The following is a 56,211-nucleotide window of genomic DNA, read 5'->3' as shown; positions in this document are numbered from 1 at the left end:
ATCTCGCTCTGCCAGATTCGGGCAGAGGACATCGTCATTCCTATCGACGGATTCTCCGATGCCATCCATCACTGGCAGAATCGACACGGAGACGATTACCCACGCCACGCGCTGAACGATATCGAAGCCATCAGCGACAACCTGCTGCTCTACCAGCGATCGAATGGCGGCTGGAAGGAAAACGAGGATCCCCTGCGCATTCTGAGCTCGCAGGAACGTCTTGCCATTTTAGACGAAAAGCAGCTCGACGATACCAGTTTCGACAATCGGAACACGTACTCGCAAATCGAATACCTCGCCCACGCGTATCAGGCTCTCAATGACGAACGCTACCGCAAAGCGGTCTTCGAAGGGCTTCGCTTCATCCTAGAGGCTCAACTTGCTTCCGGAGGCTTCACCCACTCTCCGCCCCGAAACGACTCCTACCGCGGCCACATCACCTTCGCCGACGAAGTCATGCCGGGCGTGCTTTCAGTCCTCAAAAAAGTTCGCGACGCCGCGAAGCCGTTCGAATGGATCGAAGACCGGGACCTTATCGAAGCCTGTGGCGATGCGGTCGAAAAAGGCGAGCGCCTGATGCTCGATCTGCAAGTCGTTCAGGACGGGAAGCGAACCGCCTGGGCAGGGCAATACGATGTCGCCACCTTGCAACCGACTCGCGGACGCTCCTTCGAGCTCCCCAGCATCGTGGCCTGGGAAAGCGTGGCCGTCGTGGAGTACTTGATGCGCATCGAGAATCCGGATCCGGAAGTCGTCGACGCCATCGAAGGCGCTATCGATTGGTTCCAGCGTTCCGCCCTTAGCGGCATTCGCATCGAACGCCCCGAAATCGAGCCCGTACCGTTCACCTATCACACCGCGACAGTCGACCCCAGATTGGTCAGCGACGCCGACGCTCCTCCGATATGGGCCCGCTTCTACGACCTGAATACGAACCAGCCGATTCTCGCCACCCGCAAAGGCCAACGCGTCTCGAGCTACGCGGAAATCTCGCTCGAACGCCGTAGCGGCTACGCCTGGTACGGCTACTGGCCTCGCAAGCTTCTGGAGAGAGACTACCCGCGGTGGAAAAGAGAGCTCCGCTAAAGCGTAGCTTGGTCGCCCTCGAAAGACGCCAAACTACCGCTCCGCCGGCTCCTCCGCCTTTTCCTCGTCCTTGTCAGGGAACAAGGCCTCCCTCATCGGATTGTCCTCCTTTTCGTCCTGCTTCAATTTGAAGCGGCCCTCTCGTATCGGTCTAGGGAATACATTGTTCTCAAGGTCGGAGTCTGCGAAGGCGTTCGCTCGATCAAGCTCAACGCTGACAACCGGCATTTCCGCAATGATCGGTACGCGGACCGAGCTCTTTCCAGGTCGCCAGATGTCGACCGGGATCTCTAGGCGACGCTCCGATCCGTCCTCGAAGGTGACGTCTAACACCATAGGCATCGGGATGCCGCCCACATTTTTCACCGTGGCCACATAGATCCTCCCATCGAACTGCAACAGGTCACGCTGCCAATCCTCCAGGTCTTCCAGCGATGACTGATAGTCCTCCACATCCTTCTCCAGCACCTCGAACTCGTCGTAGCCGTAGTACCAGTCCTGCAGCTCCTCCTTCCGCGCGGCGTAGTAGGTCTCGCCCTCCAATCGGGCGATCATCGGCGTATCCGGATTCTCATAACGCTCCTGCTTGTCCCAGGCCTTGCTCACGCTCGGATCGCCATCGTCGAGTCGAAAGAGTTCTACCGATTCCAAAGACAAATCCACATGATCGGTTCCGTAGAACCACGCTCGCCAGAACCAGTCCAGGTTCGTCCCGCTAGCGTCTTCCATTGTTCGGAAAAAATCTGCTGGCGTCGGACGCTTGAAGGCCCAGCGACGGGCGTATTCCTGAAAGGCGAAGTCGAACAGTTCCTCGCCCAGGATCGATTCCCGCAACAGGGTCAGCCCCAGAGCCGGCTTGCTGTAGGCTTGATAGCCGGGCCAGGTCAAGTTGTCGGCCGCCACCATAATCGCAGGATCCTTGGAGCCATCCATGCGATCGATGGTCGACTTCACGCTGCGGCGGTAGGCCTCCCTAAGCCGTGGATCGAATCGAGTGGTGGCGATATCTTCGACAAAGGAATTCAACCCTTCGTCCTGCCACATCCACTGTCGCTCGTCGCTGTTGATGATCATGGGAAACCAGTTGTGTCCCACCTCGTGCACGATGACGGATATCACATAGTTTCGCACCCGCTCCGGATAGGTCTCCTCCTCGTCGATGTCCCAGCTGGACTGAAACGAAATCATCGGATACTCCATACCGTAAACCGGCCCCCAAGTCGACCAAGCGACAGGATAAGGATAGTTGTATACGACATCCGAATACACATCGAGCGTCAACGCGATCGCCTCGGTCGAGTAGCGACTCCAAAGGGGAGCCGCTTCTCGTGGGTAGGCGCTCATCGCCATCACCGACTTTCCATCGATCTCCACCGCCATGGCGTCCCAAGCGTAGCCGCGCGAGGCGGCGAAGGCGAAATCCCTCACCTTCTCAGCCTTGAATCGCCAAGTCCGCTTCCCTTCAGCTGGACTTTCCAATCTTTCGGCTGCCTCTTCCAAGGTCACAATCATCACCGGAGCGTCGCTCTCACGAGCGGCCTCCAGGCGGCTACGCTGCTGCCCGCTCAACACCTCTCGTTCGTTTTGCAGCTCTCCCGTCGCGGCGACCACGAAATCCTCCGGCGCCGTGATGGACACCTCGAAATCGCCAAACTCAAGGGCGAACTCCCCCTTATTCATATATGGCTTCACCTGCCAGCCCTCCTCGTCGTAGTAGGCGCACATGCGCGGGTACCACTGAGCGATCTGATACACGTAGTCGCCACCTTCCAGCTGCTTGCGTCCAGTTCTGCGGGCAAAGGCTTCATCGACGATCGGATACTCCCAATCGATTTTGAGCACGATCGATTCTCCGCTGCTCAAGGGCTCCGGCAGGTCGACTCGCATGTTCGTTTCCACGATCGCGAAAGGCAACGGAGCTCCGCCTCCGTCCGTCACCGCCCCGAGGCGATGTCCGCCTTCGAAGTCGCGCTGGTAGAGAAACTCGCGAAAGTCGCGATCCAAGACCTCCCTCGGCTCCTCGGGCTTCCCCTCGAAATTCGGACCCTGATCGCTCAACACGCCCTTGGACTGGCGGGAAAACATATTTTGGTCCAACTGCAGCCAGAGGTAGCTCAAGTCGTGCGGCGAATGGTTCACATACTCGATGGACTCCTTCCCGATTATCATCGAGCGCCGCTCATCCAATTCCACTTCGATACGGTAGTTGGCTTCCTGCTGCCAGTAGGCTGGCCCGGGCGCCCCGGAAGCCAGACGAGCCTCGCTGGGAGACGGCCAGCGATTTCCAAGTTGCCCGAAGGCGCCATCCGCGAAGGACAGCGAAGCGAAGCCTCCGAACAGGAGGACGAGGTAACAGCGTTTCAAGATCATGGCAGCTCCCTAGAAAAACCTCGCTGGGCCGGAAGGCAAGATCCCCTTGCCCTCCGGCCAATCCCTCTCCACCACTCTCAGTTCGCGATTCACATGATCACCCTGCAGAACATCACCCTTCAATACGGCGAACGCTACCTCTTCCGCAAAGCGACCGCGACCATCGGCGCTCGCGAGCGCATCGGTCTGGTCGGGGCCAATGGAGCCGGCAAGACCACTCTGCTGAAGCTCATCGCCGGGAAAGAGGCCTACGACGACGGCTCGATCGACAAGGCGAACTACGTGACCATCGGCTACCTGCCCCAGGACGGCATCGCAGCCCATGGCAAAGCCTTGTTCGACGAAGTCCAGAGCGCCTTCGGAACCGTGATCGATCTGAACAAGCGTATCGATGAAGCCAATCTGCGTATTCAGAAACTGGATTCCTCATCCGCAGAATACGCGGAGACATTGGAGCTTCTTGGAGAATGGGAGCTACAGCTGGAGGACATGGACGTATCCAGAATTCCAGCTCGCATCGAATCAACCTTGCTGGGACTGGGCTTCAAGTCCTCCGACCTGAAGCGCCAGACCGAAGAATTCTCCGGGGGCTGGCAGATGCGCATCGCTCTCGCCAAGCTGCTGCTCGCCCAGCCTTCCCTGCTCCTGCTCGACGAGCCGACCAACCACCTCGACGTCGAATCTCAATCCTGGCTGGAAGGCTTCCTCCAACGCTACCATGGCTCCATCCTCGTGGTCTCTCACGACCGAGCCTTTCTCGATGCCCTCACCACTCGCACCTTCGAGGTCTACCAAGGCACGCTAACCGTCTATTCGGGCAACTACTCATACTACGAAAAACAAAGCGTGGAGCGGCGGGCCCAACTCGAAAAGGCCTACGCCAAGCAGCAGCGGGAGCTGGCGAAGACCGAGCGTTTCATCGAGCGCTTCCGAGCCAAGGCCACCAAAGCGCGACAGGTGCAGTCTCGCATCAAAGCTCTTGAGAAAGTCGATCGCATCGAGATCGAGCAAGAGCAGGATCAGGTCGCCTTCTCATTTCCCACGCCGCCTCGCAGCGGACAAATCGTCATCGAGACTAAGAACCTTTGCAAGGCCTACGGAAACCTCAACGTCATCCGAGGGGCCGATATCCGCATCGAGCGCGGAGATCGCATCGCCGTGGTAGGCGTCAACGGCGCCGGCAAGACCACTCTCGCCAAGATTCTCGCCGGGGTGGAGCCCTTCCAATCGGGTGAACGTATCGTAGGCTCGAATACGAGCATATCCTATTTCGCCCAGCACCAAGCCGACGAGCTGGATCCCGAGCTCGACATATTCGAAACCATAGAGCGCGTCGCGGAAACCGGAAACAACACATCGCTGCGCACCATCCTAGGCTCCTTCCTCTTTCAAGGCGACGAAGTCTTCAAAAAGGTGAAAGTCCTCTCCGGCGGCGAACGCAACCGCGTGGCTTTGGCCAAGATGCTGGTCCAACCGGCGAACTTTCTCATCCTCGACGAACCGACGAACCACCTGGATATTCGTTCCCAGGACGTGCTCCGCCGGGCGCTCGACGAGTTCCCCGGCACCTTTCTCATCGTCTCGCACAACCGCGACTTCGTCGATTCGATCGTCACCAAGGTGCTCGAGGTCCGAAAAGACGGCCTCCAACTCCACCCTGGCAACGTATCCGATTATCTGCGACGCATCGAATCCAATCGAGTCGATCTTGAACGCGATTCCCCGAACAAGGAGTCCGCATCGACTAGCTCGACTAAAAACGCGTCTCAGAATCCCAAGGAGCTACGTCGCCAGCGGGCCCAGCTTCAAGCGAAGCTGAAGCCGCTCAAAGACAAGGCCAAGCGGCTCGAGCAGGAGATTGCCGATCTCGAGTCTCAGAATTCCGAATACGAACAGCAAATGGCGGATCCCGATTTCTACAAGGACGGAGATCGCGCCCAAACGGTCTTGTCCACCTACGAATCGAACAAGAAACGCTTGGAGCAAGCCTACGACGAGTGGTCCGAAATATCGGATCAGCTTGCCGAGGCGGAATAATCGTTGAAGTCGAGCGGGCTTTCCGCCTCTTTTTTGGTCCTGCTTCGAAGGGTGTGCGTGTACACCATGGTGGTCTCCACCGAACTGTGCCCCAGCAACTCCTGAATGGTGCGAATGTCGTAGTTCGCTTCCAGCAAATGGCTGGCGAAGCTGTGACGAAAGCAATGGGCCGTCACTCGCTTCGTCAAACGCGCCGCTCGACTGGCCCGCCGGATGGCCTCTCCCAGCTTCTTGGGGTGAGCGTTGATCCGCCTCAACTCCTCTGTCTCTGGCACCAGGTACAAGCGACGCCTGGGAAAGAGCCATTGCCATGGCAGCTCCTTGGCGGCATGGCGAAACTTGCGACCGAGTCCAGTCGGCAGATACGCTCCATCGAAGCCACTCGCCACATCCTTCTCAAGCTGTATCCGCACTCTCCTTACCTGATCGCTCAAACGCTCTACTAGACATTCGGGCATGGGCACCACTCGGTCCCGCCTCCCCTTGCCATCGTGCACCGTAACCCTTCGCTGCGCAAAGTTGAGTCAGCCCACCCTCAAGTTCACCACTTCAAAGCGTCGCAATCCGCAGCCATACAAGAGCTCCACCATCAAACGATGGGCGCGATCCAGCCGCTCAAACACTCGATCGATCTCGCTACGGCTAAGCACGGTGGGGATGTAGCGGCTTCGCTTCGCTCGCGTCACTCCGTCGAAGCCCTCGAATGGCCGTTTCCAGACATAGCGAAAAACGAAGAGCAAGGAGCTGAAGGCTTGATTCTGCGTAGAGGCCGACACCCCGCGACGGCAGGCGAGATGAGTGAAGAAACGGGCTGCGTCGCCCGCGTCCACCCGGTCCGGAGATTTCCCATGCAAAAAGGCCTGCAGAGCCCGCAGCCAAAACGCATAGGTGCGGAGCGTATTGGGAGAGTAATGACGCCGGCGAATCTCTTCGCAAAGCCGACCGATATCCTCTTCCCACGCCTCATCGTTCGCCTCTTTCTGCGACCGGTCGTCCAGCGGCATCTCGCGCTGAGCCGACGGGACGCTGCGACTCTCCATCATCTGAAAAAAGAGCGCGATCGCCTTCCTCGCCTGATCCACTTGAAAGGCGCCGCGCTGCTTTTCCTCGAGAAAACGCAGGAAAGCGCCTCTCGCCTCCAGGTCGTAGGGGGCCAGATCGCGACGCTCGCAAAAGAGCGAATAGCAGAGCAGCCATTGCTCGAAACGGGCTCGCTTCGATGAGGAGATCGCTTCGCGAGCGAGGTGGCGGCGATAGCGTGCCAGGTGAGGTGATAGGTGACTATCCATCGAGCCACCCCAGTTCGCAGCAGCCTTCGGAGCAAGAAACGAAGTTGAAAGGGGGGCCCGCTAGTCGTGGCGGAAGAGATTCGGAGGCAGTCCCTTCACCCCAGGCTTCACCGCAAACAACCCGCCTGCCTGAGGCTCCCGTTGCCAGTCTCTTTCCTCAAAGCCAATGCTGGCGGTCGAAACGTACAAAGTATCCAAGTTCTCACCACCGAAACAACACGTCGTGACTCGCGATGCGGGGAGTTTGATTTCCGCCATGCGGTCACCCGTATCCGGATCATAACGACGCACGCCCCATCCTTCCCAAAACGCCACCCACAGCTTTCCTTCCTGATCTATGGTCATGCCGTCGGGAACGCAATCCTCCCCAGTCGCGTCCACCACCACTCGGCGATTCGAGATGGCTCCTGCAGTCCGATCGAAATCGTAGCCCCAGATCACGCGTTGCGGACTGTCGATGAAATAGAAGCGAGTTGCATCAGCGTTCCAGGTCAGCCCATTGGAAATGGTGAGACCGTTTTCGATAACTTCAAAGCGACGTCCATCACGCTCCACGCGGTAGAGCGACTGCTGTTTATCCGGTCCCATGCCGCCAATGTACAGCCTGCCATCCGGTCCCGCCTTTCCGTCGTTAAGACGGTTCTCCGGATCGCCGTTCATGGGGTCGCACATTTTGTCAAGGCGCCCGGTACCGAAATCCAAACGGTAGAGCCCATCCTTAAGACCGACCACCAACCCGCCCTGAGCGTCTTCGACTACCGCGCCAACCTGCTGCCCTACCGCGACCGATTCGTTTGCTCCTGTATCCGGATCGTAGCGACAAACGCGATGTCCTTCGATATCCACCCAGTAGACCTTTCGCTCCCGCTCGCTCCAAAGAACGCCTTCCCCTAGCTGGGCTCGATCATGATAAACGCAACTGACTTGGCACATGAGCGCGACTCAAAGCCCTCTTTCCTGATTTGACCACTCCAAAGTCGACGCTACGGATCGAACCTGAGGGCGATACTCCGCCCGATTCCAAAGAGGAGCCAACCTAAAACAGCTGCTGCTGCTCGAACTTCTCGCGGCGGGCCGAACTGCCTTGGCTCTCAGCCAGCAATTGCCGAACGGTCGGCTTGCCATCGCTCAATTCGTTGCAGTAGAGAAGAAGCAGCAAGGCGCTCGCTAGTGCGTCGTAGAGGGCGCAATGGTAGCGGCTACGGTTCTCCGGACAGTACTTGGCAGCCAGCTCGTCGAGCTCGCGCTGCAGCTCCCACCGCATCACCAAATCCTCGAGCTTCAGCGAGGAACCATCGTCGCCATAGTTTCGATACACATAGCCCGTATCGATCCAAGGCCCCCATTCAGCGACTTTGCGATCGTCGCTCATCCAGGAATCCGACAGTCGAGCGTAGGGAAAGACCGCTTTGATCATGGAGTTTTCCGCCGACGCGAAGTGCGCCGCCAGCGGACCAGTCTCGCGCAGGTTGGCGAAACGATCCCACTCCTGGGCGAACGGCAGGCAGCGCTTGGCGTCCTCGTTTCCAATCCCATGGGTCGCTTGCTCCTTGCGCGAAATCGAAGCCTTGGGACGGCAGAGACGGGTGGCGGCGTCCACGATGCGCGTGCCCTTGAGCGTCACCACGCCAAACTCCACGATGCCGCAATGCGGACCGCCTTCGAAGTCGATGACATGGATTGGCAGCTCGTCCCAAAAAGGATCCATGACCTAGCAGCAAATGGATTTTTCTCTTCTTGGCAATGGTCGACCGGTCCATTCTGCTCAACTAACGCTTTTTTTGTGTTTGTTCCCCCTTCCCCTAGCCCCACAGTCAATCCAGCTATGCAATTCGAAGAATTCGACACTTTCACCGCCAAGCTCTGCAAGGAGAGCGAGCGCATCATCCTCGCCTACTTCGACGACCCCAACCTGGAAGTCATCTCCAAGAGCGACGACACGCCGGTGACCGCCGCGGACCGCGAAGCGGAAACCATGATTCGCGACGCCATCGAAACCCTCTACCCCGAACACGGCATCATGGGCGAGGAATTCGGATCGCAGAACGCCGCTTCCGACTACCAATGGGTCATCGACCCGATCGACGGCACCAAGACCTTCGCCGCCGGCACCCCGCTTTTCGGCACCATGATCGCGTTGCTGAAGGACGGAGAGCCGCTCTACGGAAGCATCAACTATCCGGGCGTGCGGAGGCGGCTATCCGGTGACAACGCGCGGGCATTCGCCAACGGGAAACCGATCCGAGCCCGCAGCAACGTTCCGCTGAAGGATGCGCTGGTCATGACCACCGACATCCAATCCATCGCCAAGCACCAGAACGGGGCGAACTTCGAGGAGCTGCTCGCGAAAACCAAGTTCTGCCGCACCTGGGGCGACTGCTTCGGCTACTACCTGGTCGCGATCGGCAAGGCTGACATCATGCTCGACCCGATCATGAATCCCTGGGACATCATGGCCTTGGTGCCCATTTTGAGAGGAGCCGGAGCGGTCATCACCGACTGGCGAGGCGACAACCCTGCAAAAGGCGAGTCATGCGTCGCAACAAATCCGGATCTTCACGAGTCTGTGATGAACATTCTCAATCAATAGACTGTCTGGAAATCGACCTAAGCCCTTTCCGCCAAGATGACCTCCCATTTCAAAACCGCCTCTTTCCTAGCCTTGCTCAGCGCGGTCCTGCTCCTCGGAGCCTGCGCCGAATCGCCCTACGACGACGTGCACTCCCAGCCGCGAGAAACCAAGGCTTGGGAAACCGCCGACATCGTCAGCTTCGACCAGCCGACCTTGGTCGCTCACTTGCAGATGCTTTCCGACGAAGCTGTGAAAGCGGCGGACGCGGGCGAAGCGGTTGAGTTCCATCACCTGGAGGTGGCGATCACAGCGGCCTTGGTTCAGCTGGAAAAGAACGCTTCCGGAAACGCCGAGGCCCTCGCCACTATCGAGTCCATCAAGCCCCTCGCGGTGAAACTGCACATCGCGGGACACGATGGAAACGTGGTGATGGGCGCCAAACTCGCCGCCGCCATCAGCGACCTGGTGTCCAAGCTGGCGACCCAAGTCTAGACGGAGAAACCAGGTCGAGCGCTCACGCCCTCCGCTCGATCCCAACGTCGCGAAACGCCGCTACTTGGCCGTCTCCACGAAGCGCTGCTCGCGCACCACGGTGACCCGGATCGAGCTGGGAAAATCCAGCTTTTCCTGAATTTCGTCCCTGATCCTTCGGGAGAGATCGCGGGCTTGCTCGTCGTCGGCCCGATCCGGATCGACGATGACCCGCACCTCGCGACCGGCCTGTATGGCGTAGGCCGTGCTGACCCCGGGAAAGGATTTGGCCACTTTCTCGAGCACCTTCAAACGGTCGATGTAGGCCGTCATGCTCTCCGCTCGAGCTCCGGGACGCACCGCTGAAATGGTGTCCGCCAGAATGACGACACCTGCGTAAAGCGACTCCGGCGGCACCTCCTCGTGGTGTGCGGCCACCGCGTTGACCACGATGCCGTGCTCGCCGCGAGCCTGCACGAACTCGCTGCCTACGATAGCGTGGCTGCCCTCGTACTCGCCGTCGATGGCCTTGCCGATATCGTGCAGCAAGCCCGCGCGCTTGGCGATGTTGGGATCGAGCCCCAGCTCCGAGGCGATGATCGAGGCCAGAAAGCCGACCTCCACCGAGTGCTCCAGCACGTTCTGCGAGTAGGAGGTGCGAAACTTGAGCTTGCCCAGCAATGTGATGATCTCCGGGTGCAAGCGGGAGATTTTCAACTGCTGCACCGCGGCGTCACCCGCGTCCTCCACGATCTGGTCCACGTCGTTGCGGGCCTCCCCGACGAACTCCTCGATGGTGGCGGGGTGGATGCGTCCATCGGATACCAAGCGCTCGAGGGCCACCTTGGCGATCTCGCGGCGAACCGGATCGAAGGACGACACCATAACGATGCTGGGCGACTCGTCGATAAGCAGCGTAGTGCCGGTAGCGGTTTCGAAGCATTTGATGTTCCGACCCTCCCGGCCGATGATGCGCCCCTTCATCTCGTCGTTGGGGAGCTGCACCACCGCGGCGGTGATGTCGTTGTTGGGCTTGCTGGCGATGCGCTGCATGGCCGCCAGGACAGTGCGCTTGGCCTCCCGGTTGATTTCCGCCTCGGAGCGCTCCATGATCTCGCGACGCAGCTTCTTGAGCTCCTCCGAGCAATCCATCTCCACCTGCTCCTGCAGAGCCTTCTTGATCTCGGCCACGTCCATGGACGCGAGATTGGCCATGGTGCGCTGCAGGTTCGCCGTCATTTCGGACAAGTTCCTACGACTGGACTGCACCTCCTCCAGCTCCTTCTCGATCTGGCGTTGACGAAGCTGCAGCTGATGATCCAGCGAGCCGAGCGACTCCTCGTGAGAGCGAATCTCCTTGAGCTTCATCTCGATCTCCAGCTCGGAACGCTGCTCAGCCCGCTCGAAATCGCTGCGCAACCCCTCGATCTCGCGCTCGACCTTGGCCCGCGCCTCGAGCGCTTCGATCTCAGCCTTCCGTCGGGATATATCGAGCAGCGCATCCGCCTCCTCCTTCGCTCGCCGGCGAGCTCGACGCATCGAAAGCAGCAAAATGACATACCCCGCGGTGGCGCCGATGAGCAAAGAAGCGATCGCTATCCAAATGTCGTTTCCCATAAAAAAAAACGGAGACACCTTAGCGGGGTCCCTTTGAAGTCCCACTATGAGCGATATTTAAGCAACAATGCAACAACAAGTTGAGCGACTCATTGTTGCCCGCAAAATGCCCCAATCCACGCTTTGAAGCTCGACCCGACTCTTGATAAGGCTTTGTAAATGCTGTCAATCGAATGGCAATCCTGGCGAAAGCCGATTGATTATTCCCACCAGCAACGCACCGACCGGCGTCGACCTCCTCATCGTTCCGCGCCCACACACCCGCCCATGTCAAATCCGCTCGCCAAAAAGACGATCGCCGCCATCGAGGCCGCACTCGACGACGACAAGTCGTCCGCGATCAGCGAAATCATACAGATCATCCAAGAGCTGGCGAACAAGGCCTTCAGCATCTCCATCTCCGAACTGTCCCAGCTGATCGGCCGCGACCCCACCATCACGGAGAGGGTCATCAGCGCCGCCAACACCATGGGGTTCAATCCCAGCGGCACGCCGATCCACACCATTTCCGAAGCCATCCACACCGTCGGATTCGAAAAGATCCGCAACCTCGCCATTTCGCTCATGCTGGCCGAAAACGCCGGTCAAAGCCTCAACACCTACGAGCAACGGGAGATCGCCGCCCTCTCGGTCTGCAGCGGCATGCTGGCCCAGCGACTGGCGACCGAAAGCGGGACCTCGGTGGACACCGAGCTGCTCTTCGTCTGCTCCTCGCTGCGCAATTACGGCAAGCTGCTCATGTCGACCTTCATCGTGGACAAGTATCGAGAAGCCCGGTCGCTGGCCTTGGAAATGCAAGACGACGACGCCTTTAAGGAAGTGTTCGGATTGACGCCGCTCGCCCTCGGCCGCTACCTGCTGCAGAGCACGAACCTGCCCAAGAGCATCATGGCCTCGCTTCGCGAGGTGACGCCGGAGGTCCTGGAACGCAGCGTTTCCAGCGCCGACGACGAGATCATGCTCATGGCGGAGTTCGCGGTAAACGTCAGCAGCCTCGCCTTCGACGAAAGCGTCGGGCCGGAGCAGTTCAATGCTCAGCTCAGCGACATTCTGGCCAAGTTCAGCCGAACCATCCCGATCAGCCTAGAGACCATCAACCAGGCCATGATCGAGGTCGAGGAGGACCTGAACCAGCTCAACCAGCTCATCGGCGTCAGCGAGGAAAAAGGCGGCGCCACCAGCAAGCTAAAGGCTCGCCTGGCCGGCGAAACGCTTCCCCAGCCGCCCGCCTCCTCCATCGTCAAGCGCCGCCAGAGGCCGAAGACCGTCGCTGAAATGGATAGCGAGGAAAGGGCGGAGCACTCAGCGGAGTCCTACCAGAAGGCTTCCGAAGCCATCTCCTCCAAACTGGTGCCCGGCTCCACCGTGGTGCAGAAGGAAATGTACGAAAGCGTCATCAAGGCCATCGCCACCGCGATCGATATCGAGGACTGCCTTGTCTTCATGCGCGAAGAGTTCGATACCCATTGCTTTTCGGCGCGCTTCGGCATCGGTCCCCTTTTCAGTCGCATCAAGAACCGCCCGGTGGTGGCGCCGGAGAAACGAGACGTCTTCAGCATCTGCCTCGCCCGACGCGAGGATATCCTCATCCAAAACACCGACACCGGAAAAATAAAATCCGTGCTGCCGGAGTGGATCGACAACGCGGGCAAGGTCAGCTCGTTCATCATTCTCCCGGTCAGTCAAAATCGGAAGCTCTTCGCCATCATCGCCGGCTTCGCGATGGGCAAAAGCATCGAATTGCAGGACACCGACTTGCGCTACCTGCGCCTCATTCGCGGCCACTTGACCACGCTGAAGGAGATGGTGGAAGATCGCTCGATCACCCTCATGTAGAGCGGAGACCAGTCGCCAGCGACAGGGAGGCGTTTCCCTGCAGAAAATAGAGCAGGCTACTCTCCAGAGCATAGAGGAGGTTAGCTACGGGAAAACGCGAGCGACCGCAAGGCCCGCAGCGGCCCACTGAGCTTGATTACCTCTTCTCTCTCAAGTCGCTTCAAGGGAAGCATTTGCTGGCGAAACCAATGGGCATGGACCCACTGAATCCCACAGTTGATGACCTTCAGCAACGATTCGAACGACTTTCCCCCGCTCATCGTATTGGCAAGAGCTTGCACGCCTTCATCGCAGAAGGAAACGTAAACCCGGACGAGATCATTTCCCTGATCCGCCTGGAGCCGCTGCTCGCCACCCGCATCCTGCGCGAAGCGAACCAGCTATCAAGCGACCGCACCGAATCCTACGCCAGCATCGAAGAGGCAGCCACCGCCATCGGCTTTCAGCGCATGTACGACCTGCTGGGCCTCTTCTCCTATCCTGCGACGACCGAGCGCGAAGCCTTTTCCTACACCACCGAAGCTTGGAAACGGGCCGTCACCTGCGCCGTCTGCATGGAAAACCTAGCGGAAAAGCACCGTCTCGACGCGCAGCGCGCCTACGCCATCGGTCTGATTCATTCGCTCGGACAATCGATTCTCGAGTCGGAACCGACCTACCGGAAACCGGCGCTCGAAAAGGACCTTTACGGCGAGCTCAACAACCGCCTGCGACGCTTCAACCTGTCCGGTCTGAGCTACGCCCTGCTGGCGGACTGGGGGCTTCCCTCCTCCATCACCGATCCGATCCGCTTCCAATACTCGCCTCTGGACTGCCAGACGACCGGCAAGATGGCTTGCCTGCTCAACCTTTCCAAATGGATCACCGGCGTGGTGCGCGAGGTGGACGAACTGCCCGACCAGGCCCTGGGCCCAGACGTGCTGGTGCTCAATCTGCTCGGCGAGGGAGAGCAAACGCTTTGGAATCTGGTCACCGACGTCAGCGACAGCCTGCAACGGGCGGACTTCGTACTGCAAGGCAAGTACAGCGCCTGCTAGACGCCCGCCAAACCAATCCTTTCCTCCTAGCTGAATCAGCAAAAAGCCCGCTACTCGTCTAGCGGGCTTTCTTCGCGCTATCGAGCGTCCCAGCGAAGCTCCGCCGGGCCCTTCACTCCTGGACCTGCGGGGCAGTCGACGCTTCAGGCTCGCCCTCGCGGGACGCCTGGGCCGAAGAATTGCGCAATTGGCTCACCGTGACCGGCAAGTCCACATTCAGCGGAGCGACTTCCACCGGCTTCTCCTTCGCGTAGTTCAGATCCGGTCCGTCCACCTGAGGCTTGCTGCGCCAGTCGAATCCCTCCTGATCGTACTGGTCCTGGTAGAACTTCGCCATGGCCTCCTCAGGGCTCGGCGGCGGCCCCTCCTTCACGGGGGCTTCCGGCTCGTCCTTCAAATTCAGCGGGGCCGTAAGGTGCAACCGCTCGCCCGGCTCCATGACCTTCTCCACGATGAGCTTGATGTACGGAGCCGACATCATGACGAAGACGCAAAGCACCAGAGCGGGCAGCACCATGATCAACGTGCGGCGGCCCAGCGGCTTTTCCATGCTGCTCTTCCACTGCCGCTTCTTTTCGATGAAATTCGGTTCCTTCTTCAGCTTGCTGTTCATCATTTGTTTCCCACGTCTCCCTATCTAAGAATTGAATCGCCCTCCATAAGGCAAGCACCCAGTGTGCAGCGCAGCCAAGCGGCCGCTCGCTCTGCAGCTGACTCGCCCGCCCATGACATGTTCCCATCCAGAGCCATTCATCCTGCACGTCAAGGTACAGCCAAACGCCTCGAAAAGCGAACTCGTCGGCTGGATCGACGAGCAGACCCTGAAGATACGCATCCAAGCCCCCGCTCAAGACGGCAAGGCCAACAAGGCCCTGGTCTCCTTTCTGGCGAAACGAATCGGCGTATCCAAAAACCAGATCAGCATCCTGCGCGGCGAGAGCAGCCGACAGAAAGTGATTGCCTTTAACCGCCTCTCAGCTAGCCAGAAACAACGACTCCCAAGCCGCTAATTCCTGATCCGCACATGGGCAAAGACGCCAAAGCAAAGAAAGCTAAGAGAAAGAAAAAGCCCGTCTTCATCGGTCTCGACGAAAACAACCAGCCGCCTGACTTTCCCTACGTCGCCACCGCAAGCTCCTCCATCCACAACCAAGGACTCTTCGCCGCCAAGCGCATCCCCAAGGACGAGTACATCATCCAGTACCTCGGCGAACGCATCACGAAAAAGGAGTCCAACCGGCGCGGAGTGGACCAGCACGACAAGTCGCAAGCCGAAGGCGTGGGCTCGGTCTACATCTTCGAAATCGACGACAAGCACGACATCGACGGCAACTTCGACTGGAACATCGCCCGCCTGGCCAATCACTCCTGCGATCCCAACTGCGAAGCTCAGGATGTAGAAGGAGAAATCTGGCTGGTCGCCTTGCGAACCATCAAAAAAGGCGAGGAGCTCACCTTCGACTACGGCTACGCCTTGGAACATTGGCGCGACCACCCTTGTCGCTGCGGGTCGAAAAACTGCGTCGGCTACATCGTGCGGCGCGACGATTGGGGTAAGCTCAAGAAGGTCCTGAAAAAAGAGAAAAAGACCCTGCAGGCCGCGAAATAGCCAATGTTCAGACTCTTCGCATACGCGACTCTCAGCCTCGCCCTGCTCTGCGCCAGCGCGGCAGCGGCCACGGAGCATCGCGTGCGACGCGGCGAGACCCTCACCGAAATCGCCCAGGCCTACAATATCACCGTAGAAGCGATCACCGAAGCCAACGCTCTCTCAAACCTCGATCAGCTAAGCGTCGGACAACGGCTCGTCATCCCGATCGCCGCCCCCAGCGAAGCCAGCTACATCATTCGAAAAGGCGACAACCTTTCCGATATCGCCAAACGCTTCGGGGTGACGGTGGACGAGATCAAAGCGGCCAACAATATCCCCAACGCTAATCGCCTCCAAGTGGGACAAGCCCTCGTCATCCCGGGAGTCCAGAGCGAAGGGCCAGCGAACGGATTGAGCTACACCATCCGAAGTGGAGACAACCTCTCCGACATCGCCAAGCGCTTCGGAGTCAGCCTTTCCGACATCAAGTCCGCCAACCGCCTCATCAATCCCAACAAGCTCGTGGTCGGGCAAACCATCGTCATCCCCGGAGCCAGCGCCCCGATCGCCAGCGCCCAAATCTCCTCCTACACCATCCAAAAAGGGGACAACCTCTCCGATATCGCCCAGCGTTTCGGAGTCTCGCTGGCCCAACTCAAGGCCGCCAACAACATTTCCGATGCGGACTTGATCAGCGTGGGGCAAACCCTCTCCATCCCCAGCGGCGAACCGCAGTACGTCGACTACAGGATCCGCAACGGCGACAGCCTCTCCGACATCGCCCAACGCTTCAGGACCAGCCCCTCCCAGCTCGCCTCCCTAAACGACATCCGAAACCCGAGCCGCATTCGCGTAGGCCAAGTGATTCGCGTCCCGGCGACCCCTGGCATGCACGTCCACGCTGGCGGGCACTACCCGACTCTCGATCCATCGGTGCAAAAGACGCTGGCCTCCATTCGCACCAAGTCCAACCAGTGGAAGCACATCGTCATCCACCACAGCGGCACGCGCACCGGCACCCCCAAGGGCATGGACCGATTCCACCGCGAAGAGCGACGCATGGAAAACGGGCTCGCCTACCACTTCGTGATCGGAAACGGAAACGGCATGAAGGACGGCGAGATCTACATCGGCGATCGCTGGAAACGCCAGATCCAAGGCGGACACCTCTCCAGCTACGCCCTGAACCAGATCAGCATCGGCATCTGCCTAGTGGGCGACTTCCAAAAAAACCGCCCCACACGCCAGCAGCTGGATCAGCTGGAAGCCCTCGTCAGGTACCTGATGAACCGCGCCGGCGTGCCTGCCTCGCGCGTCACCACCCACACCCTGATCCACCCCAAGCACACCCTCTGCCCAGGGAAGAACTTCCCTATCGATTCCTTTCGCGATTCGATCGCCAACTAGGCTTCCCGCCCCATCACGCCAGCCGCGTTTCGATCCGGCGAACGGCTAGACGAAAGGCAGCCCTAGCGCTTCTTCTTCGAATCCCCGTAGTGCATGGCGATGAAGTTCGGCGCGTAGTCCGCCTGGTAGTCGAGACTGCGGTACTCGCCAAACTTCCATCCGAGATACTCCGGGTCGTTCTCCACCGTCTGGCCGATCTTCAAGTAGCGCCAGGCCTCCGGGTCCACCAGCTTGTAGCGCAAGTGCACCGTCCAGCGAATCTGGGCCTTGTCGTGGCCCAGGGCGGTCACCCAACCTTGCACCTCGAAACGATCGTCTCCGAGCTCCTTGATGCGAGCTTCGAAATTGCCCCAGACACCATGCGAATTGAAGCGCACCGGGTTGAACTCGCTCTCCTCCTGCACGATCAGATTGAAGGTCTCCACCACGTAGTCGCGCGCCAGCTGGTAGACCTCCAGGCGATGGTAGGAGATCTCCACTTCATTGGGCTGGTATTCCTTGCCCATGCAAGCGCAGGCGAAGGCCAACGCCGCTATGCAGACGCGTTTCATTGCATTGCTAATCGTCTTCGCGTCGCGGATTTTTAGCAAATTCCCTTAGCGCAAGGACTTTGGCGCCGCGCAAGCCGCTCGGACACAGCCACTACCGACACATTATTTTCTGGAAAACCCTGAAGCGCTTCCTAGTTTCGAACGAATCCCCTTATGATTACCCCCCTGGAAGAAAGCCTCCTTAAGGCGATGATCCTCTTCATCATGTTCGGGCTGGGCTGCTCGCTTTCCACCACGGACTTCAAAGAGGCCCTGAAAAACCCGAAGGCGGTCATCGTGGGCTTCCTTTCGCAGTACCTCATCATGCCGGCCCTCGCTTTCGGCATGGCCAAGTTCTTCGAAATGAGCAACGCCTGGGCCATCGGCATCATCATCGTCGCCTGCTGCCCCTCCGGCACCACCTCCAGCCTCTTCAACTACTTCGCCAAAGGCGATCTCGCCCTCAGCATCTCGCTCAGCTCCATCACCACCGGAGCCGCTCTGCTAGCGATGCCTATCCTACTCACCGTCTACACCGCGCCCTTCGAAGCGGACAACCTACGGGTGGACATAAAAAGCGTCATGCTCTCCCTCGTGGCCTGCCTGCTGCCGGTAGCGGGCGGCATGTATCTACGCTACAAGAGCGAGCGATGGGCCAAGAACATGGAGGAAACCGGGGCCGCTCTGGGCATCATCGTCATCCTGTTTCTCATCCTCAGCTGGCTCCCGCGCAACTTCGACAGCATGATCAACAGCGACGCCTCGATTCTGTTCACCAGCATCGGATTGGGCCTTGGCGGATTCCTCTTCGGCTACTACTTCAGCCGCTTCCTCGGCATGAACCGCCGACGTTGCCGCACCGTCGCATTGGAAACGGGCATCCAGAACGGTCCCCTGGCCTTCGCCATCATCCTGCTCAGCTTTCCGGACAAGCAAATGGCCAACACCATCCTTTGGCCAGCCCTGCTCTACTCCTTCTTCATCGTCAACACCGCCACCGTCGTCACCTACTTCATGCGGCGCCTCAGCCGCAAGGAATGGTTCCATTTCGAGAACGACGAAGTGAAGAACGCCCTTTTCACCCAAGGCTGGCTTCGCCCCTGACGCAGCCGCCTCCGCGCAATCCTCCATCCCCAAACAACCTTCCGCTGAGAACGGCCAGTTCCTTGAATCACCCTGCGACCGTTCGATCTCGAACCCAAACCTGAAACGCTTATGTCTCGCAAATCCCCTACCCGCAACGGCTCTCCCCTCTACTGGTCCGCCGAAAGCTGGGCGATCATCTCCCTGCGCCTCTTCCTCAGCCTTCGTTTCATCCTCGCCGGACTAGGAAAATTCAAAGGCGAAGAGGGCTACTCCTTCGAAAACTACTACCAAGGCGTCATTCCTTGGATGACCAGCACCTTCGCCGAAAAGACCAACCTGCCAGGCTTCCTGGTCGTCCCCTACGCCTACACCATCGGCTACGTCGAGATCATCCTCGGAGTCCTCCTTTTGCTCGGCATCAAGACGAAGTACGTGCTCGCTCTGTTCGCGTTGACCTTCGTCTCGCTCGCCTACGGACAGATGCTGCTCGGAGATGGGAAAAGCGTATCCGATCTCGCCATACATTTGATGATCACCGCTGCGGCCCTTTATCTCGTCAGACACAACAAGCTGGAAGCCCTGCGCTAAAGGACTCCAAGAGAAGCGATTTCCCCCGCCCCTCACTAATCTAACCGACCCTAGAAGCCTCCGCGCTTCTAGGGTTTTTCATCGCGACCACGGAGAGGGTCGAAGGCTTCGACGAAACGACTGCCTTCGATCAAACGCCCCTCCTCATCCTCCACCGCCAGGGCGACTGGGCTCGATCCTGAATTGGCAGCTTGAATACGCTCCAAGGGCATCAGCATGGCGGCGGTGCTCATCGCGTCAGCCAGTCCCGCGGAGTCTGCATGCGCATAGGAGCGCGACCAGAGGCAGCCGCTTTGTCCGCTAGCGGGATCGATGATGTGCTCCTCCTGGAACCCCAGTCCCGAACTAGCCAGAGCTCCTCTCCCTATCGAAAAGTCGAACGCATCGCCAAGCGTACCCTCCCAACGTTCGCCCCGATCGGTCGAGCGAAACAGCAGCGTGCTGCCGCCGATACTGAATAAAGATACCTCGACCTCCCAATCGTCCAAAATCTCGATACACGCATCGAGAGCGTACCCTTTCCCCACGCCTCCCAAGTCGAGCAACCATCCATCGAGCCCTTTCCTCACGCGACGCGTTGCCGGGTCAATCTCGATCGCCGCCAAGTCGCCGCGCCCCGCAACCCGCTCGCCAAGCGAAAGAAACGATGGAGCGTTTCCCTTCGCGAACAACGCTTCTCGTCCCAGAAACGGATTGAACAATCCACCGCTCAGGGCGCTCGCGCGACTTGCCAGCTGCAAGCATTCGATGCACTCGCTGGAAACCGTCACCACCTCGTCCGCCCTCGCTCGGTTTATTCGGGTCACGTCGCTGCTTTCCTGATACAGACTGAGCTTGGATTCCACTTCGTCGATACGCTGAAAGCACTCATAGGCGACCTGCTTGGCGTACTCGAAATCCACGCCGCCCAACCAAAGCTGCACTTCCGTAGCCATCGCTTCGTGGCGAAAGCGGTGCTGGCTGGCATCCTCCTTTATTTTAAGCATCGCGACGCTACTCCTCCCTTTGAATCAACGCCCTATCGAAAGGCTTCGTCACCCGAAGGGCAAGAAGGGTGTTCGGCCGCAAACCGTGCAACTCCCACAGAGCCTCATCGTCGCCCCCCATTTCGACAGCGTCGAGCAGGCGCGTGTCAAAAATCTCAAGATCGAGTTCCGGTCGTTCATCGACAGTCCTCCAGTAGCCGACCGATTCCCAATCCCGTAAGTGCCAGGGCAAGGGCCATGCTCCATCCGGAGCGTACACCCCGAGCGCTAGCGTCTCCCGGCCGTAGGCCCGTTCAAGCCGATCCAGGCGCTCGAGCAGTCGCTCGTATCGAGGCGTGGTATGAACATACAAATAGGGATTGCGCGAGGCGCTCGCATAGCGATTCACCGCTAGATCGCAGCGAATCCACAACTCGCCCAGGCAAAGGGCAGTAGCGACCGTCGCCAAAGCGACTCCTAGGCGCCGCCCTTTCAACGTGAGCTCCGAAAGGCGCATCACCCCGCTCGCAGCCACATAAGCGAGCCCCAAGTATGGGGTCAAGAGCAACCAAGGATTCTTGTAGGGAATCAGCGAATACAATAGAACCAGAACGAGCGAAAACAAGCACACGAAAAGGCGGAAGCGAGCCGCTTCCGTTTTCGCCTTTCGATCGAAATAAAGCGCAGCGCCCGCTCCACCCGCAATCGCCATCAGAAGAAATAGCTCGCCCCAAGCGATTCCCTCCAGCGTCCTGGGCAAAAAGAAGCTCAGATAGAAAAGAAACGGTTTTTCATGCCCCTGACCTTGAGAACGCTCGGCGTAGTGAAAAAAGGATACAACGCCATCGACAATACCGCTAGGATGGGAAAAGAAGGACGAAAAGAACAGAACGTGAAGCGCCGCCACTATCGCGAGTCCTGCAGCAGCATGCGTTGCCACGAGCTTTAGATTGACCCCTCGGGCCAATCGACTTCTCGATACGACAAGCAGCAGCGTCGCTGCAATCACCATCGCTAAGAAGTGAATCCAGCCCGTCTCTTTCGTCACGTGCATCAGTCCGAGCGAGCTTCCCAAAGCTAGAGAGCTTGGCCAGGTCCCTTTTTCCAAGTAACGAAAAAGCGAATACAATGCGGCGAGAGTGAAGAACGCCAAAAGGCTCTCCTGAATGTAATACGCCCCGTAGATTACAGCCAATGGAGCGATCGCGCAGATGGAGCCCCACAGCAGCGCTGCGCCGCTTCCGTAGCGTCGAAGGAGAAGCACTCCGAAAAGCAGCGTGACCAAGCTGAACGCCATGGGGATGCGACGCATGGAGGCGTCGCTGAGGGCTCCCGCCTCGTCTTTGAGAAACGGAGCAGCCCATTCGGTCGCGAAATAGAGCAGCGGTCCATGGTGTTCGGCCGGATCGTAGCGATAGTCGCCTTCCTCTATCAGACGCCAAGCCTGATAGGACTGAACCCCTTCGTCCGCATGGTACATGCGAAAATGGGCGTCGCGATGACGCAAGGTCGCCGCGACGCCCACCATTACTAACGTAAGCGCTAAAAAAAGGAGAGTCTTTATTTTAGTAGACGCCAAACACCTCGACCTCGACGTAGTGATTCATCTCGTTGCTGGTATTGCCATCTGAATACAATCGAACATAGCGACCGGTCGCCTGCTTGGCATTGATCAGCTTGCCTTTGTTGGTCTCGATGTAGGCCATGTCCTTGCCGACGCCGAACCCAGCGGAATTGTCGTGGTCGTTGTTGAAAATCGTGGTCACACCCTCTTCGAACTCAGGATCGTTCGATACCTGAATCACCATGTCCACGTAAGCTCGCTTTTGAGTGTGGAAGTGCCAAACGCCGATCCCATAAAGGGTCGCTGGCTCTTCCAGGTCGATCTGAACCCACTGCAGCCCTTGGGCCAACTCGACGAAATAACCTTCCTCGCTCTCCTTGTCGCCATCGGTGACCAGCTCCAGCTCGCCGATGATGGGAAAGTCGTCGCTGGAGGTGACTTCCTTTTCGTACGCGATGTTTTCGATATCCGCTGGGGCCATGATCTCCGGCTGAGGGGCGTCGGGCGATTCCAGATTCGGCAGGTTGATCGGCACCGGCGTACCGCTTAGAAACGGTGGAGGGAATTCAAGGTTGATCGGCGCCTTCTCCGCGAAGAGAGGAAACGCCAGCGCGGTGGCGAGAGAAAGTGTTATGAGTTTCTTTTTCATTTCGTATTTCCTATTCGGATACTAGATGGTTTAGACTTCGAAGTCGGATTTATCAAAGGTGAGCACAGAGCTCGCCGCTACCGCCTCATTCACGCGGAAGATGCCGACTTCGCTCTTGAAGGAATGCTCCACGTCCGCGTTGAGTTTGCCCTTTCCGCGCACCGCGCCGAAGAAGTTCTCCAGGTGCGGCTGGTGTGGTGGCTTATCCAATACAACCGGAATATCGAAAGCCGCCAACGGCGCGGTCTCGCGCACGTCGATCTTGCCATCTTCCTTGGGCGCGGGAGCTTCGGTCTGTTTCAGATACATGAGATCCTCCCATTTCTTCCAATCCGGAGCCCGCTCCTCGCGGAAGATTTTGCTCAGGCTGGGATTCTCCGACATCTTGATGGCTCCTTCGTCGCCCATGAAGTACTCCCAATAGCCGCCGCCGGCGCTGGTGGTGGTGAGGGTCTGGTAGAAGGCGCGAACCGGACCGTAAGCGGTGTCGTATTCGTAAATGACCATCACGTTGTCGTACCACTCGCGATTGGGATAGTAGTCCGCTCCGCCGCTGGCGAAAACCGACTTTGGCTGAGCGTCGAGAAACCAGTTGTAGATATCGATCTGGTGAGCGCCGAGGTCGGAGATCGGTCCGCCGCTTAGCTCCTTGAACCAGCGCCAATTGCGAAACTGGTGCATGTCCTCGTAGCCGTAGCGCTTCAGCGTCTCGTCCGGAATGGCATACTTTTTCGGCCATCCGATATCGGGGGTGACCGCTCGATTCCATTGACCGTTCAGGTTGGTGATGCGACCGGGAATCTTGGCCTTCTTGATCAAGTTTTCGTAGGCGTGGATGTAGCGCGGATTGCTGCGGCGCTGGTGGCCGATCTGACAGAGCTTGCCGGTTTCGCGGGCCGTCACTACCATGGAGCGAGCTTCCTCCACGGTGCGGGCCATCATCTTCTCGCAATAGACGTGAAGACCTGCCTTCAAACACAGGTTGGTGTGACGAGCGTGCCAGAGGTCAGGCGTGGCCACGATGGCGACATCCAAGCCCTTTTCCTGGGCGAGCATGTCCTCGATGTTCTCATACGCGTTTACCTCGTAGCCCTCCTTCTTCAGTTTGCGCTCTCCGTAGGTACGGCTGTACTCCCAGATATCGCAAACGGCGCGGAACTGCAGCCCCGGGATGTTGAGCATGGAGTCGAGCAGGACGCGGCCCTGCACCCCAAGCCCCACCAGAGCCACGTTGATGCGATCGTTGGGGGAGCCTTGAGCGAAACTGAAGCGTGGGGCGATCAGGATGCCGCCGCCGGCGATCATGCTGTTTTTGATAAACTTTCTGCGGTCCATCGAATGGGTATTCAATTCTTCTGACATTTCGTTTGGGGGATTTCGCTCCGAGCGTTCAGAGCTTGTTGTAGACGGCAAACCGGTTGTAGCGAACGAGCATCAAGGCCAAGGCGATCAGAACGACGTGCGTGCCCAGCCAGGCGATGCCTCCGCTTTCGTTGAGCAGAATCAAGCCGACCGAAAGACTGGCGTACATGAGCCCGCTGGCAAACAAGGTGATGCGCGGCAAGGCGCCTAGAAGCAGGAGCACGCCCAGAGCGATGAGCGCGTAGCCCAGCACTCCAGAATAGAGATCGAGCATCCAGACCGGCATCAAAGGCTCCTGCGCGAACTTGTCGTAAAGTGGCTGCGGCAGGCCGTGGTAGTGCTCGAATCCATACTCCTTGACCTTCACGTTCACCATGGCCCCGCTGATGTCGGGATCGCCAAACTCGTCCAGCAGCGGCTGCTGCTCGACCTTGACGCCCGCGAACTTTTCGAGGCCCGTCAGCAAGGAGCGCACGCCCAGCCAGACGCGCAGCATGATGAAGGCGAGCGAGGCGCCCAAACTGTCGAAAGCGACGCCGCTTCCGGTTGATTCGTTTTTCGGTTCCATAGGGGTTTACGATCTGATTTAACGATTAATCAGTTAAGAACGATTTATCGTAGTCATACAAGCTATATAGAAACTTATTCGCTTTGCGGTTGTTTTTTACCTTCATTTTCACCGGATCGTACTCGATGCGGGTGCCGGCGAAGAGAGATACGTTTCCGAGCAGGGCGACTTCGGTGAAGGGGGCGGCGTAGTCGAAGTTGGAGCCGGGCATGCCGCCTTCCCTGATGGCGTCGGCGAACTCCTTTTGCGGACCGCCCTTGATGCGCGGCAGGGTCTTGGGCGGCAGGCTGGGCTTGATCTCCTGGAACGTCTCGTCCGGAAAGACGCGCACCGATCCGCTGTAGGTATCGGTGTAGAGAGTGATGTCCTCTCCGACGATGAAGCTGCCGTTGTTGGTATCGCTGCCGTAGGCGTCGGAATCGAAGAAGTCGTCCGGCACGTGGGGGATGCCCAGCGGCTTCGGGCCGCCCTCGAACCAATGCGTGGTGATATCCGACCTGCCGTCCCGGCCCTTGAAGAACATCTGGGTGGTCATGGCCGAGGGGAAGGTGCTCTGGTTGAAGCGAGTGGCCTGCGTTTCCACCCAGTCCGGGTAGCCGAGTCCGAGACCGCTGTAGGCGGAGTCCATGATATGGCACGCCATGTCGCCGATGCTGCCACAGCCGTAGTCACGCCAGCCGCGCCAGTTGAAAGGAACGATGCGGCTGGAGTAGCTTTTCTTGGGGGCCACGCCCAGCCAGAGCTCGTAATCGAGGTGAGCGGGCACCGGATCGCTGCCACGGTCCAGATAGCCTTGCGGCCAGAAGGGCCGGTTGGTCCAGTGGTAGGTGTTTTTCACCTCTCCAAGAATTCCCGCCTGGTACCACTCCTGGATCAGGCGCAAGCCCGCGTAGGTGTGGCCTTGATTTCCCATCTGAGAAATCACGCCCGCCTCCTTGGCCGCTCGCCGCAGTTCGCGAGCTTCCCAAATGCAGCGCGTCAGCGGCTTCTCGCAGTAGACGTGCTTGCCGTGGGCGATGGCCCACATGGCGATGGGATAGTGCATGTGATCCGGCGTGGTGATCACCACCGCGTCGATCTCGGCCCCCATCTGGTCCAGCATGACGCGATAGTCCTTGAAGGCCTTGGCCTTGGGAAACTCGGCTCGCATCTCCGCTGCCCGCTCGTCATCGACGTCGCAGAGCGCCACGATGTTTTCGCCCGCGAGCGCTTGGATGTTGTTCTTGCCGCGTCCGCCGGCGCCCACGAAGGCGACGTTCACCTTTTCGTTTGCGGCCAGCTTGCTACCGCCCATCAGGATATGGGGAAATACTACGGCCCCAGCCGCGGCCAAAGCAGAGGTCTTGATAAGCTCTCGACGAGTTAGTTCGTTCATGGGGTAAAATAACAGGGTTAGTATTAGAAGAACTTCAAAGGGGCCTAACGACCGCTTCGAACGAGGTCCAACCAGAACGTCGCAGGACGCGCGTCGCCAGATTAGTCAAAAGTTTCTCGAATCCCCTTGATTAGTTTGGCTTGCGCGATTTCTACGACAGCTCTCGGACGCGTCGGATCCTACGCTCGGCGCGCTTAGGATCAATAGCGCCCTTCGCCTTCGATACTCGTATTTTAGAATGATCCAACGCGTCCGAAGCAAATTCCGGAAATCGGGGGGCGAACGGTCGGACGGGAAGGGCTCAGCTCGCGTAGATCTCCTGAATCAGATGGTGGTACTTTTCGTCCACCACATGCCGCTTGATCTTAAAGGTGTTGGTCATTTCATCCCCAACCTCGAAGGGCTTCTTGAGCAAACGGATTCCATGGATGTGCTCGTAGGATTTGAAACCGTTATCCACCGAAATGTAGCGCTTCGCCTCCTCGTGCAGGATCTTCAACACCTTTCGGGTGATCTCCAAGTCGTCCAGGCTCTCGGCCGCGATACCCAACTGCTGCAGCCCCTCGACCGAGGGCACGATCAAGGCGCCGAGCTGCTTCTTGTCCTGCCCCACCACCATGCATTGATCGATCAGCGGCGATTCGCAAAGCTTGGCTTCGATGGGGATCGGCTCGATGTTCTCGCCGTTGAGCAGGACGATGGTGTCCTTGGAGCGGCCGACGATCTTTAGGCAGTCGTTGAAGGTGAAGATGCCGATGTCGCCGGTATTGAACCAGCCATCCTTCAGGACGCGCTCGGTCGCCTCCGGATTCTTGTAGTAGCCCTTCATGACCTGAGGGCCTTTCACGTGAACCTCGCCCTTCAATCCACGGCCTTCGCCCTTGTACTTCGAATTGGGAAACAGGATTTCTCCCGTATTCAGATCCACGATACGAACTTCAGTCTCATCGTACAGGGGACCCACCGTGCCGATCACGAGCTTGCGAACCGTCCGCACAGCCACCACCGGAGAGGTCTCGGTGAGGCCATAGCCTTCCTTGACCGGGATTCCTATGTAGTTGAAAAACTCGTCGACGTGCGGCTGCAACGCCCCTCCTCCGGAAACGGTCCCCTTGAAGCTGCCCCCGACAATCTGTCTCAGCTTTTCCAATACAACCGCATTGAGAGCGACGTAGAGGGGAAGAAACACAAGGATCTTCAATACGCTCAAAATCGCCTTTCCAGCTCGCTCCGCTAGGCTGCGTCCCGTCAGATCCATCTCGCGCCCCGTCAGATAGAAAGTGGAGCCCTTGACCTTGCGCGAGCAATAGTAGGCCGCCCGGAAGAGCCCGCGCCGAATCCAGTGCGACTCCCGCACGTTCTTCATGATGCGCAGATAGAGGTTCTCCCACAGGCGCGGGGCGGACGCCATGATGGTTGGCTTCACCTTCTTCAGATCGTCCGCTATGGTGCGCAAGCTGGTGAAGTAGGTGCAGCAGCCGTTGCTGATGGCGATCATGTGAAACACGCGCTCGTAGCTGTGCCAAACGGGCAGAATGGAGAGCAGGCGATCGTCCGGCTCGAGGGGAAAGGGCAGGTTGCGAACCTGGGAGGCCATGTTGGCGTGCGTGAGCTGCACCCCCTTGGGTGTGCCCGTCGTTCCGGAGGTGTAGATGAGCGTGAAGAGATCGTCGGACTTGATCTGAGCCATGCGCTGCTCGATCTGCCGATCGCCCTGCTTTCGCAACGCCTTCCCGCGCTCGACTAGGGAATACAGATGGAGCACCCCCTTGGGGGCTTCCACCTTCGGGTCCATCAATACCAGATGCTCCACCCGATCCAGCTTGGGCATCATGCGGATGACGCGGTCGAGCAGCCGCTTGTCCTCCACGAACACCACCTTGGAATCGGAATGGTTCAGGATGTATTCTATCTCCTGATACGTTATATCCGTTCCGCGAGGGACGTCCGCCGCTCCCGCCATCAAAATCGCGTAGTCGGCGATGTTCCACTCCACCCGATTGTCGGACAGCAACGCCACGTGATCGCGCGCTTTCACGCCGATCTCGATCAGAGCAGTGCCGAGATACAGCCCGAAGTCGTAGAGGTCCTGATAGCTCACGGGCACGAAAACGCCGCTTTTCACTCGAGTGGCGAAAGCTGGCTTTTCCCCATACCGTTGGGCCGCCAGTCGATAGACTTCAGCCAAGTTATCCGCTGCGATACCTGTGAACTTCATGAAAACGAGTCCTGAATGTGTGAAGGGCTCCTAATGGGGTTTCAACTCAAAACCCCCGGGCTGCCCAGACCCTGGCGACGCGCATTTTCGATTTGCATCGCCAGCGTCCTCCCGGATCCTAGCCGCCTCTCAGATGCCCGTTCTCAGCGTAACAGAACTCACCATCAGCTTCAGCGGTCCTCCCGTGATCGAAAACGCCAACCTGCACATCGATCGCGGCGAACGCGTCTGCGTGCTCGGGCGAAACGGAGCTGGAAAGTCCACCTTGCTGAAAGTGATTTCGGGCGACTACGCCCCGAATACGGGCTCCATCACCTTTCCCGAAGGCGGTGGGGCCGCCGCTCTACCGCAGGAAATACCCAATTCTATCGACTCTTCCGTGCAGGAGATCATCACCCTAGGCTTCGGAGCCGAAGGATCCGAACTGCTGAAGCTGCACGCCGGCCAGGAGCACGCCCCCATCGATCCGGAACGCCAGTGGAAGATGGAAGCGGCCATCGAGAAAACCATCAAGGAGCTGCAGCTCGACCCAAGAGCAGCGTTCAACGCGCTCTCCGGAGGCATGAAGCGCCGGGCGCTTCTCGGCAAGGCCCTCGTTCGCGAGCCCAGCGTGCTGATCCTCGACGAGCCGACCAATCACCTGGATCTCGAGTCCATTCTCTGGCTGGAGAACTACCTGCTGGGCAGCAAGCTCACCCTGCTTTTCGTCACCCACGACCGGGCCTTTCTCAAGAAGCTTGCCACCCGCATCGTGGAAGTGGACCTCGGCAAACTCAACAGCTTCCGCTGCGACTACGAGACCTACCTCACTCGCAAAGAGGAAATGCTGGAGATCGAGGCCCGCAACCAGGCTGCCTTCGAGAAAAAGCTCTCCCAGGAAGAGGCTTGGCTGCGCAAGGGCATCAAGGCTCGCCGCACCCGAAACGAAGGTCGAGTGAAGGCCCTGAAAAAGCTGCGGGCGGAACGCCAAAGCTGGCGGACCCGCGACGGGAACGCCTCGTTCTCCCTGCAGAACAGCCAGACCTCGGGAGCCAAGGTGATCACCGCGAAACAGGTTTCAGCCAGCTTCGATGGCCGCCAGGTGCTGCGACCGTTCGACGCCCAGATCATGCGGGGCGATCGCATCGGCGTCATCGGCCCCAACGGATCAGGCAAGACCACCCTGCTGAAGCTGCTGCTCGGCAAATTGCCGCCCACAAGCGGCGAGGTGGAACATGGGACCAAGCTGGAGATCGCCTACTTCGATCAGATGCGAGCCCAGCTCGACGATTCGAAAACCGTATTCGACAACGTGGCGGACGGGAACGAAACGGTGACCGTGGGCGGAAAGTCCAAGCATGTCATGTCCTACCTGCAGGACTTCCTCTTCACCCCCGAACGAGCCCGGGCTTCGCTGAAAATCCTCTCCGGCGGCGAGCGCAACCGCCTCCTGCTGGCCAAGCTCTTCACCCAGCCGGCCAACCTGCTGGTGCTGGACGAGCCGACCAACGACCTCGACGCGGAGACGCTGGAGCTGCTCGAGGAGCTGATCGCCGATTTCGAAGGCACCCTCCTGCTGGTCAGCCACGATCGCGACTTCCTGGAAAACACCGTCACCAGCCTGCTCGCCATCGATCGAGCTGGCAACATCGTGGACCATCCAGGCGGATACGAGGACTGGTTCGCCAAGCGGCAGCGAACCCAAGTCGAGCAGGCCAAGCAGGCCAGCGCGGCGTCCACCAGCTCTCGCAGCACCTGGAAGGAGCGAAAGCCGAAATTCTCCAATCGCCAACGCGCCGAATTGGAGGCGCTGCCGCAGCGCATCGAGCAGCTCGACGAGGAAAAGGAATCGCTGATCGCCCAACTCGCCGATCCCGCCACCTACCAGGACGAAAGCGTCAGCGTGGCCGAGCTCAAGGAACGACTTGGCGCCATCGAGGCCGAATCCGAGAAATGCTATCAGCGCTGGGAGGAATTGGAGACGCTCAAGGAGTCCCTTACGGATAGCGAGAGCTGAGCGATTCCAAGCGCCAAACGCGACCGCCCCGCAGGCCGCGGTGAGTAGTCTAGCTCACCTCCCGGCGCGAAACTTCGGTTTTCATAGGTTTTTGAAGACTTTCTCCTTCGCTCCCCTAGCAATCGCGCCGGTATCTATGGGATACTATATCTATTATTCCATCTATAACCTTATACCTAACAATATCTAACTCCTATTAACATGAATGTGAAACGAAGTTCCGCCAAAGGCTTCACGCTCATAGAGATTATGATCGTCGTCGCCATCATCGGCGTACTCGCTTTCATCGCCATACCTGCTTTCCAGAAATACCTTCGCAACGCGCGAGCCGCCACCTTCAGTTCCGACGTGCGCACCCTTGCCCATGCTGGAGCTCAGTATCTGCTCGAGTCAGGCTGGTACGTGAATAATACCGATTCGGGCACATTCCCCCCAGAACTCGAAGGCTATTTCTCCGAAAGAAAGTTCAACCTCGGCACCTCCCTCGGAGGCGTATGGGACTTCGAACAATTCGGCCTGGGAGACTTCTCCTCCGCGGTCGGAGTGCACGGTCCATCTCATGGCGATGATGTTTTCGTACTCGTAGATCAAGCGATCGACGATGGCAACCTGTCCACTGGACTCTTCCAGAAACTGGCCGCTGACCGCTACTACTACGTTATCGAAGACTAGACAGTCACCGGATTAGCGAAATCAAAACTGCCCGGTTCGCAGCAGCACGAGCGTGCAAGCCTCCTGCGCTTCGATACCCTCCGCCCTCAAGCGTTTCTGCGCGAGGGCGTTTTCCGTTCCTGGATTGAAGATGACGCGGCGTGGGTGGCGCGACACGATCTCGTCCACTACGCCCTCCACTCGACCCGAGCCGATGTAGAGGGTCACCGTATCCACATCCTCATCACACTCCTGCAAGCTGCGCCCGCCCGCGACGCCTAGGATCTCGGCCCCGGTAGGCGAAACTGGAAAAACGCGATACCCGCTTTCCATCAGCAGGCGCTGGGCACGATTGGCATATCGATCCTCCTTCGGGCTCGCCCCGATCACCGCCACGCACTGGGGCACGCGCTCGACCGCCTGATCCTCGACCTTCGCCAGCAGGCTTGCGACCGGCTGACCTGCAACCTCCGCACCAGGGGCCAGATCCGTCAATGGCCTTAGGGCGAAGGCTCGCTCGCCCAAGCGTGGATGCGGAATCTGCAGCCCTTTGCGATCCACCTCCTCGGCCCCATAGAGCAGGATGTCGATATCCAGCGTTCGAGGCCCCCACCGTTCGACGCGTTCGCGCTTCAAGGCCTTCTCCACCGCAAGGCAAAGCTCCAGCAAGGACTCGGGGGGGCGCGTCGTTTTCACCCTAGCCACCGCGTTGATAAACCAGCCCTGGTCCGTCTTGCCGATCGGAGCGGTACGATAGAGCGGCGACAACTCCAAATCGTGGATACACTCGTCCTGCTCGAGCAAGCGAGCCGCTTTGCGGATATTTCCGAAGCGATCGCCAAGATTGGACCCCAAGCCTAGAAAAGCCTCAATCATCGCGCTCCCTGAAGATCGTCACCCCCACCGACTCGAACTTTCCCTCGATCGGGGCCTCGGGCTTCTTGACCGTGACCGAAACCGTCACTGCCAAATCGAAATACTTCAAGATCTCCTCCGCAAGCTGCTCCGCATAACTCTCGATCAAATCGCAGCGGGCCTCGTCCATCAATTGCTCGGCCAAGGCGAAGACGTCCGCGTAGTTCACGGTTTTCGACAACAGATCGCTCCGACCTGCCGGCCTGAGATCCAAGCCCAGCTCCACATCGACATAAAAGGTCTGACCCTGCCGCTTCTCCTCCTCGAGTACGCCGATGTAGCCGTAAAGCTCCATGCTCTTGAGAAATATCTTGTCCAGCGCCCTAGCCATCGAGTTGCCCTCCTCGATATATGAGATCCGCCAGCAAGGATGCACGCAAATTCTCCGCGACGTCATGCACGCGAAAAACGTCAACCCCCGCCGCGATGCCTGCCACCGTGGTCGCAACCGTCGCCGGCAAACGACTTTCCACTGGCAGACCAAGCGGCATCGCGGTGATGCGCTTGCGAGACGTCCCCAGCAACAGCGGAAACCCGAAGGCTCCCAGTTCCGCCAAGCCTCGCATGATCTCCAGATCCTCCTGTCTCGTAGTGCCAAAGCCAATACCGGGATCCAAGACGATCGCCTCCTCCCGCACTCCTGCCTTCAAGGCGATTTCGACAGAGGTGGCCCAGCTGCGTTTGACCTTTTCCAGGATCGACCCGCCCTCGCCGCCTCCGCGGCCATTGCGCATGAGCGCCACGCCCGTCCCGCATTGAGCCGCCACCGAGGCTATTTCCACATCGCTCTGAAATCCCCAGACATCGTTCACGATTCTCGCTCCCGCTTCAATCGCCGCGGCGGCCACCGGGGCCTTCGAGGTGTCGATCGAAAGGATCGCGCTCGGGTCCCGCTGCAACACCGCTTGGATTACCGGGACCACTCGCCGAATCTCCTCCTTCTCCGAAACGGGCTCAAACCCTGGACGCGTGGACTCTCCCCCCACATCCACCATCGCCGCGCCCTGCTCCAGCAGCCGCAACGCCTGACGAGTGGCCGGCTCCACCGCATCGTAGCGACCGCCATCCGAGAAACTGTCGGGCGTCACATTGAGAATTCCCATCATGAGGGAGCGGTCGCCGAGCATGAGCGACGTTTCGCCAAGGCGCCATTCCCTCGATCTGTCTCCATCAGCCGCCATCAGTCGCTCTTCACGCTTTCCTCTTCGAGTTGGCGATAAAGCGGCAACAGCCGATCCACCATCGAGCGAGACTCGAAGATCGCCTCCCTCCCGTCCAAAGAGCGGAATCGAGCAGCCGGCCGCGGACCCTTGCCCGAGCTGGTCAAAAACGCTTCCTGCGCCGACAGCAAGTCCTCCACCGAAAACCTCCCTTGCTTCACCTCGACTCCAATCGAGCGAGCCAGATCCATGATCTTCGACCGAACGATGCCATCCAGAAGCCCGCAGTCGATCGATGGCGTATTCAAAACTCCATCACGTACGAAAAACAGATTCGCTACGGCGCACTCGGTCAGCTGATTCAGCTCGTTGGTGAAAACGCATTCCGTGTAGCCCTCCTGTCGAGCGTGGGCCAACTGCAGCACCGACTCCATGTAGTTGAGCGATTTGTGTCGGCTGGTGAACGCCTTGGATGCCTTCGCCACCGGCGATTGCAGCAGCTTGGCCTCCTCCGGTCCATCCCCGTCCTCCACACTCCGGACGAACATGGCCAGACAGGGCCCCTCCAACTCATCCCAAACGACGATCTTAAAAACGCCATCGCTGGCCTCGTTTCGCAAAAAGAGCTCCCTGGCAATCTCGCGCAATGCGGCAGAGTCGATCACGATCTCCAAACCGGCAGCTTTCACGCCCCGATGGAGCCGTTCGCAATGCTCCGCGAAAAAGCAGGGCTGCCCAGCGACAAATTTCATGGTTTCGAACACGCCATAGCCAAAGGCGAACCCACGCCCCCTCAGGTCTTGCGTCACCGCGGAGCCATCCAGCCACTCTCCGTCCTTGTAGAAAATATCAAGCATGCTCGCCTCCGATCGCCTTTATCATAGCTTTCGCCTTCAACAACGTTTCTTCGTATTCACTTTCCGGATCGCTATCCCAAACAATTCCCCCGCCAACTTGAAAGCTTAAACGTCCCTCGCTCACGCGAATGGTACGAATCGCGATGTTCAAGTCAGCGTTTCCGGAGGCAGCCAAATAACCGATCGATCCAGTGTAGACGCCACGCTCCCCACGCTCCAGATCCTCGATCACCTGCATGGATCGGATCTTCGGAGCTCCGGTGATGGAGCCGCCCGGAAACATCGCCCGCACGCAGTCCATGACCCCGAGCCCCGGCTCCAATTCGCCCACCACATCGGCCGTCTGGTGCAGTACCGTAGCGTAGCGCTCTATGCTGAACAGCCGCTCCACGCGAACCGAACCAGGCCGACAAACCCTCCCCAGATCGTTTCGCTCCAGATCGACGATCATCAAAAGCTCCGAACGATCCTTTTCCGAGCAGGACAGATCCCGCTCGTACGCCAAGGTCTCCTCCTCGCAATCTCCTCGCGGTCGCGTGCCCTTGATCGGTCGGGTTTGCGCCACACCGTCTTCGACATGCAGAAATCGCTCGGGCGATGAGGATACGATCTGCTCGTCTCCAAAATCCAGATACGCTCCATAAGGAGCTGGACTGGCGACAGCCAAGCGGAGAAACAGGTCAGCTGAACTTCCAGCGCAGGTCGCTTCGAAGCGCTGGGATAGGTTTACCTGATAAACCTCCCCCTCAAGGATCAGCTCCCGAACCCGGTCCACCGCGCCGCAAAAGTCACCCTTCTCGAAATTGCTGCTCAAGCTGGACGTCGCTTCGAAAGCCTCCAAGCTCGGAGCCCCAGATCCGCAGACTCTATGCGCGATCCGCAGCAGATCATCATCCGGTCGATCGTCCAAACAGGTCATCCACACGCGCCGTTCCCGATGGTCGAACACCAGAGCGCCTCGATACAAGTGGAAGCGAGCCAGATCCATCTCATCCGAACCTCGGCCCAAGGAGTCAGGCTCCAGCGCCCGACCGGAATCGTAGGCGAAATAGCCGATCAACCCTCCGTAAAACGGCAGGCTTCCGGCCCCCATTCGCTCAATCTCCAGCCCCTCAAGCATCCGGCGGCACACCTCGAAGGGGTTCCCGTCGATCCGAGTCTCCGAGGTCCCGACCTGGACCCACGCGAAATCGCGTCTGCAGCGAATCCGCTTTTGCGGCAAGGCCGCAAGAATCGAATAGCGACCCAGCCCGTAGGCCTGAAGTCCGCTATGCAGCAGGACTACGCCCTCGAAATCGGACACCTTGGCGAAGGCTGAAAGCGGATCGCAGGAAACCTCAAGCTGGCGCTCTAACATGCCCGCCTCCCCAAGGCGTTTCCCAAAAGCTCCATGCCTTGCTCAGTCAAATAGGCTTCGGGATGAAATTGAACTCCAAAAACTGGATACGTGTGGTGCGACAGCCCCATAATCTCGCCTTCCTCCGAGCGGGCGCTCACCTTCAGGCAGTCCGGCAAACTCGCTTCTTGCACGATCAACGAATGGTAGCGCGTCACCCTAAGCGGATTTTTCAGCCCCTGAAACAGCCCGGCGCCATCGTGATGAACAAGACGCGTCTTGCCATGCATGGGCTCGCCAGCCTTTACGATACGGGCTCCGAAGAAGCAAGCGATGGTTTGCATGCCGAGGCAAACGCCGAGAATCGGAACCTGCTGGTGAAACGCTTCGATGATTTGCAGACAGCTTCCCGTAGACTCAGGCCCGCCAGGACCCGGAGAGAGCACGATCAGATCGGGCCGCAGCGCTCGAGCCGAATCCACGGAAACGGCATCGTTTCTAACGACCTCGACTCGCTCTCCGAGCGCTCGTATGTATTGAAACAGGTTATACGTGAACGAGTCGTAGTTATCCACCAACAGAATCATGCTACCCCCGTATCCACTCTTCTTCGACAAGCAGCTCAGGCCGATTTCCCGCAGCCGGGCAAGCCCTGAGAGCATGCAGGCCTCCTCGCTCTTCGCATAACACGCGATCAAGCAGTATGGATCGATCCAAGGCAGGCATATCGATCCCGCTTAGATCGCATTTCTCGAAGAAGGAAAAGCTGCCCTCCTCGATCGCGTTCGGCAGACGAGACAGAGGCTTCTTCACCTGAAAGATGAACATCAGCCAATGTCCGCTGCCTTCGTATTCGCGCTCCGCCAGCACGCAACGCAAGGCGAGGTCGCTCTCGAGCAGATCGACACCGACCTCTTCCTTCGCTTCTCGAATGGCGCATTCGTAGGGCGACTCGCCCAAGGACATTTCCAGCTTTCCTCCCACCGCGCACCACAGTCCCTGGTTGGGTCGACGGGCGCGGCGAATGAGCAGCAAGCGCCCGCTGGCGTCCTGAAAATAGAGCAGCACGCCGATCCGATAGGAGCGCTCGCTCATTTCAGATGCTGGCTGCTCGATGTTACGATTTGAGGACACGCGGCAAATCGTGGGCAAGGGTGGCAAGGCGACAATGCTTTTCTAGACGCATTTTGAAGGCCAACCCTCACCGTCATCGCTCCAAGACACTCCATGTATCGGCTTTCCTAGGACGCTCCCTCGGGTCAATAGGTTCGCTCTCCAAAAAGAGCGGTCCCCACCCGCACCATGGTGCTTCCTTCGAGAATGGCCTCCTCAAGATCCCCGCTCATACCCATCGACAGTTCGGATAGAGGCAACCCGGACCTGAGACTCAAACGATCGCGACATTCGCGCAAGTTCGCGAAGGTCCGCCGAGCGACGTCGCTCTGCTCGGACAACGGAGCGATGGTCATCAACCCTTCCAGGCTCAGGCTTTCGCAGCTCAGAATGACGTCCAAAAGCGCATCCGCCTCCTCGAGCTCCACGCCCGACTTCGCCGGGTCGCGGCCCGCGTTGACCTGCATCAGCACGCGCAGCGTCCTTCCCGCCTCGCGAGCGTAGCGGTCGAGCGCCTTGGCGATCTTCGCTCGATCGACGGTCTGCACGCGGGAGAAGGATTCCGCCACTCGTTTTGCTTTGTTGCTCTGCAGCGGACCTATCAGTTCCCATTGCAGACAAGGGTCGGCGTCGCCCATCTTTCCCAGCGCCTCCTGCACGCGATTTTCCCCGACCGATTTGCACGCAGCCCTCCAGGCGTATACCGCTGCGTCCGCAGGGTGATTCTTCGTCACCGGCAGCAAAGTCACCTCGCTGGCAGAGCGATTCGCCTTGCCGCAGGCGTCCTCGATATGGTCCATCACCACACTGAAATTCGCGCGAAATTGTTCGTAGGTAATCTGCATTAACAATTCTACTATTTTGTTATTGATTTGATAAGTCCTAATTATAAGGTTTCGTCCCTAAATAAGGCCTCATGCAAATCGATAACTTCAAAATTTTCGCCGACCTAGTCGAAACCAAAAGTTTTTCAAAGGCAGCCCGCCTCAACGGCGTCACCCAATCTGCTGTCAGTCAGCAGGCTAGGTCGATGGAGAAGCACTTCAACACCCTGCTCATAGACCGCAGCCAGAAGCAGTTTCAACTCACGCGCGAGGGCGAACGGGTATATCAGTCCGCCAAGGAGATCCTTCATGGCTACGAAAAGCTAATGAGCGAGCTCATGGAAATGCGAAAGGTGATCTCCGGCACCATCCGTATTTCCACGATCTACAGCATCGGCCTGCACGAGCTGCCCCCCTACATCAAGTCCTTCCTCACCGCCTTTCCCTCCGTAAACGTTCGCGTGGAGTACCGCCGTTCGAATCTGGTGTACGAGGACATCCTCCACAATTCGGTGGACTTCGGGCTAGTCGCCTTTCCGCAGAAGAACCGGCAGATAGAGATCATCCCCTTCCGAAACGACCGCTTGGTGATCATCTGCCACCCGGAAAACCCCTTGGTGCAGGAGCAGCATATCGAGCTGGCGTCTCTGGCCAACCACAAGTTCATCAGCTTCGATCCCGACATTCCGACCCGCAAGGCCGTGGACCAGATTTTCAAGGATCAGAAGATCGACATCGAGCCGGTCATGGAATTCGACAACATCGAAACCGTGAAGCGCGCCGTAGAGATCGACGCCGGCATCGCTCTGGTCCCTCTTGCCACCGTCGCCCAAGAGGTCAAGCAAGGCACATTGGCCACGATTCCACTGGAGGGCGACGCCTTCGACCGTCCGCTCGGCATCCTGCACCGCAAAGGCCGCGTGCTCACGCCCGCCATGAAAAAGTTCGTGAAGATCCTCAGCGGCGAGGAGATCAGCGTCTAAAACAAAGCCATTTTCCCTCCTCCCCATAAGGGCGTCGCTTTCCTCGGAAGGCGGCGTCCTTTCGTTTCCGCTCCTCGCTTTGGCCAAGCGGGCACGACTCGCCGGAGGCGCAAACGAGTCGGGGCCGACGATAACCCCTAACGCCGGCCCCGGATTGTCTGCTTCTGCGCAATCGCAGTAGCGTCACTCCCTCAATCCCTGTAAACAGGGACGGACCTCCAACCAGCATCGGGTATGCCAAACGACGGGGATTCCCCGATTAGTTTGGCTTCGCGGAGCGTTTACAGCTTGACGCGGCGAATTTGCCTCATCCTGCGGACGGGGGACGCTCAAATTCAAGCGCCCGGATTTCGGCCAGGGCGCCCTTGCGCAAAAACATTCACTTGTAGCCCAAATTCGGCATCAGCCACTTCTCCGCGACGTCCACGGAAATGCCTTTGCGCCGGGCGTAGTCCTCCAATTGGTCGCGCTCGATCTTACCGACGTTGAAGTAGCGGGATCGAGGGTGACCGAAATAGAGGCCCGAGACCGAACTGCCAGGATACATGGCGTAGCTCTCGGTCAATTGGATTCCGGTGTGCTCGCGGGCGTCCAGCAAAGCCCAGAGCAAATCCTTCTCCGTGTGGTCCGGACAGGCGGGATAGCCCGCAGCGGGGCGGATGCCGCGATACTTCTCCGCGATGAGATCCTCCACCGACAGTTCCTCCTGCAAGCCGTAACCCCACTGCTCGCGAATCTTCTTGTGAACGAACTCCGCCAAAGCCTCCGCGAAACGATCTCCCAGGGCCTGGACCAAAATCGCGCTGTAGTCATCGCCGACCGTCTTGAAGGTTCGGGCGAAATCCTCCACTTCATGGCCGGCGGTGACCGCGAAACCGCCGACGTAATCCATCCTGCCGGAGGATCTCGGGGCCACGAAATCCGCCAAGCTGTAGTAGGTCTCGTCGTTCACCTTGCTCTTCTGCTGCCGCAGGAAGTGCAAGCGGGCCATCTCCTCCGCTCCCTGCTCGTCCGCGTAGAGAACCACGTCGTCCCCCTCGGCTTGAGCCGGCCAGAAGGCGGTGACCCCGCGAAGACGAAAGCGCTCTTCCGCGATGATGCGCTTGAGCAGGGCTTGAGCATCGTCGAACAACTCCGTGGCTTGCTGGCCGTATTTCTCGCTGCTGAGAATCGCCGGATAAACGCCCTTGAGTTCCCAGGTCCAGAAGAAGGGCGACCAGTCGATGTAGCTCGATACCTCCTCCAGCGAAAAGTCGTCCCAAATCTTGAGCCCTAGTTCGCTCGGCTTGGCGATCTGCGCCGCCTCCCAATCGGTGGCAAATCCCTTGGAACGCGCCTCTTCGATAGTGAGCGAAGGAGCGGACGCTCGGTTGCCCGAGGCGTGGCGCTGACGCAAAGCCTCCTGAGATGTATCCAACTCCTGGATAAACGCGTCGCGCTTATCGTCGTTGGTCAGATCGTTGCAGACGCCTACGACAAGGGAAGCGTCCGCCACGTGGACCACCGGGGGATCGTAGTGCTGGGCGATTTTGATAGCCGTATGGGCCTTGCTCGTGGTAGCGCCGCCGATGAGCAAGGGAACCGTAAATCCTTGGCGCTTCATTTCCGAAGCCACATGAATCATCTCGTCGAGCGAAGGAGTGATCAAGCCGCTCAGGCCGACCAGGTCCGCCTCGACTTCGCGAGCCGTATCTAAAATCTTGTTACACGGAATCATCACCCCGAGATCGATCACCTCGTAGTTGTTGCAGCTCAGCACCACGCCCACGATGTTCTTGCCGATGTCGTGCACATCGCCTTTCACCGTGGCGAGCACCACCTTGCCACGACTCGACCCCTTTGCCGACTGCTTCTCCGCCTCCATGTAAGGCGTCAGGTAGGCGACAGCCTTTTTCATCACGCGGGCGGACTTGACCACTTGGGGCAAAAACATTTTTCCCGCTCCGAAAAGCTCGCCCACGATCTTCATCCCGTCCATGAGCGGGCCTTCGATCACGTCGAGCGGCCGATCGAGCTTTTGGCGGGCCTCTTCGACGTCGGCGTCCACGTAATCGGTAATGCCCTTGACCAAGGCGTGAGAAAGACGCTCCTCTACGGTGCCGCTTCGCCAAGCGTCGACCGCCTTTTCGACCTCCTTGGAGCCCTGGGCCTTCACCTTTTCCGCTAGGTCGATCAAGCGTTCGGTCGCTTCCGGCCCGCGGTTGAGCAACACATCCTCCACCGCCTGCTTGAGCTCCGGCTCGATCTCATCGTACACCGCCAGCATGCCGGCGTTCACGATGCCCATGTCCATCCCGGCCTCGATGGCGTGGTAGAGAAAGGCCGCGTGCATCGCTTCGCGCACAGGGTTGTTTCCGCGGAAGGAGAATGAAATATTGGATACGCCGCCGCTTATGCGAGCGTGAGGACAGATGGCTTTGATCTCGCGGGTGGCCTCGATGAAATCGACCGCGTAGTTGTTGTGCTCCTCGATGCCGGTGCCAACGGTGAGGATGTTGGGATCGAAGATGATGTCCTCCGGCGGAAAGTTCAATTTCTCGACGAGGAGATCGTACGCTCGTTTGCAGATGCGCACCTTGTCCTCGCGAGTGGCGGCTTGCCCCTTTTCGTCGAACGCCATCACGATAACCGCCGCTCCGTATCGACGAACCAATGACGCGGTTTCGAGAAACTTCTGCTCGCCCTCCTTCAGGCTGATGGAGTTCACCACGCACTTGCCCTGAACGCATTTCAGACCGGTCTCGATCACCGACCATTTCGAGGAGTCGATCATGATCGGCACTCGGGCGATATCCGGCTCGGACTGGATCAGGTTGAGGAAGTGCGTCATGCAGGCCTCGCTATCGAGCAAGCCTTCATCGAAGTTCACATCGATGATGTTCGCCCCGTTTTCCACCTGCTGGCGGGCTACCGAAAGGGCCTCCTCGAAGCGCTCCTCCTTGATCAGCTTGCGGAAGCGAGGCGAACCCGTGACGTTGGTTCGCTCCCCCACCATCACGAAGGGAGCCTTTTCGCCTTTGACCTCGTACGGTTCCAGTCCGGAAAGACGCAGCGCCGGCTCGATCTGGGGACGCTTGCGGGCCGGGTACTCGCGGGCCTTTTCCACGATTTTGCCAATGTGTTCCGGAGTGGTGCCGCAGCAGCCGCCAAGGATGTTGACGAAACCGCTTTGCACGAACTCCTCCAAGAAGCGTGACGTGTCTTCGGGCAGCTCGTCGTAGCCGGTTTCGCTGAGCGGGTTGGGCAAGCCCGCGTTCGGATAGCAGCTGACGTAGCAGTCCGCGCTCGCCGCCAGGGCCTCGATGTAGGGCCGCATGTCGCGAGCTCCCAGAGCGCAATTGATGCCCACGCTCAACGGCCGGGCATGGGAAACGGAATTCCAGAACGCTTCGATGGTCTGGCCCGAAAGGGTGCGTCCCGATGCGTCGGTGATGGTGACGCTGAGCATCACCGGCATGCGCTCCCCGCGCTCGATGAAGAATTCCTCCAGAGCGAAAATGCAGGCCTTCAGGTTGAGCGTGTCGAAGGTGGTTTCCGGCAGGAAAAGATCCACGCCTCCCTCCGCAAGGGCTCGGATCTGCTCCAGATACGCCTCCTTGAGCTGATCGAAGGTCACGGCGCGATACTCCGGCCGATTCACGTCGGGCGAAAGCGAAGCGGTCCGGTTGGTCGGCCCGATCGCGCCCGCGACGAAGCACTCCCTGCCGGGAGTCTCGTCCATGATCTCCTGGGCTACCGACTTCGCCAGTCGCGCCGCTTCCCGATTCAGGTCCCGAACGCTCCCTTCCAACTTGTAGTCGGCCTGGGCGATGGTGGTGGCGCTGAAGGTATTGGTTTCGACGATGTCGGCCCCTGCCTCGAAAAAGGCCCGATGAATGGAGCGGATGATGTCCGGGCGAGTGAGGGTGAGCAGCTCGTTGTTTCCCTTCAGATCCACCTCGTGATCCTCGAAATGACCTTTGCGAAAGTCCTCCTCCTGCAGCTTGTAGCGCTGGATCATGGTCCCCATCGCTCCGTCGAGAAACAGGAGACGCTCGTCGAGCAGCTCGCGCAAGCGGGCGTAAGTCTTGGATTCAGGCAGGTGGATGGAGGTGGCTGCGTTCATGGCTAGTTGAAAACGGCCAACCATGTGCGATGACGGCAGCGAATCAAGGTCCGAGTCAACGTGAACCAAATTCGGATACCGCGCTCGAATGGGCGAACCGAGTCTCGCGAAAAACCTCGGAGCAAAGCGATCTGAAGGCTCAAGTTTACCCGCGTTTGAGCGATTTAGTAGCAGACCGATAAGTACCGCTACTCAAAGACCGAATGAGCTTCAGCCCTTTTAAGCAAAAGCAAGCTGGCTACGATGCCAATCCACGCCAGGCCGCGCCATCGACCGTCCCGCCGACGAGTCCGTTCACCCGCAACAAGCTGACCGACAAGGACTACCAGTTCATTCGCGAACTTATTTACAAGGAGACGCGCATCAACCTCGGCGACAGCAAGCGCGAGCTGGTCAGCGCCCGCCTCGGCAAGCGCCTGCGGGCCTTGGGCATGTCCAGCTACAGCGACTACTGCCGTTCGCTGCAAAACGATCCCCAAAGCGGCGAACTCTACCACCTGATCGACGCCATCTCGACCAATCACACCTTCTTTTTCCGGGAGGTGAACCACTTCAATTTTCTCAACCAGACCATTCTGCCGGAATTCGCTTCGAACAAGCTGGGGGCCTCCAGCAACCTTCGCATCTGGAGCTGCGCCTGCTCGACGGGCGAGGAGCCTTACTCCGTGGGCATCGCCTTGTCCGAATTCTTCGAATCGCGCCGTGATATCAACTGGAAGATCGAGTGCAGCGACATCTCCACCCGCGTGCTCGATTTCGCATCCAAAGGCATCTACGACAAGGAACGCCTCAAGAACGTCTGCCCGGAATGGCTGCGCAGATACTTTCAGAAGGGCGAACGGCAGATGGACGGCTATTTCCGCGTGCGTCCGGAGCTGCACAGCCGCATCAATTTCCAACGCATCAACCTGTTCGCACCCTCCTACCCGTGGACGGAGAAGTTCCAAGTCATCTTCTGCCGCAACGTTATGATCTACTTCGACCGCCAAACCCAGCAGGAGCTGGTAGGGCGGCTCGCTCAGCACCTGGTTCCCGGCGGCTACCTGCTCATCGGTCATGCCGAAAGCCTGGCCGGAGTGAAGCACCCGTACCTTTCCATCAAGCCGGCCATCTACCAGCTGCCGCGCTAGAAAAACGGCGATCTCAAGATCTCGAGCGGCCGGCGCCCGGAGAATCCGACTCCGCCCCCTCCCCCCAGGCATCGCTCGGCACGCTCGGCACGCTCGGCACGCTCGTAAAAATCCGCTGAAAATCGACAGGGCTGCAGAAAGCCGGGTTGCGTCGGCTTCCGGCGTGGCTAACTCTTGGCGGTTCGGACACGACACCCTTGAATCCCAACACGCAGCCACCCACCTTGACCGCCACCGACCTGACCGACGCCATCCGCGAGCTCACTGGATCAAACGTAGATCTGCTCGCGAACCCAGGCCCCGGCATTTCCTATCTTATCGAACTGCCCTCGCGGCGGCTCCGTTTCATGGAGCGCGAGAGCGACTCCTTCCCGAACGCCTTCTACAACCTGGCCGATAGCTGCTCGAGCTGGGAACAGCTGGTGGCCGATTCCGATCGCGATCGCTTTCTCCAATCCCTCAAAACCGAGCCGATCGAGCCCCAGATCAGCTATCAGCTGATCGCCAACCGACGCGGGGCCCTGATGCCAGTGGTCGACTATCGCCAGCTGCTGCGCGACCCGATCGGCCGACCCGTGGGCATTCTGGGCAGACTGGTGGACGACTCCTTCCGCAGCATGGCCATGGACGCCCTCTTCCGCCGCTCCTGGAAGGAAATCGCCGCTACCATGACGCGCCGCTACCTGCACGACTTCAACAACACCATCGCCGGCATCTACTCTCTGAGCGAGCTCTACGCGGAGCCTGGGTCGGAAGCCCAATCGATGGTCGAGGCCATGGTGCACATCCGCGACAACTCCATTCGGGCTCAGGACATCACGAAAAAGGTGCGGCTGCTCACCACTCTTGAAAACGGCCAGCCCGACTTCCTCGACCTCGCTTCCCTGCTCCGAGAGCAGGAGGAGTACATCCAAGCCCTGCTGCCCAAAGGCGCCGGGCAGAGCTATCAGATTCAGGCGGGAGACTATCCAGCGCGCCTCGATCCCAACCAGTTTCGACAAGTCATCCTGCATCTCGCTGGCAACGCGAGCGACGCGGCGGGCGAGGCCATCGCCCTGCAGCTGAGCCTTCGAAAGTCCGTTTCCGACGCCGGCGAGGTCGCCATCCTGGAAATCTCAGACAACGGACCGGGCTTCAAAACGGGCGAACTGGAGACCGCGTTGGAGCCGTTCTACTCCACCAAAAACGACGAGAAGCATCCCGGCCTCGGACTGAGCGTCGCGAAGTCATTCGCAGAAAGCCTCAACGGGACGCTGCGCATCGAAAACAGATCTCCCGGAGCCTGCGTGACGCTTTCCCTCCCGCTATACTCGCTCGAACGCCAACGCCAGAGCACCGCCAACCCGGCCGCGAAGCCCGCCTCCAGCGCCGCTCAACGCTACCCTGCGCCCGCTCCGATTCAACCAGCGACACCCTCGCCTCAGACAGCCGAAAAGGCAGTGGCGGTTACGCCAGCGGCAGTAGCTGGCGCCGGGAAAAGCGCTTCTTCCGCCAAGAAAACCGCTGATTCGCCCACCCGAGAACTGCTCGTCTACTCCTGGGAAGACCTCTCCCGCCACCCTCTGCTGGTAGCTATGAAGAAAGCCGGCTGGAGCGCCCATCCCCACCTCAGCCCAGGCGAACTGCTGATCGATCTGCTACAGCGGGCCGACCAGATCGACGGCGTGCTGGTGTTTAAAAGTCCGCTCGACGAACGAGTGGACCCCTTGCTCTCCGAACTCGGCCACAGCCGCGAAGCGCCAAAAATCGCCCTCGTCACCCTTGGCGAGTCCGAAGAGCTGCTGCCCGAGTCCATCAAGCGAAGCTGCGGCCTGATCCTCGCAGGAGCCTCAAAACCGAGCCAATCGCTAAACAAGCTCGCCAAATTCCTAAGCTGACCTAACTTGCGCACCTATCCGCCCTCGAGCGCCAAGCCGCCACCTCCCGAACGTTCCTTTTTTCCCTCTAAATGAAGATCTCCGAGCCGAGAGCCCGCAACATCCTGGTACTGGACGACGACGACATCGTGCTGCTGGCCATGAAGGAGACCCTGGAACGCGAGTCCTTTCAGGTGTCCGCCTTCACCAATCCGCACGACGCCCTGCGCGCGCTCTCCGAAAACCGCTTTTCGGTCATCATCTCCGACCACCGCATGCCGGAAATGACCGGCTTGGAGTTTCTCGATCGTTGCAAGGAAATCCAGCCCAACGCCTCGCGCATCCTCATCACGGGCGTGCTGACGCTGAACACCGTGGTGGAAGCGGTCAATCGCGGGGAGATCTTCCGCTTCCTGGCCAAGCCATGGATCCGCGAAGAGCTCATCGCCACGGTGGAAAACGCCGTGCAGCGCTACTCCCTGGTGGAGGCCAACGAAAAGCTGCAGGCGGATACGCTGGATCTCAACGAGAAGCTAGTCGCCACCAACGCTTCTCTAGAAGAGAAGATCCGTCAGCTGCAGGAGCAGACCCAGATGCTCGACGAGGCCAACCACGCTCTGGAGAAAAACTTTCGCCACTCCCTGGAAATCTGCTTCCGCCTCATAGAAGCCTTCCACCCCATTCTCGGGCAGCAGACCAAGTCGGTGGTGGCCATCTGCGCCGAAGTCGCCAAATCGCCTCTGCTCGAGCCCAAGGATCAGGAGGTGCTTCGCGTCGCCTCCTGGCTCTACAATCTCGGGCGTATCGGCCTGCCGCGCGATCTCGTCTCCCGCAACCTTCAAGATCCGCAAAGCATCACCGAGACCGAGCAGACGCTGCTGCGCCACTATCCAGTCTATGGCCAGACCTTGGCCAATTTCGTGGAAAATCTCGACGAGGTGGGCCTCGCCATCCGCTACCATCGCGAGCGCTTCGACGGTCAAGGCTTTCCCGACCAGCTCAGCCGCGAGAGCATTCCAGTGCCTGCCCGCCACCTCGCCGTGGCAGTCGGATTCGTGGAGTGCAACCTGCCGCGCGACGAAGCTCTGGAGTTCATCATCCGCGAATCCGGTCGGGCCTACCACCCGGAAGCGGTCCGACTCTTCATGAAGAGCTCGAACCTCACGAACCTGCCCAAGAAGGTGCGCGAGATCACCCTCGCCGAACTCGAACCAGGCATGGTGTTGGCCAAAGGCATCTACAGCCCCTCGGGTTTGCTGCTCATCCCGGAAGAAAAACGGCTCACCGGAGGCATCATCGGCAAGATCAAGGAGCACGATTTCGCCAACCCCATCACCCAGCGCTTGATGGTCTTTCGCTAAGCGCTCCGGCGCCCTTGCGAATACCTTGTAAAAGAGCGGCCGCCCTGAAGGGATCGGAGCCGCTTCTTCTCGCACGCCCAAGGCGTTTTTCGACTCGGACCTAGGGACAACTCCCCGGTTTTAAACATTTCGCCCTCACATTGGAGGGCGAATATAAAAAGCCTGCTCCAATCCTGCCTCGAACGTGGCCCGATTCGCGGCCGTTGCCCGCTGACTTTATCCTTAAGGAATGCCCGGGCGGAGCCGATTTAGCACCTAATCTAAAGCCATTTACTCAATACCGAGGAGAAAACTATGAGCAACCTCACTTTTGACGACAAGACCTCCCATACGACATTCTCATCTGGAAAATTTCTCACCTTCACCCTGGCCGAAGAGTGCTACGGCGTAGAGGTCCTCAAGATCCGCGAGATCATTCGCATGCAGAAGATCACCCCGGTGCCTCAGATGCCTGAGCACGTGAAGGGCGTCATCAACCTGCGCGGCAAGGTCATTCCGGTCGTCGATCTACGCATCAAGTTCAATTTGCCTGTCGCCGAAGCGACCGAGCGCACCTGCATCATCGTGGTCGACGTGTACGGAGGCCAAGGGGTCAATCAGCTGCTTGGCCTAGTGGTCGACGCGGTGGAGGAAGTGCTCAACGTCTCCGACGCGGAAGTCGAGCCATCTCCGGACTTCGGCACGCGTCTCAGCACCGAATGCTGCCTCGGCATCGCCAAGATCAAGGACAGCGTGAAGACCTTGCTCGACATCGAAAAGGTCGTCTCGAGCGAGCTCGAAAGCGGCCTCGGCTTCTAGGGCGCCCATGGCCCCGTTCTCGAGGGGAGTCGCACCAGCTCTCCTCACCTAAAAGACCCGTTTTCACGCAGCTATTCCAGTCGTCACGCATAGCTCGGCCACACACGAAACCATCTAGCCCCTGACCAAAATTGACTAAATGAGCGGCGCTCCAACCCTACCTTCCTTATTTCAGCAAAGAGTCGTCGTCGGCGTTGGAGACTTGGCGGTTTCGAACAATGGCAACGTCAATCTCAGCACCTTTGCCCTCGGATCCTGCGTAGGCGTCATCGTCTACGACAAGGACGCCAAAGTCGGCGGTCTCATCCACATCATGCTGCCGGACTCCACCTTGTCCCCTGACAAAGCCCAAAAACAACCCGCCATGTTCGCGGATACGGGCCTCCCCCTCATGTTTCGAAACCTCTGCGGACTTCGAGCCGAGCGCCGCCGCATGAGAGCGTTCGTGGCAGGCGGAGCCTCGGTCATCTCCGGTTCGGACATGTTCAAGATTGGCGAACGCAACATCATGGCCGTCAAAAAGCTCATAAACGCGCTCGGAATCCAAGTCGTCAGAGCGGATGTCGGCGGGGTGAACAACCGCACCGTGCACCTCAACGTCGGCACTGGCGAAGTCTCCATGAAGACCCCGCTGGGAACCTCTAAATTCAGCCTAGCATGACTGTAGAAGACCTTATCAAAAACACCGAGACGCTGCCCCCGGCTCCGGAAGTCCTGCCGAAGTTGGTGAAGATCATGAACGATCCGGACACCGATTCCAGCGACATCGTACAATTGATCGCCACCGATTCCGCCATCACCGCCGGCGTGCTCAAGCTGAGCAACTCGGGCGCCTACTCGCCCGCCACCCCGGTCACCGATCTCAACGAAGCGGTCGCTCTGCTCGGCATCAAGGAGATCTACCGCATCGTAAACCTGGTCTCCAGCGGCGAATACCTCGACGGGGCCCTGCCGAGCATGGACATCGGGAAGGGCAGCCTCTGGCAGCACAGTCTCGCGGTGGCCCTCATCATGGACCAAATCGCCAAGAACGTCACCTCCATGGAAGGACTGCCCTACACTCTGGGCCTCCTGCACGACATCGGGAAGCTGGGGCTTCACCTCGGCTGCGGCGAACAGTACACCAACGTTTTTCAAAAGGTGGAAACCGAACGCATCAGCATCGACCAGGCCGAGGCGAGAACCTTCGGCTTCGATCACGCCACCGCCGGCTCCAAGATTCTCGAAAGCTGGGGATTTCCAGAGGAGGTCTACCTGCCGATCTACTACCAGTACCGCCCGATCGAAGCGCCGGAAGCGCATCGCCAACTCGCAGGAGCCTTGCACGTGGCGAACTGGGGAGCGGCCGTCATCGGCTGCAACGACGGACGCGACTCCTGGGCCCTCGACATGGTCGAAGGCGCCTTCCAGATCGAGCAGAGCGAGCTCGAAATGGCCATCCTCAACGCCCGCGAGGCGCTGGAAAAGGCCAAGAAAGCTCTCGCGGTCGGGGCCAACTAGCTCGAAAGCGCCCGACTCCCTAGCAGGTCGGAGCCATGAGCGCTTTCCTCTATGGAAAAGCGGAGCCGCATGAGCGTTTTCCGCTAAAGCCGCCCCCTGCCCGGACGATACTAGACCCAGCGAATACCCGAAACAGGTCACGTCCTTCATGCTCGACTACCAAAAGCTGCTGCAAGCCCGGCTCCCGGAAGCCCTCGAATCCGCCCTCGAATCCATCGACCGAGCCTTCGATCGGCCCGAACAGCTGCTGCAGGCCGACGTTTCCCTCTTCGAGGACCTCGGCCTCTGCGTCTTCGCCTACTTCAACCGGGACGACATTTTCTACCTGAACAAGGCCGGTCGCCAGACCCTGAAACTGAAGCTCCCCACCGTGGACAGCTCCAAGTCCGCTTCCACCCCACCCATCTTCTGGCTGGAAAACGAACTAGCCCTAGCCCAGGCCGACGCCTTGGTCACCCAAAAGGCGCTGCCCCTTTTCAACGTGCGCGAACTCGTCACACTCAGCTGGGGCAAGACCTGGTTCGAAGGAGCCAAGTTCCCCATCCGCAACGCGATGGGCCAGCCCCTCGCCATCCTCTTCGCCGGACGCGAACTCCCCCCTTCCAAGCAAATTCGCCAAGTGGCGAAACACTACGAATTAAGCCAACAAAAAGAATTTGGAGAGAACTAAGATGAAAAAGAACATCCTGCTCGTAGAAGACGATCCCGCCCTGCGCATGGTCATGCGCGAAGTCCTCAAGGACGAATTCGAAATCGAAGAGGCGGACAACGGCCTCGACGGGATCGACAAAGGCCTCAAACCGGAAAACGACCTGATCATCCTCGACTACCACCTGCCAAAGAAGGATGGACTGGAGGTGATCGAAGCGATCAAGAAACAGTTTCCGAACGTGCCAGTGATCGTGCTCTCCGGCTTCCTCAGCCCTAAGTCGGAGGCCCAGTTCAACGACCTCGGCGCCACGAAGATCTTCCCCAAGCCCTTCAACTACCGAAACCTTCTCGAGACCGTGCGCAGCCTGACCACGCGGGCCAACCAAGTCGAGCAAGCGCCAGCCTGCGCACCGGCCAGCATGGCCAGCCATCCGCCGCTTTCGGAGACCGAACGCCAGATGCTTACCGACAGCCTCAACGCCGTGGCCACCCTGGCCGAAAAAATCGAGTACCTGCAAAGCGTTTCCGAAAAGTACTGGATCGAGCCGGCCGACATCAGCTCCATGCGCGAGGCCATCCGCTGCATGGAAACCGAAGTGCAGCGCTTCTACGGAAAGATGAACAACTCCCTCTTCAACGCCGGAGAGTTCAGCTCCCCCCTGCTCACGAACATCAATCGCCCAAGCCTATCGGGCCAAAACTGATCCTTAGTAACAAAGCCGCTAAAGACCATAAAATCGTAAAAATAGGCCCACAGAAATCGCCCAGGCGGTCGATCTAGAGGATCAAGGCAAAGCAAACCCACTCAGTCTCTTATCTCAACCGCCGCAACGCTCTCAGTTCAGGACCATGAAAATTCTAATCGTAGACGACGATCCCGCCATCCGGCTCCTCCTCTTCACCGTGTTTGGCGAAGAACACGACGTATCCGTCCTTTGCGATGGACACAACGCCGTGTCCGTGCTCTCCGACCCGAACCACCAGTTCGACGTCGTCCTGCTCGACCTCAAGATGCCACGCCTCTCCGGCGAAATGGTCCTCGAGTTCCTGTCAGGTTGGCAGAACATCAAGACCAAGTTCATCATCATCTCCGGATTCCACGACGAAGCCCGCCACTTCAAGTATCCAAACTTGGTGGCCACGCTGGCCAAGCCTTTCAACATCAAGGAGCTGGTCCGAATCGTCGAGTCCGCCCACCAGCAGGCCGCCGCCCAGTAGGGCCTTTCGCCCGCCTTCGTCCCATCCCACTGCGGCGCGATCGATAGCGCCCACCATTTCAGTATCAGCGATCCGAATACCAATTCGGGTCGCTTTTTTGCATACAGTCCGAAAACTCCAAACAGGATTTGCCAATCCTGCGCCGCGTCCTACATTCCTAGCTAGACTCTGGATGAAATTTTCGGACTCCATACTCGAGGCCGCCCTGTCAAAGGTCAGCCTTACACTCGATGCCCTGTCCCAAAGCGAGCCGATTCAACTGACTCACGGCGAGATCGACAGCATGCTCGAGCACGCCTACAGCCTTGGCATTCGCGACGGCAAGCGAAGCGTGTTCGAAGAGGGCGACGACATGGCCGCTCAGCTGTTCCAGCAGCTGATGACCTCCCTGCCCGACCACGTGTATTTCAAGGACATGCAGAGCCGATTCATCTGCGTGAACCAGTCCATGGCCAACTACTACGGCTTCACCCCCAAGGAGATGGTAGGCAAATCGGACTTCAATCTCTTCGCTCCCGAAAGCGCCCAAGCCAAGTTCGAAGACGAGCAGAAGATCATCCGCACCGGTCGAGGCTGGAGCTTTCGCGAGGAATACTCCCAGGAGGAAAGCTCCGTCAAGAAATGGGTCATCTCCTCCAAGCTCCCCCTCTACGATCCCTCCGGCCGCATCTGCGGCACCTTCGGCCTCTCGCGCGACATCACCAAACAGAAGCTCGCCGAGATCCAGGTGCTTCGCCAGCAGCGCCTGATGGAAACCATCATCCAGATCCTTCCCTGCCGCCTCTTCCTGCGGGATCGCGAAGGACGCTACATCCTAGTCAACCAGGAATACCGCAACTGCGTCGGCATCGAAGAGGACTTTCCCATCGCCGGCAAACGCCTCTCCGACATCGTCGACGACCCCCGCACCGACCGAGTGCTGGCGGAAGATCTGCGCATCGTGGAAACCGGGGAATCCATCACCAACAAGCTGGAATACGACCAAAGCGTCATCTCCGGCAGCCGCTGGGTGCTCACCTCCAAAGTGCCCCTGCGCTCCGAATCCGGCGAAATCGAAGGCATCGTCGGCATGTCGCTCGATATCTCAGAGCAGAAAAAGGCCGAGGACATCGCCCGGCGGGCCAAGGAAGCGCTGCAGGTCAAGAACGAGCAGTACGAGGAGGAGCTGCTGGTGGCGCGTCAGCTCCAGGAGCAGCTCATGTCCATGGGCTTCGACGATCGCCACCGCTACTTTCAAGCCGGCCAAGGCTGGAGCTTCCAAGCGTCCTACCTCTACTCGCCCAGCCACCACCTGGCGGGCGACTTCTTCTATCTGCTCCCGATCGACGACAAGAACGTAGGCATCCTAGTCTGCGACGTGATGGGACATGGGGTCAAAGCCGCACTCGTCACCATGCTGATTCGCGGCCTGATGGCCGAAATCCCCAACATTCTCAGCCATCCCTCGAAGGTGCTCCAACACCTCAACGAAACGCTCATATCCCTCGCCGAGGACGAGGAGTTCCCTCGCTTCGTGACCGCAGCCTACATGGCGATCGACCTGGATAGCGGCAAAGCCACCATCGCCAACGGCGGACACCCCTGCCCGCTTATACGACGCCAAGGAAACGAGCGCGGCGGCTTCGAGGAATGCCCCTGCGACATCGTCGGACCCGCTCTGGGCCTGCTCGGCGGAGACCCATTCGGCGACACCGTCTTCGAGATCGACGGCGAGACGGAAATCTTTCTCTTCACCGACGGCATCATCGAACAGCTCACCAGCGACGGGAACGATTTCGGCAAGGCAGGCTTGGTTCATGCCTTGGAGAGCGCCACCAACTCGGAAGACTTCGAAAACCGACTGACCCAGGTGAAAAACGAGCTTTCCGACGCCCTCGGCGGCGCCCCCACCACCGACGACATCTGCGTGGTCGCCCTGAAAATCAGCCCCACACGCCACCTCCAGCCCGCCTGACGGCTGACCTAGCCAGCATGATTCAAGGGCGGAGCGGGACCCCAGAGCAACCTCGTTGCCAAAGAGACCACTGAGCATCCGCAAACCAGCCAAGCCAACCTACTTCGCGAAACGACCGTAGGCCTTGGCGATCTGCCCCGGCCCCACCTTGGAATAGGCTTCCTTCATCTTCGGAGGCAAGGTCGACTTGAGCAGCAGGCGCTCGTTTTCCCGATCCAGCATCATCAGCTTCATCAGCTTGTCGCGACACTCGCCTACCAGCGGGCCTAGCGACGAGGGAAACTCCTCCGGCTTCTCGTTGATGCGTTGCAGCAGCTCCAAGCCCTTGCCCAGTACCGGCAGAAACGATTCCTTGCGCTCGAGAAACTCCTTGTCCGGCGGAGCTCCCGTGCTTCGCATGATCTTCCCTTCCTCGATGAAGAGCTCATGCAGATCGGAACACAGACGAACGTGCTCCTGTAAAATCGCCTCGGCTTTATCGGCTTCCATATCGAATCGGGGGTCGGTTTCTACTCCGTCTTCAAAACCTGAAGACGCGCTAGAAGATCATCCTCCCAATTCAAGTGTTCAAGCCTCCATTGCGCCATCTGACGCAGAGAGCGAAGATTCTCCGTCAGCTCCACCTCGGCAATCGCTCCCGCTTCCGGATTGAGGATCTCCTCGTAGGCGAGCTTGGCCTTGTCCGGCAAGCCAAGTCGCTCGAAGCACAAGCCGATCTGATGGATCGCGGGCCACCGCCACGCCGGGCTGGAGTTGTAGCGCGCGAGCGCTTGATAGATCGTCAAGGCGCTGCGGAAGTCGCCCTTTTCATAAAATTCGTTCGCCAGTTCGTTTCCCGTGCGCTGCTTCCAATAGTTCGCATCCGCGTTGTAGGTGGAATCTGGATTCACTTGAGATTGCAAAATGGTCACCACCTCGCGCAACGCGTCCGGCTTGCGATTTAGCTTCTCGTACGAACTGGCCAGCAGGTAGCGCAGTTCCGGATTGTGCGGACTATCTGGATACTCGTCGAGAAACAGCTTCAGTTGCGACACCGCCTGCTGGTAGTTGCCCAATTCATACAACAGATAGCACATTCGATAGTGCACCCTCAGCCGCTGCACCGGCTTTAGCTCCAAGCGAAACAGGCTCTGGTAAAGTCGATACGCCTCCTGATTCTCCTCGCGCTCCTTGTGCGTCTCGGCGATGGCCATCTTGGCCTCCAACGATAGCTGACGGTACTTTTCCAGCTGGTCGAACGAAACGTTGAGCGCGGAGTTCAAAACCATGTAGTACTTGGAAATCGCCAGCTCCGGGGCGCCCATCTTCCGGTAGAGGTTGCCCACCTCCATGTATACCTCCGGCAAGCGACGACTATCGGGGAACTCGGTGGCCAAACGCTCGTAGACAGCGGCCGCTTTGGGGAACATGCCCGCCTCGTTGTAGAGCTGCCCCATCCTGGAGAGCACCACCTCCTTTTCGGGCACGTCGGTCGGTACGCCCAAGGCCGCAGAGAAGTACTCCTCCGCAAACTCCACGTCCCCACCTTTCCACTCGGTGATCGCCGCCTCCAGGTACTTCATCACCTGCTCCGAAGCCAGCTCCGGATCAAGCTCCCGCTTAGGCTCCACGATCACGATGCCTTCCTTCATGAAGGCATCCTCGATGGATATTTCCTCTTCTGCCGCAGGACCATGGCCTCCGCCATGAGCGGCTCCTCCACCGGAGGCGGGAAGCGAAAAAGTGAACGCGCTGGCTCCGAGGCTGACGACGACGAGATGGAAGATACGTTTCATGCTACTCCTTGATCAGCTTAGCTGAGCTCTTGGGGGTTTGATTGTTCGGCGTCGCGGGAGAGAAGGGAATCACCGCGTTCGTCTCCGTCATGCTGCCATCCGTTTCGAAAAAGATCAGCACCTCCTCAGGCCGCAACACCGTGGAACGCTGCTCCTCCAAATCGAAGCTTTCCACCGTCTCCTCCTCGACGATGCGGCGCGTGTCGATCTTTCCGGAAACCACGGTGTGAGGCTCCAGCTCGATCACCAGCTCCGAAAGCATCGAGGCATCGCCAAATGCGCCCTCTTCAAGCGGAGTCTCAACCAAATACGGAAAATACTCCTCGGAAGAGAAGCTGAACTCCGGCAAAGCGGGCGAAGGCGGGCGACGGTTTACCTCGTCCGCGTCGGAAAACCTCAATGCCTTGGGCGGTCCGAAAGCCAGGTAACCCTCAGCCTTGAAAGCCTTCTTGCCAAACGGGCTGTCGCCGATGAGCAGCATGCCAGCTCCATCCTTCACCCAGCGATGCACCCGCTGGGAAGGACTTTTCCGAGGTCCAGAAAAATGCTCGAGCTCCACCGTCTCTTCCACCTCTTCCTCCACTGCGGCCGGCTCCTCCCAAGTCGTTTCCGTCAGGTCAACTGGGTCTTCCGTCCCGGAAACAGCGACTTCCTCCTCCAAGACCTCCTCCCCATCCTCGATGTCGAATTCCATGGAGGGCGACGGGGCTCCATCCATGCCGAACTCGCCCTCGTAGACGAACGCCCGCGTGCGAGCCCTCAGGTGGCCATGCTCCAACGCGGAAGCGATCGCCCCCTGCAGCAGCAAGCCAGCCATCAAACCGACGCCCGCCAAACGAAGCTGGCCAGCGCGAGGATGGGATATGAGTCGTGGATCTTTCATCGCGGGAAAATTGCGGATCTCCTCCATAGTCGTTAATCGTCTTCTCGGGGTTCCGACTTGAGCGAGCCCAGCGACTCGAAGCCAATTGGCAGGCCCTCGGGAAAATCGCCCTGAGCCGCCCGATAGGTATCGAGCAGATCCTGCTCGGTGTGGATGTCCAACGGCCCCGCTCGTTCGTCCTCGAAAACGCTCTCGAAAGCGCTCGGGATCTTAAACGGGTCGCGATAGTTCGCCAGCCGCTCCACGCTCTGGGCCCAGACCGCGTACGGCTTCGAAAGGGCCTCCTCGTTTCGATACGCCAGCTCCACCGCCCGATCGATCACCGCCGGGTCGCACATAGGGAAGTTGATGTTGAAGTTCACATGCACATCGCAGTGGTGGTGCTCCACGATATGCTGGAAAACCGGCACCGAAGGCACCTCGTCGCCCGCCAGCTCCGGCGGCCGATACAGCACCGTCGCCCCGAAATCCAAAGCCACCCGAGCGATCAATTCGCTCTCCGTCGACACCACGATCTCGTCCACCGACTTCGCCCGCCGCAAGATCTCCACCCCCAGCCCCACCAGCGGCTTGCCAGCGAACGGAAGCAGATTCTTGTAAGCCAGCCTCTTGCTGCCCAAACGAGCGATTATGGATCCAACGACATGCATGTTTTATTATCTTTAGCCACCATCCACGCCTCGAGACGCAATGCGACTCACCATACAAAGCAGGTAACAGGCCAGAAGCACTTCTACACGTTCTATCCATCTGTTAAACAGCATTTTAAAAATCATAGACCGATCCAGAACGAGACACAGGGAAAGATTTGCCGCCCCACTTTCAATCTTCGAATCATCCTTCCCAAGCAGCCTCGAGCATAGCAGCTTGCGCGGATTCAGGAAATGGCAACAGTGCCTCACGAGAAACGCCTCCCACCGCGACATG

At 59.0% G+C, this 56,211-nt stretch carries 52 protein-coding genes and 1 pseudogene (2 of these 53 running past the window's edge); 25 read left to right on the top strand and 28 right to left on the bottom strand.

Annotation, left to right across the window (positions count from 1 at the left end):
- Window positions 1-1,086, top strand: partial view of a pectate lyase gene (gene pelA, locus QEH54_RS01335; protein WP_309016810.1) — the 3' portion only. The gene continues 30 nt to the left of window position 1, outside the view; only the last 1,086 of its 1,116 coding nucleotides appear in the window; the start codon falls outside the window, past its left edge; its stop codon occupies window positions 1,084-1,086.
- A 33-nt stretch (window positions 1,087-1,119) separates the two neighbouring features.
- Here the strand turns inward: pelA and QEH54_RS01330 are convergent, their stop codons facing one another.
- The gene (locus QEH54_RS01330; RefSeq protein WP_309016809.1) at window positions 1,120-3,456 is read right to left on the bottom strand and encodes a M1 family metallopeptidase; all 2,337 of its coding nucleotides are present in this window, start codon (window positions 3,454-3,456) and stop codon (window positions 1,120-1,122) included.
- Between the two features lie 93 nt (window positions 3,457-3,549).
- Here QEH54_RS01330 and QEH54_RS01325 point away from each other — a divergent pair, with 93 nt between their 5' ends.
- The gene (locus QEH54_RS01325) at window positions 3,550-5,493 is read left to right on the top strand and encodes an ABC-F family ATP-binding cassette domain-containing protein (RefSeq protein WP_309016808.1); all 1,944 of its coding nucleotides are present in this window, start codon (window positions 3,550-3,552) and stop codon (window positions 5,491-5,493) included.
- On the opposite strand, the pseudogene QEH54_RS01320 reads toward QEH54_RS01325, so the two are convergent.
- The 4 genes and pseudogenes from QEH54_RS01320 to QEH54_RS01305 form a co-directional block, all read right to left on the bottom strand.
- Window positions 5,472-6,005, bottom strand: a pseudogene (locus QEH54_RS01320) (tyrosine-type recombinase/integrase); the annotation flags it as partial. The gene QEH54_RS01325 and the pseudogene QEH54_RS01320 sit on opposite strands and share 22 nt — an antisense overlap.
- Before the next feature lie 12 nt (window positions 6,006-6,017).
- A complete protein-coding gene (locus tag QEH54_RS01315) occupies window positions 6,018-6,782 on the bottom strand; it encodes a site-specific integrase (RefSeq protein WP_309016807.1) in 765 nt (254 codons plus the stop codon).
- A gap of 60 nt (window positions 6,783-6,842) precedes the next feature.
- Window positions 6,843-7,715: an SMP-30/gluconolactonase/LRE family protein gene (locus tag QEH54_RS01310; RefSeq protein WP_309016806.1), complete on the bottom strand. Its 873-nt coding sequence runs from the start codon at window positions 7,713-7,715 to the stop codon at window positions 6,843-6,845.
- Window positions 7,716-7,818: 103 nt separating this feature from the next.
- A complete protein-coding gene (locus QEH54_RS01305) occupies window positions 7,819-8,490 on the bottom strand; it encodes a 3'-5' exonuclease (protein WP_309016805.1) in 672 nt (223 codons plus the stop codon).
- A 117-nt stretch (window positions 8,491-8,607) separates the two neighbouring features.
- Here QEH54_RS01305 and hisN point away from each other — a divergent pair, with 117 nt between their 5' ends.
- Both hisN and QEH54_RS01295 read left to right on the top strand, forming a co-directional pair.
- Window positions 8,608-9,372, top strand: coding sequence for a histidinol-phosphatase (hisN, locus tag QEH54_RS01300; RefSeq protein ID WP_309016804.1), 765 nt, complete (start codon window positions 8,608-8,610; stop codon window positions 9,370-9,372).
- A gap of 36 nt (window positions 9,373-9,408) precedes the next feature.
- Complete coding sequence (locus QEH54_RS01295; protein ID WP_309016803.1) at window positions 9,409-9,846, top strand: hypothetical protein; 438 nt, start codon at window positions 9,409-9,411, stop codon at window positions 9,844-9,846.
- Between the two features lie 60 nt (window positions 9,847-9,906).
- Here the strand turns inward: QEH54_RS01295 and rny are convergent, their stop codons facing one another.
- Window positions 9,907-11,460 (bottom strand): ribonuclease Y, encoded by a 1,554-nt coding sequence (rny, locus tag QEH54_RS01290; RefSeq protein ID WP_309016802.1) that lies wholly within the window; start codon window positions 11,458-11,460, stop codon window positions 9,907-9,909.
- A 249-nt stretch (window positions 11,461-11,709) separates the two neighbouring features.
- On the opposite strand from rny, the gene QEH54_RS01285 reads away from it, so the two are divergent.
- Window positions 11,710-13,278, top strand: coding sequence for an HDOD domain-containing protein (locus tag QEH54_RS01285; protein WP_309016801.1), 1,569 nt, complete (start codon window positions 11,710-11,712; stop codon window positions 13,276-13,278).
- A 194-nt stretch (window positions 13,279-13,472) separates the two neighbouring features.
- Window positions 13,473-14,315, top strand: coding sequence for an HDOD domain-containing protein (locus tag QEH54_RS01280; RefSeq protein ID WP_309016800.1), 843 nt, complete (start codon window positions 13,473-13,475; stop codon window positions 14,313-14,315).
- Window positions 14,316-14,427: 112 nt separating this feature from the next.
- Here QEH54_RS01280 and QEH54_RS01275 read toward each other — a convergent pair whose 3' ends face one another.
- Window positions 14,428-14,931 (bottom strand): hypothetical protein, encoded by a 504-nt coding sequence (locus QEH54_RS01275; protein WP_309016799.1) that lies wholly within the window; start codon window positions 14,929-14,931, stop codon window positions 14,428-14,430.
- Window positions 14,932-15,040: 109 nt separating this feature from the next.
- Between QEH54_RS01275 and QEH54_RS01270 the strand changes: the two genes are divergently transcribed.
- The 3 genes from QEH54_RS01270 to QEH54_RS01260 are packed head-to-tail and all read left to right on the top strand — an operon-like array spanning window position 15,041 to window position 17,313.
- Window positions 15,041-15,325 (top strand): DUF167 domain-containing protein, encoded by a 285-nt coding sequence (locus QEH54_RS01270; RefSeq protein ID WP_309016798.1) that lies wholly within the window; start codon window positions 15,041-15,043, stop codon window positions 15,323-15,325.
- 14 nt (window positions 15,326-15,339) lie between these two features.
- Entirely contained in the window at window positions 15,340-15,924 is a 585-nt protein-coding gene (locus tag QEH54_RS01265; RefSeq protein ID WP_309016797.1) for an SET domain-containing protein-lysine N-methyltransferase, read from the top strand.
- A 3-nt stretch (window positions 15,925-15,927) separates the two neighbouring features.
- Window positions 15,928-17,313, top strand: coding sequence for a LysM peptidoglycan-binding domain-containing protein (locus QEH54_RS01260; RefSeq protein ID WP_309016796.1), 1,386 nt, complete (start codon window positions 15,928-15,930; stop codon window positions 17,311-17,313).
- A 62-nt stretch (window positions 17,314-17,375) separates the two neighbouring features.
- On the opposite strand, the gene QEH54_RS01255 is transcribed toward QEH54_RS01260, so the two are convergent.
- Complete coding sequence (locus QEH54_RS01255) at window positions 17,376-17,864, bottom strand: hypothetical protein (RefSeq protein ID WP_309016795.1); 489 nt, start codon at window positions 17,862-17,864, stop codon at window positions 17,376-17,378.
- A 153-nt stretch (window positions 17,865-18,017) separates the two neighbouring features.
- Between QEH54_RS01255 and QEH54_RS01250 the strand changes: the two genes are divergently transcribed.
- Together QEH54_RS01250 and QEH54_RS01245 are read left to right on the top strand one after the other, a co-directional pair.
- Window positions 18,018-18,947 (top strand): bile acid:sodium symporter, encoded by a 930-nt coding sequence (locus QEH54_RS01250; RefSeq protein WP_309016794.1) that lies wholly within the window; start codon window positions 18,018-18,020, stop codon window positions 18,945-18,947.
- Between the two features lie 111 nt (window positions 18,948-19,058).
- On the top strand, window positions 19,059-19,517 hold the full coding sequence (locus QEH54_RS01245; RefSeq protein ID WP_309016793.1) for a DoxX family membrane protein: 459 nt from the start codon (window positions 19,059-19,061) through the stop codon (window positions 19,515-19,517).
- A 68-nt stretch (window positions 19,518-19,585) separates the two neighbouring features.
- On the opposite strand, the gene QEH54_RS01240 is transcribed toward QEH54_RS01245, so the two are convergent.
- The 7 genes from QEH54_RS01240 to QEH54_RS01210 form a co-directional block, all read right to left on the bottom strand.
- Window positions 19,586-20,503, bottom strand: coding sequence for an FAD:protein FMN transferase (locus QEH54_RS01240; RefSeq protein ID WP_309016792.1), 918 nt, complete (start codon window positions 20,501-20,503; stop codon window positions 19,586-19,588).
- Between the two features lie 7 nt (window positions 20,504-20,510).
- Window positions 20,511-22,010: a flippase activity-associated protein Agl23 gene (locus QEH54_RS01235; RefSeq protein ID WP_309016791.1), complete on the bottom strand. Its 1,500-nt coding sequence runs from the start codon at window positions 22,008-22,010 to the stop codon at window positions 20,511-20,513.
- A gap of 37 nt (window positions 22,011-22,047) precedes the next feature.
- On the bottom strand, window positions 22,048-22,695 hold the full coding sequence (locus tag QEH54_RS01230) for a discoidin domain-containing protein (protein ID WP_309016790.1): 648 nt from the start codon (window positions 22,693-22,695) through the stop codon (window positions 22,048-22,050).
- A 30-nt stretch (window positions 22,696-22,725) separates the two neighbouring features.
- Window positions 22,726-24,057: a Gfo/Idh/MocA family oxidoreductase gene (locus tag QEH54_RS01225; protein ID WP_309016789.1), complete on the bottom strand. Its 1,332-nt coding sequence runs from the start codon at window positions 24,055-24,057 to the stop codon at window positions 22,726-22,728.
- Window positions 24,058-24,085: 28 nt separating this feature from the next.
- Complete coding sequence (locus QEH54_RS01220; protein ID WP_309016788.1) at window positions 24,086-24,625, bottom strand: hypothetical protein; 540 nt, start codon at window positions 24,623-24,625, stop codon at window positions 24,086-24,088.
- Window positions 24,626-24,650: 25 nt separating this feature from the next.
- Complete coding sequence (locus QEH54_RS01215; RefSeq protein WP_309016787.1) at window positions 24,651-26,000, bottom strand: Gfo/Idh/MocA family oxidoreductase; 1,350 nt, start codon at window positions 25,998-26,000, stop codon at window positions 24,651-24,653.
- A 301-nt stretch (window positions 26,001-26,301) separates the two neighbouring features.
- A complete protein-coding gene (locus QEH54_RS01210; RefSeq protein ID WP_309016786.1) occupies window positions 26,302-28,218 on the bottom strand; it encodes an AMP-binding protein in 1,917 nt (638 codons plus the stop codon).
- A gap of 133 nt (window positions 28,219-28,351) precedes the next feature.
- Here QEH54_RS01210 and QEH54_RS01205 point away from each other — a divergent pair, with 133 nt between their 5' ends.
- Together QEH54_RS01205 and QEH54_RS01200 are read left to right on the top strand one after the other, a co-directional pair.
- On the top strand, window positions 28,352-30,214 hold the full coding sequence (locus tag QEH54_RS01205; RefSeq protein WP_309016785.1) for an ATP-binding cassette domain-containing protein: 1,863 nt from the start codon (window positions 28,352-28,354) through the stop codon (window positions 30,212-30,214).
- 201 nt (window positions 30,215-30,415) lie between these two features.
- Complete coding sequence (locus QEH54_RS01200; protein ID WP_309016784.1) at window positions 30,416-30,886, top strand: prepilin-type N-terminal cleavage/methylation domain-containing protein; 471 nt, start codon at window positions 30,416-30,418, stop codon at window positions 30,884-30,886.
- Between the two features lie 21 nt (window positions 30,887-30,907).
- On the opposite strand, the gene folK is transcribed toward QEH54_RS01200, so the two are convergent.
- From folK to QEH54_RS01160, 8 genes are all read right to left on the bottom strand, one after another.
- The gene (gene folK / locus QEH54_RS01195) at window positions 30,908-31,741 is read right to left on the bottom strand and encodes a 2-amino-4-hydroxy-6-hydroxymethyldihydropteridine diphosphokinase (protein ID WP_309016783.1); all 834 of its coding nucleotides are present in this window, start codon (window positions 31,739-31,741) and stop codon (window positions 30,908-30,910) included.
- A complete protein-coding gene (folB, locus tag QEH54_RS01190; RefSeq protein ID WP_309016782.1) occupies window positions 31,734-32,111 on the bottom strand; it encodes a dihydroneopterin aldolase in 378 nt (125 codons plus the stop codon). Before folB ends, folK begins: the two co-directional genes overlap by 8 nt.
- Window positions 32,104-32,961: a dihydropteroate synthase gene (gene folP, locus QEH54_RS01185; RefSeq protein WP_309016781.1), complete on the bottom strand. Its 858-nt coding sequence runs from the start codon at window positions 32,959-32,961 to the stop codon at window positions 32,104-32,106. Before folP ends, folB begins: the two co-directional genes overlap by 8 nt.
- Window positions 32,961-33,797 (bottom strand): aminotransferase class IV, encoded by an 837-nt coding sequence (locus QEH54_RS01180; RefSeq protein WP_309016780.1) that lies wholly within the window; start codon window positions 33,795-33,797, stop codon window positions 32,961-32,963. Before QEH54_RS01180 ends, folP begins: the two co-directional genes overlap by 1 nt.
- Complete coding sequence (pabB, locus tag QEH54_RS01175; protein ID WP_309016779.1) at window positions 33,790-35,154, bottom strand: aminodeoxychorismate synthase component I; 1,365 nt, start codon at window positions 35,152-35,154, stop codon at window positions 33,790-33,792. Before pabB ends, QEH54_RS01180 begins: the two co-directional genes overlap by 8 nt.
- The gene (locus tag QEH54_RS01170) at window positions 35,148-35,795 is read right to left on the bottom strand and encodes an aminodeoxychorismate/anthranilate synthase component II (RefSeq protein ID WP_309016778.1); all 648 of its coding nucleotides are present in this window, start codon (window positions 35,793-35,795) and stop codon (window positions 35,148-35,150) included. Before QEH54_RS01170 ends, pabB begins: the two co-directional genes overlap by 7 nt.
- The gene (locus QEH54_RS01165) at window positions 35,722-36,267 is read right to left on the bottom strand and encodes an NUDIX domain-containing protein (protein ID WP_309016777.1); all 546 of its coding nucleotides are present in this window, start codon (window positions 36,265-36,267) and stop codon (window positions 35,722-35,724) included. The genes QEH54_RS01170 and QEH54_RS01165 overlap by 74 nt, the downstream gene beginning before the upstream one ends.
- A gap of 125 nt (window positions 36,268-36,392) precedes the next feature.
- Window positions 36,393-37,091, bottom strand: coding sequence for a YggS family pyridoxal phosphate-dependent enzyme (locus tag QEH54_RS01160; protein WP_309017007.1), 699 nt, complete (start codon window positions 37,089-37,091; stop codon window positions 36,393-36,395).
- A gap of 71 nt (window positions 37,092-37,162) precedes the next feature.
- On the opposite strand from QEH54_RS01160, the gene QEH54_RS01155 reads away from it, so the two are divergent.
- Window positions 37,163-38,053: a LysR family transcriptional regulator gene (locus QEH54_RS01155; RefSeq protein ID WP_309016776.1), complete on the top strand. Its 891-nt coding sequence runs from the start codon at window positions 37,163-37,165 to the stop codon at window positions 38,051-38,053.
- A 379-nt stretch (window positions 38,054-38,432) separates the two neighbouring features.
- On the opposite strand, the gene metH is transcribed toward QEH54_RS01155, so the two are convergent.
- Window positions 38,433-42,158: a methionine synthase gene (gene metH, locus QEH54_RS01150; RefSeq protein WP_309016775.1), complete on the bottom strand. Its 3,726-nt coding sequence runs from the start codon at window positions 42,156-42,158 to the stop codon at window positions 38,433-38,435.
- 203 nt (window positions 42,159-42,361) lie between these two features.
- Here metH and QEH54_RS01145 point away from each other — a divergent pair, with 203 nt between their 5' ends.
- From QEH54_RS01145 to QEH54_RS01100, 10 genes are all read left to right on the top strand, one after another.
- Complete coding sequence (locus tag QEH54_RS01145) at window positions 42,362-43,288, top strand: protein-glutamate O-methyltransferase CheR (RefSeq protein ID WP_309016774.1); 927 nt, start codon at window positions 42,362-42,364, stop codon at window positions 43,286-43,288.
- Window positions 43,289-43,485: 197 nt separating this feature from the next.
- Entirely contained in the window at window positions 43,486-45,165 is a 1,680-nt protein-coding gene (locus QEH54_RS01140) for a HAMP domain-containing sensor histidine kinase (protein ID WP_309016773.1), read from the top strand.
- A 71-nt stretch (window positions 45,166-45,236) separates the two neighbouring features.
- Window positions 45,237-46,505, top strand: coding sequence for an HD domain-containing phosphohydrolase (locus QEH54_RS01135; protein WP_309016772.1), 1,269 nt, complete (start codon window positions 45,237-45,239; stop codon window positions 46,503-46,505).
- Window positions 46,506-46,799: 294 nt separating this feature from the next.
- Window positions 46,800-47,303 (top strand): chemotaxis protein CheW, encoded by a 504-nt coding sequence (locus QEH54_RS01130; RefSeq protein WP_309016771.1) that lies wholly within the window; start codon window positions 46,800-46,802, stop codon window positions 47,301-47,303.
- A 139-nt stretch (window positions 47,304-47,442) separates the two neighbouring features.
- Window positions 47,443-47,964 carry a chemotaxis protein CheD gene (locus QEH54_RS01125; protein WP_309016770.1) on the top strand — a complete coding sequence of 174 codons (522 nt, stop codon included), beginning with the start codon at window positions 47,443-47,445 and terminating at the stop codon, window positions 47,962-47,964.
- Window positions 47,961-48,803: an HDOD domain-containing protein gene (locus tag QEH54_RS01120; RefSeq protein ID WP_309016769.1), complete on the top strand. Its 843-nt coding sequence runs from the start codon at window positions 47,961-47,963 to the stop codon at window positions 48,801-48,803. The genes QEH54_RS01125 and QEH54_RS01120 overlap by 4 nt, the downstream gene beginning before the upstream one ends.
- A gap of 148 nt (window positions 48,804-48,951) precedes the next feature.
- Window positions 48,952-49,473: a hypothetical protein gene (locus tag QEH54_RS01115; protein ID WP_309016768.1), complete on the top strand. Its 522-nt coding sequence runs from the start codon at window positions 48,952-48,954 to the stop codon at window positions 49,471-49,473.
- A gap of 1 nt (window position 49,474) precedes the next feature.
- Window positions 49,475-50,158, top strand: a complete 684-nt coding sequence (locus tag QEH54_RS01110) for a response regulator (protein WP_309016767.1) — start codon at window positions 49,475-49,477, stop codon at window positions 50,156-50,158.
- Window positions 50,159-50,303: 145 nt separating this feature from the next.
- The gene (locus QEH54_RS01105; RefSeq protein WP_309016766.1) at window positions 50,304-50,672 is read left to right on the top strand and encodes a response regulator; all 369 of its coding nucleotides are present in this window, start codon (window positions 50,304-50,306) and stop codon (window positions 50,670-50,672) included.
- Window positions 50,673-50,844: 172 nt separating this feature from the next.
- Entirely contained in the window at window positions 50,845-52,626 is a 1,782-nt protein-coding gene (locus QEH54_RS01100; RefSeq protein ID WP_309016765.1) for a SpoIIE family protein phosphatase, read from the top strand.
- 99 nt (window positions 52,627-52,725) lie between these two features.
- Here QEH54_RS01100 and QEH54_RS01095 read toward each other — a convergent pair whose 3' ends face one another.
- Genes QEH54_RS01095 through QEH54_RS01080 form a run of 4 tightly spaced genes read right to left on the bottom strand, consistent with a single transcriptional unit; the run spans window position 52,726 to window position 55,934 of the window.
- A complete protein-coding gene (locus QEH54_RS01095) occupies window positions 52,726-53,115 on the bottom strand; it encodes a hypothetical protein (protein ID WP_309016764.1) in 390 nt (129 codons plus the stop codon).
- Window positions 53,116-53,135: 20 nt separating this feature from the next.
- Entirely contained in the window at window positions 53,136-54,401 is a 1,266-nt protein-coding gene (locus tag QEH54_RS01090; RefSeq protein ID WP_309016763.1) for a tetratricopeptide repeat protein, read from the bottom strand.
- 1 nt (window position 54,402) lies between these two features.
- Complete coding sequence (locus QEH54_RS01085) at window positions 54,403-55,284, bottom strand: hypothetical protein (RefSeq protein WP_309016762.1); 882 nt, start codon at window positions 55,282-55,284, stop codon at window positions 54,403-54,405.
- 32 nt (window positions 55,285-55,316) lie between these two features.
- Window positions 55,317-55,934 (bottom strand): hypothetical protein, encoded by a 618-nt coding sequence (locus QEH54_RS01080; RefSeq protein ID WP_309016761.1) that lies wholly within the window; start codon window positions 55,932-55,934, stop codon window positions 55,317-55,319.
- A gap of 274 nt (window positions 55,935-56,208) precedes the next feature.
- On the opposite strand from QEH54_RS01080, the gene QEH54_RS01075 reads away from it, so the two are divergent.
- Window positions 56,209-56,211: the 5' portion of a CDP-alcohol phosphatidyltransferase family protein gene (locus tag QEH54_RS01075; protein WP_309016760.1), read on the top strand. Its footprint extends 672 nt past the window's final position; 3 of the gene's 675 nt are visible here — the first part of the coding sequence; its start codon is at window positions 56,209-56,211; its stop codon lies off the right edge, out of view.

The sequence above is a fragment of the Pelagicoccus sp. SDUM812003 genome (genome assembly GCF_031127815.1).
In the GTDB taxonomy this organism is placed as follows: domain Bacteria; phylum Verrucomicrobiota; class Verrucomicrobiia; order Opitutales; family Opitutaceae; genus Pelagicoccus.
Note: the sequence above shows the minus strand (reverse complement) of the source record. Positions and strands in the feature narration are given on the sequence as shown.

Excerpts from the sequence above, each read along its gene's own strand:
- QEH54_RS01100 (WP_309016765.1), top strand. The coding sequence starts at position 50,845 with ATGAAATTTTCGGACTCCATACTCGAGGCCGCCCTGTCAAAGGTCAGC.
- QEH54_RS01270 (WP_309016798.1), top strand. The coding sequence starts at position 15,041 with ATGACATGTTCCCATCCAGAGCCATTCATCCTGCACGTCAAGGTACAG.
- QEH54_RS01210 (WP_309016786.1), bottom strand. The coding sequence starts at position 28,218 with ATGAAGTTCACAGGTATCGCAGCGGATAACTTGGCTGAAGTCTATCGA.
- QEH54_RS01325 (WP_309016808.1), top strand. The coding sequence starts at position 3,550 with ATGATCACCCTGCAGAACATCACCCTTCAATACGGCGAACGCTACCTC.
- QEH54_RS01235 (WP_309016791.1), bottom strand. The coding sequence starts at position 22,010 with ATGGTGGGCGTCGCGGCGACCTTGCGTCATCGCGACGCCCATTTTCGC.
- QEH54_RS01285 (WP_309016801.1), top strand. The coding sequence starts at position 11,710 with ATGTCAAATCCGCTCGCCAAAAAGACGATCGCCGCCATCGAGGCCGCA.
- QEH54_RS01115 (WP_309016768.1), top strand. The coding sequence starts at position 48,952 with ATGCTCGACTACCAAAAGCTGCTGCAAGCCCGGCTCCCGGAAGCCCTC.
- QEH54_RS01130 (WP_309016771.1), top strand. The coding sequence starts at position 46,800 with ATGAGCAACCTCACTTTTGACGACAAGACCTCCCATACGACATTCTCA.
- QEH54_RS01110 (WP_309016767.1), top strand. The coding sequence starts at position 49,475 with ATGAAAAAGAACATCCTGCTCGTAGAAGACGATCCCGCCCTGCGCATG.
- QEH54_RS01330 (WP_309016809.1), bottom strand. The coding sequence starts at position 3,456 with ATGATCTTGAAACGCTGTTACCTCGTCCTCCTGTTCGGAGGCTTCGCT.
- QEH54_RS01295 (WP_309016803.1), top strand. The coding sequence starts at position 9,409 with ATGACCTCCCATTTCAAAACCGCCTCTTTCCTAGCCTTGCTCAGCGCG.
- QEH54_RS01080 (WP_309016761.1), bottom strand. The coding sequence starts at position 55,934 with ATGCATGTCGTTGGATCCATAATCGCTCGTTTGGGCAGCAAGAGGCTG.
- QEH54_RS01315 (WP_309016807.1), bottom strand. The coding sequence starts at position 6,782 with ATGGATAGTCACCTATCACCTCACCTGGCACGCTATCGCCGCCACCTC.
- QEH54_RS01135 (WP_309016772.1), top strand. The coding sequence starts at position 45,237 with ATGAAGATCTCCGAGCCGAGAGCCCGCAACATCCTGGTACTGGACGAC.
- QEH54_RS01265 (WP_309016797.1), top strand. The coding sequence starts at position 15,340 with ATGGGCAAAGACGCCAAAGCAAAGAAAGCTAAGAGAAAGAAAAAGCCC.
- QEH54_RS01240 (WP_309016792.1), bottom strand. The coding sequence starts at position 20,503 with ATGCTTAAAATAAAGGAGGATGCCAGCCAGCACCGCTTTCGCCACGAA.
- QEH54_RS01090 (WP_309016763.1), bottom strand. The coding sequence starts at position 54,401 with ATGAAACGTATCTTCCATCTCGTCGTCGTCAGCCTCGGAGCCAGCGCG.
- QEH54_RS01245 (WP_309016793.1), top strand. The coding sequence starts at position 19,059 with ATGTCTCGCAAATCCCCTACCCGCAACGGCTCTCCCCTCTACTGGTCC.
- folK (WP_309016783.1), bottom strand. The coding sequence starts at position 31,741 with ATGATTGAGGCTTTTCTAGGCTTGGGGTCCAATCTTGGCGATCGCTTC.
- QEH54_RS01120 (WP_309016769.1), top strand. The coding sequence starts at position 47,961 with ATGACTGTAGAAGACCTTATCAAAAACACCGAGACGCTGCCCCCGGCT.
- QEH54_RS01155 (WP_309016776.1), top strand. The coding sequence starts at position 37,163 with ATGCAAATCGATAACTTCAAAATTTTCGCCGACCTAGTCGAAACCAAA.
- QEH54_RS01250 (WP_309016794.1), top strand. The coding sequence starts at position 18,018 with ATGATTACCCCCCTGGAAGAAAGCCTCCTTAAGGCGATGATCCTCTTC.
- QEH54_RS01305 (WP_309016805.1), bottom strand. The coding sequence starts at position 8,490 with ATGGATCCTTTTTGGGACGAGCTGCCAATCCATGTCATCGACTTCGAA.
- hisN (WP_309016804.1), top strand. The coding sequence starts at position 8,608 with ATGCAATTCGAAGAATTCGACACTTTCACCGCCAAGCTCTGCAAGGAG.
- QEH54_RS01230 (WP_309016790.1), bottom strand. The coding sequence starts at position 22,695 with ATGAAAAAGAAACTCATAACACTTTCTCTCGCCACCGCGCTGGCGTTT.
- QEH54_RS01275 (WP_309016799.1), bottom strand. The coding sequence starts at position 14,931 with ATGATGAACAGCAAGCTGAAGAAGGAACCGAATTTCATCGAAAAGAAG.
- QEH54_RS01225 (WP_309016789.1), bottom strand. The coding sequence starts at position 24,057 with ATGTCAGAAGAATTGAATACCCATTCGATGGACCGCAGAAAGTTTATC.
- QEH54_RS01145 (WP_309016774.1), top strand. The coding sequence starts at position 42,362 with ATGAGCTTCAGCCCTTTTAAGCAAAAGCAAGCTGGCTACGATGCCAAT.
- QEH54_RS01180 (WP_309016780.1), bottom strand. The coding sequence starts at position 33,797 with ATGCTTGATATTTTCTACAAGGACGGAGAGTGGCTGGATGGCTCCGCG.
- QEH54_RS01105 (WP_309016766.1), top strand. The coding sequence starts at position 50,304 with ATGAAAATTCTAATCGTAGACGACGATCCCGCCATCCGGCTCCTCCTC.
- folB (WP_309016782.1), bottom strand. The coding sequence starts at position 32,111 with ATGGCTAGGGCGCTGGACAAGATATTTCTCAAGAGCATGGAGCTTTAC.
- metH (WP_309016775.1), bottom strand. The coding sequence starts at position 42,158 with ATGAACGCAGCCACCTCCATCCACCTGCCTGAATCCAAGACTTACGCC.
- QEH54_RS01255 (WP_309016795.1), bottom strand. The coding sequence starts at position 17,864 with ATGAAACGCGTCTGCATAGCGGCGTTGGCCTTCGCCTGCGCTTGCATG.
- QEH54_RS01095 (WP_309016764.1), bottom strand. The coding sequence starts at position 53,115 with ATGGAAGCCGATAAAGCCGAGGCGATTTTACAGGAGCACGTTCGTCTG.
- QEH54_RS01160 (WP_309017007.1), bottom strand. The coding sequence starts at position 37,091 with ATGCAGATTACCTACGAACAATTTCGCGCGAATTTCAGTGTGGTGATG.
- QEH54_RS01280 (WP_309016800.1), top strand. The coding sequence starts at position 13,473 with ATGGACCCACTGAATCCCACAGTTGATGACCTTCAGCAACGATTCGAA.
- QEH54_RS01085 (WP_309016762.1), bottom strand. The coding sequence starts at position 55,284 with ATGAAAGATCCACGACTCATATCCCATCCTCGCGCTGGCCAGCTTCGT.
- QEH54_RS01215 (WP_309016787.1), bottom strand. The coding sequence starts at position 26,000 with ATGAACGAACTAACTCGTCGAGAGCTTATCAAGACCTCTGCTTTGGCC.
- folP (WP_309016781.1), bottom strand. The coding sequence starts at position 32,961 with ATGGCGGCTGATGGAGACAGATCGAGGGAATGGCGCCTTGGCGAAACG.
- QEH54_RS01200 (WP_309016784.1), top strand. The coding sequence starts at position 30,416 with ATGAATGTGAAACGAAGTTCCGCCAAAGGCTTCACGCTCATAGAGATT.
- pabB (WP_309016779.1), bottom strand. The coding sequence starts at position 35,154 with ATGTTAGAGCGCCAGCTTGAGGTTTCCTGCGATCCGCTTTCAGCCTTC.
- QEH54_RS01310 (WP_309016806.1), bottom strand. The coding sequence starts at position 7,715 with ATGTGCCAAGTCAGTTGCGTTTATCATGATCGAGCCCAGCTAGGGGAA.
- QEH54_RS01205 (WP_309016785.1), top strand. The coding sequence starts at position 28,352 with ATGCCCGTTCTCAGCGTAACAGAACTCACCATCAGCTTCAGCGGTCCT.
- QEH54_RS01220 (WP_309016788.1), bottom strand. The coding sequence starts at position 24,625 with ATGGAACCGAAAAACGAATCAACCGGAAGCGGCGTCGCTTTCGACAGT.
- QEH54_RS01170 (WP_309016778.1), bottom strand. The coding sequence starts at position 35,795 with ATGCTCTCAGGGCTTGCCCGGCTGCGGGAAATCGGCCTGAGCTGCTTG.
- QEH54_RS01125 (WP_309016770.1), top strand. The coding sequence starts at position 47,443 with ATGAGCGGCGCTCCAACCCTACCTTCCTTATTTCAGCAAAGAGTCGTC.
- QEH54_RS01260 (WP_309016796.1), top strand. The coding sequence starts at position 15,928 with ATGTTCAGACTCTTCGCATACGCGACTCTCAGCCTCGCCCTGCTCTGC.